This window comes from uncultured Planococcus sp., from assembly GCF_947501725.1.
GTDB classification, from domain to species: Bacteria; Bacillota; Bacilli; order Bacillales_A; family Planococcaceae; genus Planococcus; species Planococcus donghaensis_C.
Map to the genome: position 1 here is coordinate 1 of NZ_CANMXD010000001.1, position 55009 is coordinate 55009.

General features: G+C 45.1%; 65 protein-coding genes and 1 riboswitch (1 of these 66 cut by a window edge). Of the genes, 50 read left to right on the forward strand and 15 right to left on the reverse strand.

Features of this window, described 5'->3' with window-relative positions:
* Positions 1 to 148 precede the first annotated feature (148 nt).
* From crtI to Q0785_RS00020, 4 genes are read right to left on the reverse strand one after another with little or no spacing between them, the layout of a single operon-like run.
* A complete protein-coding gene (gene crtI / locus Q0785_RS00005; RefSeq protein ID WP_298823535.1) occupies positions 149 to 1639 on the reverse strand; it encodes a phytoene desaturase family protein in 1491 nt (496 codons plus the stop codon).
* Complete coding sequence (locus Q0785_RS00010; protein ID WP_298823536.1) at positions 1636 to 2736, reverse strand: glycosyltransferase family 2 protein; 1101 nt, start codon at positions 2734 to 2736, stop codon at positions 1636 to 1638. The genes crtI and Q0785_RS00010 overlap by 4 nt, the downstream gene beginning before the upstream one ends.
* 2 nt (positions 2737 to 2738) lie before the next feature.
* Positions 2739 to 3413, reverse strand: coding sequence for a lysophospholipid acyltransferase family protein (locus Q0785_RS00015; protein WP_298823537.1), 675 nt, complete (start codon positions 3411 to 3413; stop codon positions 2739 to 2741).
* Positions 3410 to 4159 carry a carotenoid biosynthesis protein gene (locus tag Q0785_RS00020; protein ID WP_298823539.1) on the reverse strand — a complete coding sequence of 250 codons (750 nt, stop codon included), beginning with the start codon at positions 4157 to 4159 and terminating at the stop codon, positions 3410 to 3412. Before Q0785_RS00020 ends, Q0785_RS00015 begins: the two co-directional genes overlap by 4 nt.
* Before the next feature lie 433 nt (positions 4160 to 4592).
* Here Q0785_RS00020 and Q0785_RS00025 point away from each other — a divergent pair, with 433 nt between their 5' ends.
* The 5 genes from Q0785_RS00025 to Q0785_RS00045 all read left to right on the forward strand — a co-directional run bounded on the left by Q0785_RS00025 (position 4593) and on the right by Q0785_RS00045 (position 8347).
* A complete protein-coding gene (locus tag Q0785_RS00025) occupies positions 4593 to 5435 on the forward strand; it encodes a MurR/RpiR family transcriptional regulator (protein ID WP_298823541.1) in 843 nt (280 codons plus the stop codon).
* 74 nt (positions 5436 to 5509) lie between these two features.
* Positions 5510 to 6349 carry a transporter substrate-binding domain-containing protein gene (locus Q0785_RS00030; protein ID WP_298823543.1) on the forward strand — a complete coding sequence of 280 codons (840 nt, stop codon included), beginning with the start codon at positions 5510 to 5512 and terminating at the stop codon, positions 6347 to 6349.
* Between the two features lie 29 nt (positions 6350 to 6378).
* A complete protein-coding gene (locus Q0785_RS00035; protein WP_223640781.1) occupies positions 6379 to 7047 on the forward strand; it encodes an amino acid ABC transporter permease in 669 nt (222 codons plus the stop codon).
* A gap of 12 nt (positions 7048 to 7059) precedes the next feature.
* Positions 7060 to 7782 carry an amino acid ABC transporter ATP-binding protein gene (locus Q0785_RS00040; protein ID WP_223640777.1) on the forward strand — a complete coding sequence of 241 codons (723 nt, stop codon included), beginning with the start codon at positions 7060 to 7062 and terminating at the stop codon, positions 7780 to 7782.
* A 148-nt stretch (positions 7783 to 7930) separates the two neighbouring features.
* Positions 7931 to 8347 carry a CBS domain-containing protein gene (locus Q0785_RS00045; protein ID WP_298823549.1) on the forward strand — a complete coding sequence of 139 codons (417 nt, stop codon included), beginning with the start codon at positions 7931 to 7933 and terminating at the stop codon, positions 8345 to 8347.
* Between the two features lie 109 nt (positions 8348 to 8456).
* Here Q0785_RS00045 and Q0785_RS00050 read toward each other — a convergent pair whose 3' ends face one another.
* Complete coding sequence (locus tag Q0785_RS00050) at positions 8457 to 8873, reverse strand: hypothetical protein (protein ID WP_298823550.1); 417 nt, start codon at positions 8871 to 8873, stop codon at positions 8457 to 8459.
* A gap of 141 nt (positions 8874 to 9014) precedes the next feature.
* Here Q0785_RS00050 and Q0785_RS00055 point away from each other — a divergent pair, with 141 nt between their 5' ends.
* From Q0785_RS00055 to Q0785_RS00090, 8 genes are all read left to right on the forward strand, one after another.
* A complete protein-coding gene (locus tag Q0785_RS00055) occupies positions 9015 to 9551 on the forward strand; it encodes a TetR/AcrR family transcriptional regulator (RefSeq protein WP_298823551.1) in 537 nt (178 codons plus the stop codon).
* Between the two features lie 251 nt (positions 9552 to 9802).
* A complete protein-coding gene (locus Q0785_RS00060) occupies positions 9803 to 10705 on the forward strand; it encodes a 3-keto-5-aminohexanoate cleavage protein (protein WP_298823553.1) in 903 nt (300 codons plus the stop codon).
* Positions 10695 to 11675 (forward strand): L-carnitine dehydrogenase, encoded by a 981-nt coding sequence (locus tag Q0785_RS00065; protein WP_298823556.1) that lies wholly within the window; start codon positions 10695 to 10697, stop codon positions 11673 to 11675. Before Q0785_RS00060 ends, Q0785_RS00065 begins: the two co-directional genes overlap by 11 nt.
* A gap of 23 nt (positions 11676 to 11698) precedes the next feature.
* A complete protein-coding gene (locus tag Q0785_RS00070; RefSeq protein ID WP_298823558.1) occupies positions 11699 to 12163 on the forward strand; it encodes a thioesterase family protein in 465 nt (154 codons plus the stop codon).
* Between the two features lie 34 nt (positions 12164 to 12197).
* Positions 12198 to 13391 (forward strand): glycine betaine/L-proline ABC transporter ATP-binding protein, encoded by a 1194-nt coding sequence (locus tag Q0785_RS00075; protein WP_298823560.1) that lies wholly within the window; start codon positions 12198 to 12200, stop codon positions 13389 to 13391.
* Positions 13388 to 14224, forward strand: a complete 837-nt coding sequence (locus Q0785_RS00080; protein WP_298823562.1) for an ABC transporter permease subunit — start codon at positions 13388 to 13390, stop codon at positions 14222 to 14224. Before Q0785_RS00075 ends, Q0785_RS00080 begins: the two co-directional genes overlap by 4 nt.
* 20 nt (positions 14225 to 14244) lie before the next feature.
* Positions 14245 to 15117, forward strand: coding sequence for a glycine betaine ABC transporter substrate-binding protein (locus Q0785_RS00085; RefSeq protein ID WP_298823565.1), 873 nt, complete (start codon positions 14245 to 14247; stop codon positions 15115 to 15117).
* Positions 15118 to 15222: 105 nt separating this feature from the next.
* Complete coding sequence (locus Q0785_RS00090) at positions 15223 to 15522, forward strand: cupin domain-containing protein (RefSeq protein WP_298823566.1); 300 nt, start codon at positions 15223 to 15225, stop codon at positions 15520 to 15522.
* Between the two features lie 433 nt (positions 15523 to 15955).
* On the opposite strand, the gene Q0785_RS00095 is transcribed toward Q0785_RS00090, so the two are convergent.
* Together Q0785_RS00095 and Q0785_RS00100 are read right to left on the reverse strand one after the other, a co-directional pair.
* On the reverse strand, positions 15956 to 16672 hold the full coding sequence (locus Q0785_RS00095; protein ID WP_298823568.1) for a hypothetical protein: 717 nt from the start codon (positions 16670 to 16672) through the stop codon (positions 15956 to 15958).
* Between the two features lie 13 nt (positions 16673 to 16685).
* The gene (locus tag Q0785_RS00100) at positions 16686 to 17393 is read right to left on the reverse strand and encodes a pseudouridine synthase (protein ID WP_298823570.1); all 708 of its coding nucleotides are present in this window, start codon (positions 17391 to 17393) and stop codon (positions 16686 to 16688) included.
* Positions 17394 to 17602: 209 nt separating this feature from the next.
* Here Q0785_RS00100 and adh point away from each other — a divergent pair, with 209 nt between their 5' ends.
* The 4 genes from adh to Q0785_RS00120 all read left to right on the forward strand — a co-directional run bounded on the left by adh (position 17603) and on the right by Q0785_RS00120 (position 20455).
* Positions 17603 to 19123: an aldehyde dehydrogenase gene (gene adh / locus Q0785_RS00105; protein WP_223640724.1), complete on the forward strand. Its 1521-nt coding sequence runs from the start codon at positions 17603 to 17605 to the stop codon at positions 19121 to 19123.
* 54 nt (positions 19124 to 19177) lie between these two features.
* Positions 19178 to 19540, forward strand: a complete 363-nt coding sequence (locus tag Q0785_RS00110; RefSeq protein WP_298823573.1) for a DUF779 domain-containing protein — start codon at positions 19178 to 19180, stop codon at positions 19538 to 19540.
* Positions 19541 to 19683: 143 nt separating this feature from the next.
* Positions 19684 to 19872, forward strand: coding sequence for a hypothetical protein (locus Q0785_RS00115; RefSeq protein WP_298823575.1), 189 nt, complete (start codon positions 19684 to 19686; stop codon positions 19870 to 19872).
* Positions 19865 to 20455, forward strand: coding sequence for a Fic family protein (locus Q0785_RS00120; RefSeq protein ID WP_298823577.1), 591 nt, complete (start codon positions 19865 to 19867; stop codon positions 20453 to 20455). Before Q0785_RS00115 ends, Q0785_RS00120 begins: the two co-directional genes overlap by 8 nt.
* A gap of 41 nt (positions 20456 to 20496) precedes the next feature.
* Here the strand turns inward: Q0785_RS00120 and Q0785_RS00125 are convergent, their stop codons facing one another.
* Positions 20497 to 21300: an AAC(3) family N-acetyltransferase gene (locus Q0785_RS00125; RefSeq protein ID WP_298823579.1), complete on the reverse strand. Its 804-nt coding sequence runs from the start codon at positions 21298 to 21300 to the stop codon at positions 20497 to 20499.
* A 93-nt stretch (positions 21301 to 21393) separates the two neighbouring features.
* On the opposite strand from Q0785_RS00125, the gene Q0785_RS00130 reads away from it, so the two are divergent.
* Positions 21394 to 21870: an acyl-CoA thioesterase gene (locus Q0785_RS00130; RefSeq protein ID WP_146555763.1), complete on the forward strand. Its 477-nt coding sequence runs from the start codon at positions 21394 to 21396 to the stop codon at positions 21868 to 21870.
* Between the two features lie 51 nt (positions 21871 to 21921).
* Here the strand turns inward: Q0785_RS00130 and Q0785_RS00135 are convergent, their stop codons facing one another.
* Positions 21922 to 22437: a YetF domain-containing protein gene (locus Q0785_RS00135; protein WP_298823581.1), complete on the reverse strand. Its 516-nt coding sequence runs from the start codon at positions 22435 to 22437 to the stop codon at positions 21922 to 21924.
* A gap of 316 nt (positions 22438 to 22753) precedes the next feature.
* Between Q0785_RS00135 and Q0785_RS00140 the strand changes: the two genes are divergently transcribed.
* Positions 22754 to 22975 (forward strand): hypothetical protein, encoded by a 222-nt coding sequence (locus Q0785_RS00140; RefSeq protein WP_298823583.1) that lies wholly within the window; start codon positions 22754 to 22756, stop codon positions 22973 to 22975.
* Between the two features lie 67 nt (positions 22976 to 23042).
* On the opposite strand, the gene Q0785_RS00145 is transcribed toward Q0785_RS00140, so the two are convergent.
* A complete protein-coding gene (locus Q0785_RS00145) occupies positions 23043 to 24062 on the reverse strand; it encodes an SEC-C metal-binding domain-containing protein (protein WP_298823585.1) in 1020 nt (339 codons plus the stop codon).
* Between the two features lie 261 nt (positions 24063 to 24323).
* On the opposite strand from Q0785_RS00145, the gene lepB reads away from it, so the two are divergent.
* On the forward strand, positions 24324 to 24857 hold the full coding sequence (gene lepB, locus Q0785_RS00150; RefSeq protein WP_298823589.1) for a signal peptidase I: 534 nt from the start codon (positions 24324 to 24326) through the stop codon (positions 24855 to 24857).
* Positions 24858 to 24928: 71 nt separating this feature from the next.
* On the opposite strand, the gene Q0785_RS00155 is transcribed toward lepB, so the two are convergent.
* Positions 24929 to 26092 carry a pyridoxal phosphate-dependent aminotransferase gene (locus Q0785_RS00155; RefSeq protein ID WP_298823591.1) on the reverse strand — a complete coding sequence of 388 codons (1164 nt, stop codon included), beginning with the start codon at positions 26090 to 26092 and terminating at the stop codon, positions 24929 to 24931.
* Between the two features lie 86 nt (positions 26093 to 26178).
* Here Q0785_RS00155 and Q0785_RS00160 point away from each other — a divergent pair, with 86 nt between their 5' ends.
* The 4 genes from Q0785_RS00160 to Q0785_RS00175 all read left to right on the forward strand — a co-directional run bounded on the left by Q0785_RS00160 (position 26179) and on the right by Q0785_RS00175 (position 29709).
* Positions 26179 to 26967: a carbon-nitrogen family hydrolase gene (locus Q0785_RS00160; RefSeq protein ID WP_298823593.1), complete on the forward strand. Its 789-nt coding sequence runs from the start codon at positions 26179 to 26181 to the stop codon at positions 26965 to 26967.
* 51 nt (positions 26968 to 27018) lie between these two features.
* A riboswitch (SAM riboswitch) is annotated at positions 27019 to 27123 on the forward strand.
* Between the two features lie 68 nt (positions 27124 to 27191).
* Positions 27192 to 28205 (forward strand): methionine ABC transporter ATP-binding protein, encoded by a 1014-nt coding sequence (locus Q0785_RS00165; protein ID WP_298823595.1) that lies wholly within the window; start codon positions 27192 to 27194, stop codon positions 28203 to 28205.
* On the forward strand, positions 28195 to 28866 hold the full coding sequence (locus tag Q0785_RS00170) for a methionine ABC transporter permease (RefSeq protein WP_223640644.1): 672 nt from the start codon (positions 28195 to 28197) through the stop codon (positions 28864 to 28866). The genes Q0785_RS00165 and Q0785_RS00170 overlap by 11 nt, the downstream gene beginning before the upstream one ends.
* Positions 28867 to 28878: 12 nt before the next feature.
* A complete protein-coding gene (locus Q0785_RS00175) occupies positions 28879 to 29709 on the forward strand; it encodes a MetQ/NlpA family ABC transporter substrate-binding protein (RefSeq protein ID WP_298823599.1) in 831 nt (276 codons plus the stop codon).
* 111 nt (positions 29710 to 29820) lie between these two features.
* On the opposite strand, the gene Q0785_RS00180 is transcribed toward Q0785_RS00175, so the two are convergent.
* Complete coding sequence (locus Q0785_RS00180) at positions 29821 to 30384, reverse strand: GNAT family N-acetyltransferase (protein ID WP_298823601.1); 564 nt, start codon at positions 30382 to 30384, stop codon at positions 29821 to 29823.
* Between the two features lie 93 nt (positions 30385 to 30477).
* Between Q0785_RS00180 and Q0785_RS00185 the strand changes: the two genes are divergently transcribed.
* From Q0785_RS00185 to Q0785_RS00265, 17 genes are all read left to right on the forward strand, one after another.
* The gene (locus Q0785_RS00185) at positions 30478 to 31437 is read left to right on the forward strand and encodes a carbohydrate kinase (RefSeq protein WP_298823603.1); all 960 of its coding nucleotides are present in this window, start codon (positions 30478 to 30480) and stop codon (positions 31435 to 31437) included.
* Entirely contained in the window at positions 31434 to 31883 is a 450-nt protein-coding gene (locus Q0785_RS00190; protein ID WP_298823605.1) for an OsmC family protein, read from the forward strand. The genes Q0785_RS00185 and Q0785_RS00190 overlap by 4 nt, the downstream gene beginning before the upstream one ends.
* Before the next feature lie 138 nt (positions 31884 to 32021).
* Positions 32022 to 33596: a sensor histidine kinase gene (locus Q0785_RS00195; RefSeq protein ID WP_298823607.1), complete on the forward strand. Its 1575-nt coding sequence runs from the start codon at positions 32022 to 32024 to the stop codon at positions 33594 to 33596.
* 17 nt (positions 33597 to 33613) lie between these two features.
* The gene (locus Q0785_RS00200) at positions 33614 to 34288 is read left to right on the forward strand and encodes a response regulator (protein ID WP_298823610.1); all 675 of its coding nucleotides are present in this window, start codon (positions 33614 to 33616) and stop codon (positions 34286 to 34288) included.
* A gap of 142 nt (positions 34289 to 34430) precedes the next feature.
* Entirely contained in the window at positions 34431 to 35441 is a 1011-nt protein-coding gene (locus Q0785_RS00205) for a tripartite tricarboxylate transporter substrate-binding protein (RefSeq protein ID WP_298823612.1), read from the forward strand.
* Between the two features lie 65 nt (positions 35442 to 35506).
* Positions 35507 to 35965, forward strand: a complete 459-nt coding sequence (locus Q0785_RS00210) for a tripartite tricarboxylate transporter TctB family protein (protein ID WP_298823615.1) — start codon at positions 35507 to 35509, stop codon at positions 35963 to 35965.
* A 14-nt stretch (positions 35966 to 35979) separates the two neighbouring features.
* The gene (locus Q0785_RS00215) at positions 35980 to 37479 is read left to right on the forward strand and encodes a tripartite tricarboxylate transporter permease (RefSeq protein WP_298823617.1); all 1500 of its coding nucleotides are present in this window, start codon (positions 35980 to 35982) and stop codon (positions 37477 to 37479) included.
* A gap of 13 nt (positions 37480 to 37492) precedes the next feature.
* Positions 37493 to 38878: an SLC13 family permease gene (locus tag Q0785_RS00220; RefSeq protein ID WP_298823619.1), complete on the forward strand. Its 1386-nt coding sequence runs from the start codon at positions 37493 to 37495 to the stop codon at positions 38876 to 38878.
* Positions 38879 to 39063: 185 nt separating this feature from the next.
* Positions 39064 to 39447 (forward strand): DUF302 domain-containing protein, encoded by a 384-nt coding sequence (locus Q0785_RS00225; protein WP_298823621.1) that lies wholly within the window; start codon positions 39064 to 39066, stop codon positions 39445 to 39447.
* Positions 39448 to 39594: 147 nt separating this feature from the next.
* The gene (locus tag Q0785_RS00230; RefSeq protein WP_191714934.1) at positions 39595 to 39855 is read left to right on the forward strand and encodes a metal-sensitive transcriptional regulator; all 261 of its coding nucleotides are present in this window, start codon (positions 39595 to 39597) and stop codon (positions 39853 to 39855) included.
* Positions 39856 to 39996: 141 nt separating this feature from the next.
* Positions 39997 to 40479: a DsrE/DsrF/DrsH-like family protein gene (locus tag Q0785_RS00235; protein WP_191714935.1), complete on the forward strand. Its 483-nt coding sequence runs from the start codon at positions 39997 to 39999 to the stop codon at positions 40477 to 40479.
* Positions 40480 to 40510: 31 nt separating this feature from the next.
* Positions 40511 to 40876, forward strand: a complete 366-nt coding sequence (locus Q0785_RS00240; protein ID WP_298823629.1) for a rhodanese-like domain-containing protein — start codon at positions 40511 to 40513, stop codon at positions 40874 to 40876.
* A 14-nt stretch (positions 40877 to 40890) separates the two neighbouring features.
* The gene (locus Q0785_RS00245) at positions 40891 to 41187 is read left to right on the forward strand and encodes a rhodanese-like domain-containing protein (RefSeq protein ID WP_298823631.1); all 297 of its coding nucleotides are present in this window, start codon (positions 40891 to 40893) and stop codon (positions 41185 to 41187) included.
* A 42-nt stretch (positions 41188 to 41229) separates the two neighbouring features.
* Positions 41230 to 41787, forward strand: a complete 558-nt coding sequence (locus Q0785_RS00250) for a sulfurtransferase TusA family protein (RefSeq protein ID WP_298823632.1) — start codon at positions 41230 to 41232, stop codon at positions 41785 to 41787.
* Between the two features lie 41 nt (positions 41788 to 41828).
* Positions 41829 to 42956, forward strand: a complete 1128-nt coding sequence (locus tag Q0785_RS00255; protein ID WP_298823634.1) for an MBL fold metallo-hydrolase — start codon at positions 41829 to 41831, stop codon at positions 42954 to 42956.
* A gap of 201 nt (positions 42957 to 43157) precedes the next feature.
* Positions 43158 to 43385, forward strand: a complete 228-nt coding sequence (locus Q0785_RS00260) for a sulfurtransferase TusA family protein (RefSeq protein WP_298823636.1) — start codon at positions 43158 to 43160, stop codon at positions 43383 to 43385.
* A gap of 58 nt (positions 43386 to 43443) precedes the next feature.
* A complete protein-coding gene (locus Q0785_RS00265; RefSeq protein ID WP_298823638.1) occupies positions 43444 to 44220 on the forward strand; it encodes a sulfite exporter TauE/SafE family protein in 777 nt (258 codons plus the stop codon).
* Between the two features lie 308 nt (positions 44221 to 44528).
* Here Q0785_RS00265 and Q0785_RS00270 read toward each other — a convergent pair whose 3' ends face one another.
* Entirely contained in the window at positions 44529 to 45203 is a 675-nt protein-coding gene (locus Q0785_RS00270; protein WP_298823640.1) for an NAD(P)H-binding protein, read from the reverse strand.
* Between the two features lie 139 nt (positions 45204 to 45342).
* Here Q0785_RS00270 and Q0785_RS00275 point away from each other — a divergent pair, with 139 nt between their 5' ends.
* The 3 genes from Q0785_RS00275 to Q0785_RS00285 all read left to right on the forward strand — a co-directional run bounded on the left by Q0785_RS00275 (position 45343) and on the right by Q0785_RS00285 (position 49824).
* Entirely contained in the window at positions 45343 to 47451 is a 2109-nt protein-coding gene (locus Q0785_RS00275; RefSeq protein WP_298823642.1) for a type IA DNA topoisomerase, read from the forward strand.
* A 682-nt stretch (positions 47452 to 48133) separates the two neighbouring features.
* The gene (locus Q0785_RS00280) at positions 48134 to 49357 is read left to right on the forward strand and encodes a MalY/PatB family protein (protein WP_298823644.1); all 1224 of its coding nucleotides are present in this window, start codon (positions 48134 to 48136) and stop codon (positions 49355 to 49357) included.
* A 272-nt stretch (positions 49358 to 49629) separates the two neighbouring features.
* Entirely contained in the window at positions 49630 to 49824 is a 195-nt protein-coding gene (locus Q0785_RS00285) for a hypothetical protein (protein ID WP_298823646.1), read from the forward strand.
* A gap of 108 nt (positions 49825 to 49932) precedes the next feature.
* Here the strand turns inward: Q0785_RS00285 and Q0785_RS00290 are convergent, their stop codons facing one another.
* Positions 49933 to 50628, reverse strand: a complete 696-nt coding sequence (locus Q0785_RS00290) for a Na-translocating system protein MpsC family protein (RefSeq protein WP_298823648.1) — start codon at positions 50626 to 50628, stop codon at positions 49933 to 49935.
* Positions 50629 to 50934: 306 nt separating this feature from the next.
* Between Q0785_RS00290 and Q0785_RS00295 the strand changes: the two genes are divergently transcribed.
* Positions 50935 to 51444, forward strand: a complete 510-nt coding sequence (locus Q0785_RS00295; RefSeq protein WP_298823649.1) for a DUF2243 domain-containing protein — start codon at positions 50935 to 50937, stop codon at positions 51442 to 51444.
* A 69-nt stretch (positions 51445 to 51513) separates the two neighbouring features.
* Here Q0785_RS00295 and Q0785_RS00300 read toward each other — a convergent pair whose 3' ends face one another.
* Entirely contained in the window at positions 51514 to 52098 is a 585-nt protein-coding gene (locus tag Q0785_RS00300; protein WP_298823651.1) for a protein-L-isoaspartate(D-aspartate) O-methyltransferase, read from the reverse strand.
* Between the two features lie 157 nt (positions 52099 to 52255).
* Between Q0785_RS00300 and msrA the strand changes: the two genes are divergently transcribed.
* From msrA to Q0785_RS00325, 5 genes are all read left to right on the forward strand, one after another.
* Positions 52256 to 52936, forward strand: coding sequence for a peptide-methionine (S)-S-oxide reductase MsrA (gene msrA / locus Q0785_RS00305; protein ID WP_298823653.1), 681 nt, complete (start codon positions 52256 to 52258; stop codon positions 52934 to 52936).
* A gap of 56 nt (positions 52937 to 52992) precedes the next feature.
* A complete protein-coding gene (locus tag Q0785_RS00310; protein WP_298823655.1) occupies positions 52993 to 53688 on the forward strand; it encodes an MgtC/SapB family protein in 696 nt (231 codons plus the stop codon).
* A 130-nt stretch (positions 53689 to 53818) separates the two neighbouring features.
* Positions 53819 to 54013 carry a PLD nuclease N-terminal domain-containing protein gene (locus tag Q0785_RS00315; protein WP_298823657.1) on the forward strand — a complete coding sequence of 65 codons (195 nt, stop codon included), beginning with the start codon at positions 53819 to 53821 and terminating at the stop codon, positions 54011 to 54013.
* Entirely contained in the window at positions 54010 to 54891 is an 882-nt protein-coding gene (locus Q0785_RS00320) for an ABC transporter ATP-binding protein (protein WP_298823659.1), read from the forward strand. The genes Q0785_RS00315 and Q0785_RS00320 overlap by 4 nt, the downstream gene beginning before the upstream one ends.
* Positions 54888 to 55009: the 5' end (the start) of an ABC transporter permease subunit gene (locus Q0785_RS00325; protein ID WP_298823661.1), read on the forward strand. Its footprint extends 664 nt past the window's final position; 122 of the gene's 786 nt are visible here — the first part of the coding sequence; it begins with the start codon at positions 54888 to 54890; the stop codon falls past the right edge of the window. The genes Q0785_RS00320 and Q0785_RS00325 overlap by 4 nt, the downstream gene beginning before the upstream one ends.

Here is a 55009-nt window from a genome sequence, read left to right on the forward strand (position 1 = left end):
TCTGGCGAAGTGGCATGTTTTCAGCCGCACAGCCAGAGTGGCTTATGACCCGAGGAGCTGGCCGTTGGAGCTGGACAACAAGAAAAGCGGAAACGCCCGTATAGCTCTGAAACACCTCCTATCACAATCGAAAAAGACACCCTCATCATCATGATGAAGGTGTCTTTTTCGATTTCGCAATAATGTTATTTGCTACGTTCAAGCCGCCCAGTACAACCATCGGCGACCCGCCGCCTGGATGGGTGCTGCCGCCGACGAAATACAAATTGCGGATATCCCGGCTTGCATTGGCTGGACGGAGAAAGGCGTCTTTTGGCCGGTTGGAGGAAGGACCGTATAGGGCACCGCGAAATGAACCGAACTTTTCACGGATAAAAGCAGGCGTGAAGATTTTTTCTTCGGCCAAGTACTTACGGATATCAATTCCATAACTCAAGAGGAAATCGTAGATACGCTCTTTATAAGCTTCCGGCTCAATTTGCAGTTTTCCCTCAACGGTTAAGGCAGGTGCATTGACCAGGATGAACAGGTTGTCGCCGTCCGGTGAAACTGAAGGATCCGTATAGGAGGAATTGCTGATATAGACTGTCGGCTCATCACTGTAAACGGAAGCGTCAAACAAGTCCTTGAACTCCTGGCGGTAATCAGACGAGAAAAAGACGTTATGGTGCTTAAGAGCGTCCAGTCGTTCGGTTAAACCGACGGTAATGACGAAAGCCGAAATGGAGGGCTCAAAAGCAGCGATCTTAGCATCGTTTAAAGATGGGCGTTCCGCTTCGTTGACTAGGGCTGGAAATGCTGATAGCAGGTCACCGTTTAAAATGACCAGGTCAGCAGCAATCTGTGTTCCGTCTTCAAGCTTCACGCCGCTTGCCTGGCCGCCATCTGTGATGATTTTTGTAACAGCTGTCCCGGTATGTAATTCCGCTCCGGATTTTCTCGCAACAGCTGCAAAGGCTTCGGCGATTCCGGTATTTCCGCCTTTTGTATAATAAACGCCTTCAACCAATTCCAAATAAGCGATCATGGAGAAAGTGGCTGGTGCCCGGTAAGGGGAAGAGCCGATATATGTGGCATAACGATCGAATGCCTGAACCAAAAAAGGGTTTGTAAAATAGCGCTGGAAAAAATGATGCATGGACTCTGCTGGGCGTACCTGAAAAAGCGCGAAGCCAAGAGACGGCGATAGATAATCGCGCCAGGACTGAAACGTCACCGGGAAAAAGAACCGTTCCGACAATTTATATAAACGGCTGATTTCCTTTATGAAAGCCGGGTATTTATCCGCAGCTGCGGGATCGATCGTTTGCAGCTGATGGACCATCTCTTCCGGATTGCTGGAAAAATCGAAAGTTTGTCCATCCGGAAAATGATTTCGTGTATGGACTTTCAAAGACATGAAAGTTAGATAATCCTGTGGATCTTCGCCAGTCTGTGAAATGACTCGATTGAAGACTGCTGGCATGGTAATGGTGTTCGGACCGAAATCGAAACGGTAGCTTCCCATTTCTACAGGCATCAACTTACCGCCAAGATGGTCATTTTTCTCAAAGAGCTCCACTTCAAATCCTGCATGGGCAAGCGTTACGGCGGAAGCCAGTCCGCCTAATCCACCGCCGACTATGACAATTTTTTTCATGAATAATGTCTTCCTTTCCATGAATAAGGTTGTTTTTTAAAGGATTTGCGCATGGATTGAACCAATACTGCAAGCATTGCTGCTGCCTGAAGAGGAATCAGAAAGGACAGATACCAGCGTTGATTGGTCACCATATCGATATACCAACGTTGGGCGACTGTCAGTGTGTAAGGGATGATCCATACATAGAACCCACTGAATAGACCGTAAACGGCTATAAATGGTGGGAGAATATAAAAGACAGAATAGAAAAGGATCAGACCAGCTGCAAGTATAGGGGAACGGCCGATTCCAGCATAGCTGTTCTTCAGGAACCCTTCCCATACCTCAGAGTTGGTGTCATACATCCGGCATTTTGTCGACATGGTGATATTCGCCAATATCACTTTAAAATTTTGTGCTTTCATTTCCCGGGCAATGTGGACATCCTCGACCAGTGATTCATGGACCGCTGCATGTCCACCGATTTCCCGGTAACTGGTGCGTTCAAACATCATCCACATGCCATTGGCTGCAGTCGCCGCTTTGAACTTCGTATAATTGGCCAAAGCAATCGGCAAATGAAATAAAATCACGAAATGCAGCATCGGTACAAGAAGTTTGCTGAGAAAAGGTGATACATCAAAAGCGGGGAAGCCGGTCAGTAAGTTCGCTTTCTTTTGCTGCATCAATGCCAATGACTGTTCAATCGCTCTCGGCCTGAAGCGGACGTCAGCATCGACAAACAGCAGAACATCCCCTGAAGCGGCTTGCTGGAGTTGATGGCAGGCATGTACTTTTCCAACCCAGCCATCGGGCAATTCTTTGCCCTGCAGGATGGTGAAACGGGAATCCCCTTCAATCGTACGTTCCAACTCTTGCTGTGTGCCATCGATGGACTGATCATTTAAGATAATGAATTCCGTACGGCCATATGAAGAATTCTTTAGTGATTTTACCAGCACTTCGACATTGCGTTCTTCATTTCGCATAGGAACAAGAACGGATACGAGAGGGGTAGCCGAAAGACTGGGTTGTTTAGGCAGTGCAGGAAGAAACATGCGGTTGATGATGATCCAAGCTAGAAAAAACAAATGGATTCCGATATAAATGGCCATCGTCATTTTCTCCTTTTTCCAAGTGACTCAAAGGCTTCACTGTTTTCACTGATGACTGTATCCTTTAGCGAATCGAGTTGTTCGGTGCAGAGCTGTTGAAGATAAAGCGTTTTTTCTTTACGGGTCATATGCGCAATTTCATTGGTCGATACCGGCGGATGTTGGCGTATCCAAAGTTCGGGTTTTTGCTGGTGGCCGAATGAATAATAAAAATTGAGGGGCACAACTGGTACTTCCGGGCAATGCTCCATCAAGTAGGCGATTCCTGTTTGAAAGGCGAGAGGCCTTGTTTCAAGATGGAATTCATCTCCTTGCGGAAAAAGTACTACTGATTTACCCTTCTTCAACAAGGATTCAGCATATTGAAGTGAAGTGAGAATTTCTTTCGGTTTCTGCCGATTGATGGAGAATGCGCCGAGATAACGGAAATAAGAATGCTTTTTAAGCCCGTCTTCATGCATCATCATATGAATATCATGGTGCCATACTGTGCGATTCAAGTAGAAAAACACCAGGCCATCCCACCAGGAACTGTGATTGGCAATAAACAATACAGGCTCTTCCGGAATTTTTTTCACTCCTTGCCCGAGTATACGGGAAAAAGATGAGCGGATGAGTGGTGTCAAATACAGATTAAAACCTGTTTCAAACAAGGCTGATTTTTTTGCATCGATCATATAGGCCGCCTCTTCCAGGCCAACAGTACGATCAAAGCAGTTAATATGGCAGTCAATAACGCGGCTAGCCACAATCCGCCGATCGCTCCCAGCATGATGAACATGGCGATCATCAATACATATAGAAGTACCATCCGTTTTTCAGGCAGTTCCGATACCATGACCATAGATTTCTTCTTCATGTTTAAGTCGATCACCAGATGAAGGACAAACGCTACAACAAACCAACCGAAAAAGTTGGTCCAGGGAATTTCGTAGTAAAGGCCGGTGTCTTCCCAAATCCAATATTGTTTTACTTGATAAGCTACTGGATCGATGATCAAATCGATGACTACTGCGCCCAACCCACCTACTAGAGCGTATAGTAAGCCGCCGGCAGGAACTATCCAGCGCGCGACAACATGTGTAGTTGCCATAACCATCAACCAAGCAAAACCGATGGCAATTGGAACACCGAAGATATTAGGGGCAAAACGGTCTGTATAATCGTAAGAGCCGAACAGGAAACCGCTGTCTGCACCGGCCCATTCCACTATGAATGTTGAAAAGAAAATAAGTATGCCGAGCGATGATCCGACCGCAACACCAAAACGCTTAGTGAAATACAAAAAGCCGAGTGTGCCGGCCAGCATCAGAAAGAACGCATTTGCCCACTCCAGCCAGGAAGGCAGAAGGTCAAAACCCAGTAAAATAATGCCGCATACATACCAAAAGATAAAAAGTTTAAAGATTCGATTTTCCCACACCGTGAACAGCTCCTTAACAGAATGACTTATACAAATATTATACAGGAGTCTGGATGATATATGAAAACATACGAAAAGCTATAGCCAAAAGCAAGCAGGCTGGAAGGGACGAAACACACAGCAGGTTTTATAGTTTCAAAAATAGGGGATAAAGTGCTGTATCTATTTATCTATTATTCAATTTTTTTGAGGAAATAGAGCATTTATCCAGTTAAAATAGCGTATTTTTTTGGGGAAAAAGAAAATTCCACTAAAAATCTTTATCTTTTTTCTTTATCTTAAAGCCTTGAGGCACAGGCATTCAACGCCATAAGTTGATTTATCTGAGAATGCCGTCAGTCTTGAATTTTCTGTAAACTCTTGCAGGGTTTCCTGCACACTAGTATACTTTAGAAGAGTAAACGAGTGTGTTCTTCAAGTGGAGGCGTTAATAATGCAGGATTTACTGCGAAGTGTGTCTGATTCTTATCCGGAATTTAGTGCAGGCCAAAAAAAGGTCGGTGATTTGTTTTTTAAAGAACCCATTTTTTTAGCGTTCTCTTCTGCTCTTGAAGTTGGCAAGCGAGTGAATGTCAGTGAATCGACAGTCATCCGGTGGACACAAAAACTTGGATATAAGGGGTATGCGGATTTTCAACAGGTCGTACAGCGTAAGCTGGCTGAAGAGCGCCTGCAGAAAGCCGAGCAAAATGTTCCGGAACCTGTTGCCGCTCAGACTTTTTTGGAAAACTTGTTGGATGCAGAAGTTTTAAGTATTGTGAAGCTGAAAAAATCGATCAACGAGGAAGAACTTCTTCAAGTTGTCGACAAAATCAGTCAAGCAAATCGTGTGTATGTTGCTGGTGATTTTTTCGATTATGGCATAGCCCATTGGTTCGCCAACTGGTTGAACCTTGCACTTGACCATACTGAAATAATGAATCCCTCAACTGGAGAATATTATACCCAACTCTCCAAAATGGGAGAAGGGGATCTGGTGGTCGCTTTTGTTTTCCCTCGCTATACCAGAATAGTCATCGATACATTGAAAAACGCCAAAGGGCATGGGGCAGATGTCATAGTTCTGACTGATACAGAAAATTCTCCTGCTCTTGCCTATGCAGATTATGCTCTTACGGTGTCAGTGAATTCAACATTGAGCATTGATTCCTACACTTCTGTCCATGCGCTTTTGACTTCAATTATGCGTTTTGTCTATGTCAAAGAACAGGCGAAAGTAAATGGCAATTGGGCAAAGGCAGAAGTCGTCTACAAAGAGCGGAATCTTTTTATTTAGCAAACACTCTTTACTGGGATATTCCGAAGCGCCTTGGCGATTTGGTCAATTATAAACGAAAAGGGGAGAATAAAATGAAAAAGAAATTATCATTTTTAAGTGTAGTATTTTCTGCAGGAATGTTATTGGCAGCTTGTGGAGGAGACGACACAACCAGTCCGGAAGAAGGATCAAGTACAGAAGGCGGGAACAGTGATTTGAACTTAGTGGAAGAAGGGAAGTTCACTTCTGCTTCAAGTGGGCTTTATAAGCCTTTCAACTATGAAGAAGGCGGCAATTTGACAGGTTTCGATATTGAAATCGGAAATGCGCTTGCTGAAGAGATGGGCTTGGAGCCGAATCCGGTGACTACTCCATTCGAAACAATCATTCAGGGCTTGACGACAAATCGTTACGATGCAATTTTAGGATCGATGGCTATTACTGAAGAACGCGCTGAGCAAGTAGCATTTTCGGATCCATACTATTACTCTGGTGGCGTAATCTTCGTCCGTGAAGGAAATACAGAAATTACTTCAGAAGCTGATCTTGAAGGAGCAACAATCGGCGTTGTCGGACAAAGTACGTATGACACAGCTGCACAAAACTACACAGATGACATTCAATACTACAATAGTGATGTTGTTGCATTGCAGGACTTGGAAGTTGAAGGGCGTCTGGATGCAGTTATCACTGCCGACGTAGTAGGATTTGAAGCACAGAACGCAGGCTTGGAAATCGAAATGATCGGTGATCCACTGTGGATTGAACAAGCTGCTGTTGCAGTGCGTCCGGAAGATGAAGCCTTGCTTGAAGCAATCAATGAAGCATTGGCAGCTATTATTGAAAATGGAACATACGATGAAATTTCCCAGAAGTGGTTTGGGCGTAACCTCCTCGATGTAGATCTTGAAGGAATTGAAATTCTCAACTAAACAAGCTGAGATGGGGAGGAGTGGCGTTTATGCCAGAGATATTTGTAACAGTTTATGATGTATTCATGCGAACATACCCTGGATTTTTAGAGGCCACTGTCGTAACGCTTCAATTGACAGCAATCGGTGTCATTTTAGGGACAGTCATCGGACTTATTTTTGCGCTGATGAAAATTTCAGGATCGAAGATTTTACAGACGATCGCTAATATCTATATCACAATCATCCGCGGTACTCCGTTGATTGTGCAAATTATGTTTCTATATTTCGGTATCGTCGAAATTTATACCATGTCGAATTTCTGGGCAGGGGCAATTGCGCTCGGTGTCCATAACGGTGCTTATATCGCGGAAATTTTCCGTGGTTCGATTCAGGGCATTGACCCAGGGCAACGTGAAGCCAGTATGTCACTCGGGATGGATCGGCGCCAGACAATGAGCCGAATCGTTTTCCCGCAGGCTTTGCGCCGCTCGATTCCGCCGCTTGGCAATCAATTCATCATCACATTAAAAGATTCGTCACTTGTTTATATTATCGGGGTAGCGGAAATCTTCTCACTTGGAAACAGGGAAGCTGCGCAGTCCTATCAGCCATTTGAATCGTTCTTGGTTGTTGCGCTCTATTACCTGGTGCTGGTGATGATCTTCACGTTCCTATTGCGTTTGTATGAAAACAAACTCGATGTCGACAGAGCCTAAGGAGGGACTAACATGATCATTGGAGAAAACATTCATAAGTCCTTTGGTGACCTCGAGGTGCTGAAAGGCGTAGATCTTCATGTCAAACCACAGGAAGTTGTTGTACTTGTCGGAGTCAGTGGCTCCGGGAAAAGTACGCTTCTCAGATGTTTCAACTTCCTTGAAATGATCAATGAAGGAAAGATTACGATTGATGGCCATACAGTCAACCCGAAGAAGGATAATTTAACGAAAATCCGTGCTGAAGTAGGCATGGTCTTCCAGCATTTTAACTTGTTTCCTCATAAGACGGTATTAGAGAATGTCATAGAAGCGCCGATCACCGTCAAAAAGATGAAAAAAGAAGCTGCCAAAAAACTAGGGATGGAATTGCTGGAAAAAGTAGGCTTGAAAGATAAAGCAGATGTCTATCCAAGCAAGCTTTCAGGCGGACAAAAGCAGCGTGTCGCCATTGCGCGCTCCCTTGCGATGCAGCCGAAAGTCATGCTGTTTGATGAGCCGACCTCGGCACTCGATCCGGAATTGGTTGGAGAAGTGCTGCAGGTCATGAAGCAGTTGGCTGAAGAAGGGATGACCATGGTCGTGGTTACCCACGAGATGAAATTCGCCAAAGAAGTAGCGGACCGCATCATCATGATTGATGAAGGGAAGATCATCGAATCGGCAGATCCAAAGACTTTCTTTGAAAATCCGCAAAATGAACGGACAAAACAGTTTATTCAACTGGTTGAATAAACGATCCCTAAATAGGTTGAAAATACCAGATAGAAAAGAAGGAGTCGGTTCGAATGAACTGATTCCTTCTTTCTTTTGTTGATTGACGTTTGCTGATCGACAAAACGGTTAAGGTAAAGTAATGAGAGTATTTGAGGAGGCTGAATGGATGAGAATCGAAGAGATCATGACGACTGATGTCGAAACGTGTATGCCTGAATCAACGCTCCAAGAAGTTGCCTCAAAAATGCGGGAAATAAATGTAGGATCCATCCCGATTTGTGAGGAAAATCGCTTGGTCGGCATCGTTACTGACAGGGATATTGTCATCCGTGCCATAGCTGAGCAAATTCCGAGCGATGCCGCCATAGCTGAAATTCTATCTGCTGAAGTCATTACCGGAACGGTAGACTTAACAATTGAAGAAGCGGCCGAACTGATGGCTGCCCATAAAATCCGTCGGCTCCCCATTGTCGAAAATGATCGCGTAGTCGGCATTGTTTCTTTAGGCGATTTAGCTATAAGAGACGTTTCGTCGAATCATTACGCAGAAACCACCATAATTGAAATTTCTGAGTTGGATTAGCAGTAGAATGAAAAAAACCCTTTTCTTTTTTTTGAACTGCACCTCCATTGTTAGTTGTGTCTAACAATGGAGGTGCAGTTCGTTTTATAGATGGGGCTTTTTAATGCATCTATTCTGCTTTTTCAATAGTGGAAGCAGAAACCATCGGCATATTCTCTTCAGCATTGCCTTCATAAATCCCGTCTGCTGTAATGGTATCGCCTACTTCAACGGGTGTTTCCGCCATATTTCGAATATAGATCCGATTTTCCCCGGTGACAATAATAAATGAAGGAAAGGCGATGTCATCTGCCAATTCTTCCACTGTTCCTTGAACAGAAACTCCGGTACCTTCTTCAATATTTCCGGAAGCCAATTCTTCGAAGCTCACAAATTCCGCATTTTCTGCTTCTTCAGGATCGGTGGGATCCAGTTCTCCTGCTGGAGCGGTCACTTCGGTCTGGCTTTCTTCTGTAACCTCAGGTGCTGTTTCCCCGCAGGCAGATAGCAGTAAAACCAAGCTCAACGGAATAAAGAATCTATTCATAACATCACGCTCCTCTAGTAATTAAACACTGTTAGTTGAATAATACCCTTTTCAAAAGCTTGCTAACATTAAATAGAATTTGAAAAAAAACCGTCCAGGTAGTATAGTGAAAATCAAATTCATTCTGAAAAGGAGATTTATATGGCCAGAGCTACCAGAAAAATCGAGATTCTTCATGCAGCATCAAAAATTGTCAGTGAGAGGGGCATTTTTAATTTAACCTTGGAAGCAACCGCGATTGAAGCAGGAGTCAGCAAAGGCGGACTACTTTACCACTTTCCTTCCAAGGAAGCTTTGGTCAAGGGGATGGTAGATCACTTAGCTGAAAATTATAGAGATAAAATTGCCGCCTCGGTAGCTGAATCAGCAAATGAAAAAGGAAAATGGATTAAGTCCTATGCAGATGTAACCTTCAATAATCCGTATCCCAATAAAGAGATGCATGCAGGTCTGTTAGCAGCTAAAGCAGTAAATTCTGATTTGTTGGATCCAATCAGGAACCTTTATAATGAATGGCAAACTGAAATTGAGCAAGACGGCATTGACCCTGTGAAAGCGACTATAATCCGTTTAGCGACAGATGGAATCTGGTTGTCGGAACTTTTCGATCTTCATCATTTGGGCGAAGAAAGGAAAGAAGAAGTTTATTTGAAATTAAAGAATTGGATAGATGAGTAAAGAGGAATCACGTCATTTAAAAAATGATGTGGTTTTTTTTTAGGCTTTTTCACAGTGCAGTAAAACCTAGAGAGATATAGGATAAATCAGTAAACTATCCAGTCTGCATCAAATTTATACGAGAAATGACCTTGAAACATTACCGTCTGGATGGTACAGTTTAAAACGTGCGAAAAAACAATCAATTATTATATGCATTTGAGAAAAAACATGAATGAGTACATATGCCTAAATTTAATAGGAGAGATAAAATGACACAAAAAGTTTTATTAACAGCAGCAGTGACAGGAGCAGGAGACACTACAGCGAAAAATCAATATGTCCCTGTGACACCAAAAGAAATCGCAGCCTCGGCAATAGAATCAGCAAAAGCTGGAGCAACAGTAGCCCATGTTCATGCACGCGATCCTAAAACGGGCGGCATTAGCCACAGTCTTGAGCATTACCGTGAAATCATTGAGCGCATTCGTGAATCCGAAACGGATGTAATCATCAACATCACCTCTGGAGGAGGTGGAGATTTTATTCCAAATCTCTCAAATCCTTCTACAGGCGGCGAGGGCACAGATATGCAGACGCCTAAAGAACGGCATGAACCAGTTGGCAGCTTGCTCCCTGAAATGTGCACATTGGATTGTGGCAGTGTGAACTTTGGCGACATGGTTTACATGAGCCCGACAGACTGGCTGCGTGAACAAGCGAGTCTGATACAAGCAAGCGGTGTAAAACCGGAACTGGAATGTTTTGATACTGGACATCTTCGATTTGCCAAGCAATTGATCGATGAAGGTTTGATCGATGGCGATCCGATGTTCCAATTTTGCCTAGGCATTCCGTGGGGGGCGGAGGCAGATGAAGAAACGATGTTGTATATGAAAAAACGTCTTCCTGAAAATGCCCAGTGGTCAGCTTTTGGAATCGGCCGCATGCAAATACCCATCCTTGAAATGGCTGCACAAAATGGTGGAAATGTCCGTGTCGGACTCGAAGATAACCTTTATTTAGGAAAAGGGATTTTTGCGCGCAATGAACAGCTTGTCGACCAAGCGGTATCAAAATTGCATGCAGCGAATATTGAAGTGATGACTCCCGCAGAAGCACGTATCCACTTTAAACTGAATAATCCTTACGGAGGTAATCGTAATGGAAAATAAAACGAACCAAATTCAAAAAGTTGCTGTTATTGGAACTGGTGTCATCGGAAATGGATGGATTGCCCGTTTTCTGTCACAAGGATTAGATGTAATCGCATTCGATCCCGCAGAAGGGGCTGAGCAACGGACGCAAAAAGCGATTGATCAAGCATGGCCGTCCTTAGTAAAAATAGGATTGGCGGTTGGAGCAGACCAGAACCGGCTGACATTTGTGCCGACCATCGAAGAGGCAGTCAGCGACGCGGATCTAATTCAAGAAAATGTCCCGGAACGGGAAGAGTTAAAAAAATCTGTACTGGCCAGTATTGATGCATATGCAAAAACAAAAGCTATCATTGGATCGAGTACATCAGGCATTATGCCAAGTACGTTGCAAGAAGGGCTCAAGCATCCTGAACGATTGATTGTAGCTCACCCTTTTAATCCTGTGTATATTTTGCCGCTGGTTGAACTGGTTGCAGGCAAGCAAACCGATGCAGCTGTCATGCAACGTGCCAAGAGCTTTTATGCCAGTATAGAAATGAAGCCGTTGGTTATCCAAAAAGAAATCGAAGGCCATTTGGCTGACCGATTGATGGAGGCCCTATGGCGCGAAGCATTGCATCTGGTGAATGATGGAGTTGCAACAACTGAAGAAGTGGATGCGGCTATTATTTACGGAGCTGGCCTTCGCTGGGCGCAGATGGGACCGTTTCTCACTTTCCATCTTGCCGGTGGAGAAAAAGGAATGCGCCACATGCTTGAACAATTTGGGCCGACACTGAAGTTGCCATGGACCAAATTGGAAGCACCTGAACTTACGGATGAATTAAAAGAAAAAGTAATCACCGGCTGTGAGACGCATGCAGGAGATACAACAATCGTTGAAATGGAAGAAAAACGCAACGCCTTTTTGGTCGAACTACTGGATTTGGTGGAATCGTATTGGCCCGAAACTACGGCAACAGAAAAAAAGTTTGTCAAAAAATAAAAAGTTGAAAGGAGATTGGCAAAATGGCTCAATCATCTTTTATACATGAAGTACAGGTTGGCAGCGAATGGGTTGATTACAACGGCCATATGAATGATGCAGCTTACGCAAAAGTATTCAGTCAGGCAGCAGATAGTTTTATTGATTTTCTTGGCCTGACTGAAACTGCCAGATCTCGTTACAACTACACAATTTTCACACTCGAAACTCACTTATGCTACTTGAAAGAAGTACATGAACATGAAAGGCTGGCCATTGAATTCAGGTTATTGGAGAGCGATGCCAAAAGACTGCATAGCTTCCTTTCAATGACGAATTCCGCTGGGGAGCTGGTTGCAACCAGTGAACAAATGTGGATAGGCATGGATACAATCAAAAACAAGCCAGCACCTTTTCCGCAAGAAGTGGCTGAAACAATAGAAGCGCTTAGCATATTGCATAAAAAGCTGCCGATGCCAAAACAAGCAGGCAGAAGAATCGGCTTTTAACGATCATCTGCGCAGTAAATTGAGGAGTATGTCTATGAAAAAGATAGAAGTGAATAACTTAACCAAAATTTTTGGGTCTCATCCACAACAGGGATTGAAGAGGCTCATAGATGGCGAGCAAAAAGAAAATATCTTAGCGGAGACTGGAATGACAGTAGGAGTCAATCAAGCTTCCTTTTCAGTAGAAGCTGGCGAATTTTTTGTCATCATGGGACTTTCTGGAAGCGGAAAGTCCACTTTGATCCGTCTAGTGAACCGGTTGATTGAGCCGACTTCGGGTGAAGTGCTGATCGATGGCCAGAATATTGTCGAGATGGGAAAAAATGAATTGATTGAAACGAGACGGAAAAAGTTGGGGATGGTATTTCAGCAGTTTGGGTTATTTCCCCACCGGACCGTTTTACAAAATGTTGCCTACGGGCTCGAAATTCAAGGGGTCAAAAAAGAGGAACGCAACAAACGTGCCCAGCGATCCATCGAGGACGTTGGCTTGCACGGGTACGAAAATAGTTACCCTAAGGAGTTAAGCGGAGGAATGCAGCAGCGTGTAGGTCTTGCACGTGCGTTGGCCAATGATTCGGACATTCTGCTGATGGATGAAGCATTTAGTGCACTTGATCCATTGATTCGCAAAGAAATGCAGGATGAACTGCTGAACCTGCAAAACAAATTAGGGAAAACGATCTTGTTCATCACACATGATTTGGATGAAGCACTGAAACTGGGAGACCGCATCGCCATAATGAAAAATGGTGAAATCGTTCAAGTGGGCACAGCCGATGAAATCTTGGAAAACCCAGCGAATGAATACGTTTCAAACTTCGTCAAAGACGTAGACCGCTCGAAAGTACTGATGGCTTCACATGTCATGAAGAAACCCGCTGTACACATGGCAGATAAAAGCGGGGCTTTAGCAGCTGTTCGGAAAATGGAAGAAGTAGGCGCTTCAAGCATATTTGTAGTCGACAAAGACAATAACTTCAAAGGCTTGCTGACCATTGATAATGCTATTAGTGCCTACAAATCAAGCTTGCCAATCGAAAATGTATTGATTGAAGATATTCATGAAATTTCTCCAGAAACTCCTTTAAACGACCTCTTTAGTGTAGCTGTAGAAGCGAAATATCCACTTGCAGTAGTAGAAAATGGGAAGTTGCTTGGAATCGTCTCACGTGTTTCCATACTTTCCGGCTTAGTTTTAGGGAAAAAAGAGGTGACTGCGCCATGAATTATTTTACACTTCCTTTAGAAGAATGGACGAACCGTTTTGTAGATGATTGGCTCCTGCCCGTCACTGGTGAATTTTTTGACAGTATAAGTGAAGGCCTCCGAACTTTTGTAGACGGGGTGACAGACTTATTGATTGCCGCTCCTCCAGAATTGCTGGTGCTGATTTTAATCATCATTGCCTGGAAGTTTTCTGGTAAAGGGCTGGCGTTGTTTGCGCTATTAGGGAGCCTTTATTTGGGATCTGTCGATTTGTGGGAAGCAGCGATGCAGACCGTGGCAATTGTTATCGTGTCTACGCTGATTTCTATAATTATCGGGATTCCGCTTGGCATCTTGGCAGCTACCAATAAAACGATGGCCACTCTTGTCCGGCCAATCTTGGACTTTATGCAGACACTGCCAAGTTTTGTTTATTTGATACCGGCTATTCTTTTATTTGGTCTTGGAAACGTTCCGGCTGTCATTGCTACTTTCGTATTTGCAACACCGCCGGCTGTTCGTATGACGACACTAGGGATTCAGCAAGTGCCTGCGGATGTGGTCGAAGCATCAAAAGCTTTTGGTTCAACCAAATGGCAGCTGTTGTATAAAGTGCAATTGCCTTTAGCGTTGCCCTCCATTATGGCGGGGATTAATCAGACGATGATGCTTGCGCTGTCGATGGCGGTCATTGCATCGATGATTGGTGCGCCAGGTTTGGGCTCAGTAGTATTAGAAGGGATTTCTACGGTAAATGTTGGCCTTGGCCTAACAGGCGGTTTAGGAATCGTTGTACTGGCTATTATCATGGACCGAATCACCCAAGGGCTTGTTCGGAACAATAAAAAATAAAACAAAAGGGGAAATGAAAAATGAAAAAGTCTTTATTCTTTTCAATAATTGCATTGATGGTCGCTTTTTTGGCGGCTTGTGGTTCAGATACTGAAGAAACAGAGGAAGGCACTGCTGGTGCTGAACAGCAAACGATCACATTTGGCGTGACACCCTGGACAAGTACTGTACCACCTACAAAAATTGCAGGGTTAATTTTGCAGGATATGGGTTATGAAGTAGTCGAGACCAAAGCAGATGCTGGAAGTGTTTATACTGGCTTGTCTCGTGGAGATCTTGATGTATTTATGGATGCTTGGGTACCGATGCACCAAAATTACTTGGATAAATACGAAGGCGATATTGAAAGTACTTCTGTAAGCTACCCGGAAGCAGAAACTGGCTGGACAGTACCGACATATATGGAAGACATCAATTCTCTTGAAGATTTGGAAGGGCGCGAAGATGAATTCAATAATGAATTTTATGGCATTGAAGCAGGAGCAGGCGCTACAATAGAAAGCGACGAAATCATTGAGGCCTACGGATTTGATATGGCGCAAGTAAGTTCTTCAGAAGGCGGAATGCTTGCTCAAGCCCAGAAAATGATTGACCAGGAAGAACCGGTTATTTTTTATGGCTGGAGACCTCATACGATGTTCAATAAGTTTGATTTGAAAGTATTGACTAATGAACAAGGATTCTTTGAAACTTCTTCTGTTGAAGTAATCACAAACACTGAATTGAAAGACAATGCGCCAAAAGCTTATGAATTTTTTAGTAACTGGAGTATTTCAATTGATGATGTAGAAGAAATGATTGTGAAGATTGAAGAAGGCGGAGATCCTGAAGAAGTTGCTCAGGAATGGATCGATAATAATCAGGATAAAGTTGATGAAATGACAGGCGAATAATCAGTGTCGAGTACATTTCCCATTGTTTACATAATGGGAAATGTACTTTTTCTTTTCTTTTAAAGTCCACGGGTGTATGGTTTGGGAAAGGGATGAGGTGATCTAATGGAATTGATTGAAACGCCAAATGCATTGGGAGAAAAAAACAAGCATGTCCAAAAAGCTTTAAGTTTCGGCAAAACCAAAGTCGTTAATATACAATTGCAGGCAGGCGAAAAGATTGCAGAACACTACTCGGCGGCAGATGTCATCATTATCGTACGAAGCGGAAAAGTTTCATTTGATGTAGAAGGGCAAACGGTGGAAGTATCGCCCGACAACATTTTGCATATGGATCCGAAAGAGAAACACAGCCTGACTGCAATTGAGCCAAGTGATTTGTTGGTTCTTCAAATTACTTCATGAAAAAAGCTCACGCTGAGAAAGCGTGAGCTTTTTTCATGGGGTTGAGTAGCTTCCGCTTTTCGGGTTGTCCAGCTCCAACGGCTAGCCCCTCGAGTCGCTTCAGCCTTTCCAGCAATGGCAAAGAACGCCATTACCGACAAGGCTTCCAGCGCTTTTCGGGGCTAAACGGCCGTTTCCGCTTTTCGAGTTGTCCAGCTCCAGCTGCCAGCCCCTCGAGTCGCTTCAGCCTTTCCAGCAATGGCAAAGAACGCCATTACCGGCAAGGCTTCCAGCGCTTTTCGGGGCTAAACGGCAGCTTCCGCTTTTCGAGTTGTCCAGCTCCAGCTGCCAGCCCCTCGAGTCGCTTCAGCCTTTCCAGCAATGGCAAAGAACGCCATTACCGGCAAGGCTTCCAGCGCTTGTCGGGGCTAGACGGCAGCCTCCGCTTTTCGGGTCACCACTCAAATTCCTCTGGATATTCTGCTTTTATATTGATTTCGTGAATCGGTTTTTTATGGGGGGTAGCGGCGGCAAGGACCTGGTTGCGGAAGGCTGCGTAATCCTGGTCCTGCACTGCGATTTTCATGGCGATTGCCGACAGGCTTTGCTCACGTTGCTCTTTGGTCATGGCGATGTACTTCAAGTTTAAAAAGTCTACGTACTGGATTGCATAATCATTCACTGTAACCGGCTGATTGAAGGCTTTTACGATCAGTTCGTACTCTTCTTGGGGGACATGTCCCTGCAGGCAGTCGAGCACTAAAGACTGGAAACGGGAAATGACCGGCAAGTGGACATCCCAAAGAGGGAATTGTTTATCTTCCTGATAAAATTTGACGAAATCCTTCAAGGCGATGGCAGTGTAGATCAATTCCGGCCACAGCACTTCGACAGAAAAGTAGATATTCTTATCGGGTGCGATAAATCCATGCTGCTTCATCGTATGTTCGTGCAAGCCATTGAATACAAAATCCACATTGCGGTCTCCTTGAGCAGCATGGCGAACTTCGAAGGAAAGACCCAGGATTCGCGTCCGCGATCCTTCATAGCCATAATACTGATCTTCCTGTCCGATGACTCTGTATATCGCCTGGTTCAGTTCGTCCAAGTCGAAGTAATCGCCGCTGATTTTAACACCTGTATGGTTCGGCGTGCTTTTCATAGTCAGCATATCTGTATCCTCCTCAACGTTTTGGTGTGTAATCGAGTTTGGCGAACAGTTCACTGCGTTCGGCTTCTGTCAGATCGCGCCATTCACCGACAGCTAAGTCACCAAGCAGGATGTTCATAATCCGCACCCTCTGTAAAGCCCGGACTTCATAGCCTAACGCTGTACACATTCGTCGGATTTGGCGGTTCAATCCCTGACGTATGGTCAGTTTGAAGGTGTAGGTGGACAATTTATCTGCTTTCGCGGGAAGTGTCTTCGTATCGAGTATTTCAACGCCTTCCTCCATCTTCGCTAAAAAGGATTCTGTAATCGGCATATCGACTTTGACGATGTATTCCTTCTCATGCTCATTTTCAGCACGTAGGATTTCATTGACGATATCCCCGTCGTTGGTAAGTAAGATAAGCCCTTCCGAATCTTTGTCGAGGCGGCCCACGTGAAAGATGCGTTCGGGATGGTTGACGAAATCGACGATGTTTCCTTCGATATGGCGTTCGGTCGTGCTGGTGATGCCGATTGGTTTATTCAGTGCCAAGTAGACATATTGTTGCTTCGGCTGTTCAATGATCTTGCCATCGACCCGCACTTCATCCCCCGCTTCGACTTTACTGCCGAGTTCGGCCGGGTTGCCATTGATGGTGACGCGGCCTGCGTCGATGAACTTATCGGCTCCGCGCCGTGAAGTGATTCCTGTTTCGCTTAAAAATTTATTGATTCGCATAATGAATTCCTTTCAGTTCTGTATTTCCTGGTCTCGCTCTCATTATACATGAACTCTGGAAGCGAATAAAAAAATTCGGAGTTTCACAGTTGCAATTTTTAGATTAGTTTGACAATATAGAAGGGAAGCTGTTATTGATGCGCCAAGGGGTATTTGGATTAATGTAAGCGTGTACATAGCAGTAAAACGAGTAAAGGGGAGAAATGGGAATGGTCTATGCAATGCCAAACACAGAAGGTTCAAAAGTTACGTTTAAAGATAAGTATGAGAACTTTATAAACGGAGAGTGGAAAGCACCGGTCAAAGGGCAATACTTCGAGAATGTTTCACCAGTAACAGGCAAGAAGTTTACGGAAATTGCCCGCTCAACGGCTGAAGATGTTGAACTGGCTCTTGATGCAGCACACGCAGCAAAAGATGCTTGGGGGAAAACTTCAGTAACTGAACGTGCCAATGCGCTGTTGAAAATTGCAGATCGTATGGAGCAAAATTTGGAAATGCTGGCTGTTGCTGAAACGTGGGACAACGGGAAGGCAGTACGGGAGACATTGAATGCCGATCTGCCATTGGCGATTGACCATTTCCGCTATTTCGCTGGAGCGATCCGTGCGCAGGAAGGATCACTGAGCCAAATCGATAACGATACAGTAGCTTACCATTTCCACGAGCCACTTGGAGTTGTCGGACAGATCATTCCTTGGAATTTTCCGATTTTGATGGCTGTCTGGAAACTGGCTCCGGCTCTTGCTGCCGGTAACTGTGTCGTCTTGAAGCCTGCTGAGCAGACGCCGGCAAGTATCCTGGTGCTGGCTGAGCTGATCGGCGATATCCTGCCTCCTGGTGTACTGAACATCGTCAACGGATTCGGTCTTGAAACAGGCAAGCCGCTTGCTTCCAGCCCGCGTATCAGCAAAGTGGCGTTTACAGGCGAAACGACTACAGGACGTATGATTATGCAATACGCTTCACAAAACCTGATTCCCGTAACACTTGAATTGGGCGGGAAATCACCGAATATCTTCTTTAAAGATGTTATGGACCAAGACGATGCGTTCCTTGATAAAGCAGTTGAAGGGTTTGTCATGTTCGCCTTGAACCAAGGGGAAGTCTGCACATGCCCATCGCGTGTGTTGATTCATGAAGACATCTACGACGAGTTCATGGAACGTGCAATAAAGCGCGTGGAAGCAATCAAGACAGGCAACCCGCTGGACCCAGAGACGATGATGGGAGCGCAGGCTTCCACTGAACAAATGGAAAAGATCCAATCCTATTTGGATATCGGCAAACAGGAAGGCGCTAAAGTTCTTGCCGGCGGTGATCGCAATCATTTGGACGGTGAGCTGTCTGAAGGCTTCTATATCCAGCCGACAGTCTTCGAAGGCCACAACAAGATGCGGATTTTCCAGGAAGAGATTTTCGGGCCTGTCGTATCGGTGACAACTTTCAAAACGAAAGAAGAAGCGCTCGAAATTGCGAATGACACCCTATATGGACTGGGTGCAGGAATTTGGACGCGTGACACCAACACGGCTTACCGCTTCGGACGTGGCATCCAGGCAGGGCGTGTTTGGACGAACTGTTACCATCAGTACCCGGCACACGCTGCATTCGGCGGATACAAAATGTCCGGCTTTGGCCGTGAAAACCATTTGATGATGCTCAACCATTACCAGCAGACGAAAAACATGCTGGTCAGCTACAGCGAAGACAAACAAGGATTCTTTTGATCCTGGGGCATAGCCCCTTGGAATTTTAAGATCCACCAGAAAGTAGGGATAGCAATGGTCGAACGCGTAATTGCGACAGATGCTGCTATTGAATTGCTCGAATTGCTGAAAGAAAAGCATGGGCCGGTCATGTTCCATCAATCAGGGGGATGCTGTGACGGCAGTTCACCGATGTGTTATCCGGAAGGCGACTTGTTCATCGGAGATCAGGATATCCTGATGGGAGTTATCGGTGACAGTAAGTTCTATATGCATAAAAACCAATTCGATTACTGGAGCCACACGCAGTTAATTATTGACGTCGTGCCAGGGCGAGGCGGAATGTTTTCTTTGGAAGGAGTGGAAGGCAAGCGGTTTTTAACAAGATCGAGGGCCTTCACCGCTGAAGAAACGAAAGAATTGCAGGAGCAGATTTAAATGGAACCAGATGCCTAGGCATCTGGTTTTTTTGTTGTCCATTCATGCTGTAAATATGCTGGAAACCTTTATAAAACAAGGGGTGAAGATAGAATTCATGGTGTGAAAATGGTATAATTTCAGCATGAAAGGTGGTCATCCAGTTGACGAAATTAGTGAACCGAGTTTCCCACGAACAAGCCAATCACGCGATTTCCTGCGCATCCCATTCTCTGGTTACAGAAGGATTCGATGTAACAAACGAGGATGAGAACTTCGTTCGGTCGGTATTGACTGGTGAACGGACGGAAGCCCAATTCCATCAGGCCATCAAAAAGAAGTTCGATGTCTAAGTATCAGCATGCCTCGATGTATTGCTACCCCGGAACCGACGTATTGATCAATTTGTTTGATGTACAGGATGAAGAAAAACTGAAGGAATTAGAGAAAGTATACTCTCTGCTCCGACTTTCTGAACTCCAGATAAACGAACCGGCAGATCCTTTGGACGTTAAAGCTTTTTTAGCTATTCATCGATATCTGCTTCAGGATGTCTATCCGTTTGCCGGGGAGTTGCGGAAAGAGATGATTTCCAAAGGTTCGTCTGCTTTTGCCCATCCCAAACACATCGAGGAGCAGCTGCTGAAAATTTTCAATGAATTGAAAGCAGAGAATTACTTGAAGAAGTTGCCGCGAGATCAGTTGATTTCACGGCTTGCTTATTTTCTGTCTGAATTGAATGCCCTTCATCCTTTTCGGGAAGGCAATGGGCGCAGTGTCCGCGAATTTGCGCGTCAGTTGCTGCTGAATGCCGGTTACCGGCTGGACTGGGAAAAGGTACTGGAGCCTGCAGAGATCATCAATGCATTTGTCGATTCGTTCAATAAGGACAATAATCGTCTGGAAAAGCTGTTGGATGAAATAATCACTCCCTGAAAAATGCCAGCTGCTCGGAGAGCGCTGGCATTTTCTGTGCTTTATGATGCAGGATGCTTGTGCAGCCAGTCGATTCCGAATTCAACAAGTGGCTTCATTTCTACGAGGCGGGTCTGGGCTTGCCCTAAAAGACCTTCAGAAATAGTGCCGGGAAAAGCTTTGGCGATTTCGGGGAAGCGATCCGAATCCATTTCCACACAATCATAAGTCTGCCAAATACGTTTTCCATCCTTTAAGATCGCAGCTCCCTGCGGGGAAGTCGCACGGTTTTCCTGGACAAATTCAGCATAGTGAAGAGCCGTACACGAATCAAAGCCGACACCGATCAACAAGATCTTCACCTTGGCCTGCAGCATTTTTGCGAGCGGCGATTGTTTTCCGAAAGAATCCTCAATCGGCTGTTCACTCATCCAGTCAGCTGCCTGACTCCCCCAGGCGATAAAGGAGTGGGAAGGATGCGGGCTTCGGATGGTTAGTGGATGACGGTGAAAGCATTCTGCAATTTTGCCCATGCCCCGCAATCCGCTTAAGTATGGGTCAAAGGCAGGAAGCTGCTCACGAATCGGCTGATGCCAATTTTCGGGTACCGGTGGCTCCATCCAATACACAGGGTCTGAGTTGTCCACAGACTGGGCGGGCATGATTAAGGTGCCTGCTTCCGTAATGGTTTCCATTAAAGCTTCCACGACCGTTTGAGCGCCTCCAGCGATCCACCCCATGGACTTCAGCGAGGAGTGGACCATTACTGCGTCTCCAGCTTCGATGCCCAGTTGTTGTAGCTGTGGCTTTAGGGTCTCTTTTGACTGGAAATGAGGCGTGTTTAAAATATTCAATAACTCTGACATAAAGTATCCCTCCAATTTCACTATATTATAAAGGAAAGCCTGCAGATTTGGGAAACCATTGTCAGCAAGGCAATAGAGGAAGGAATGATCGAAATGGAAGCAAAGCCGATGAAAGAATCGAGAACAATCCAGACAAAGTTGGTGCTCCCACCGGACACCAATCATATGGATTCCATCTTTGGAGGAAAAGTATTAGCCTATATCGATGAAATTGCAGGAATTACAGCAATGAAGCATGCGCGTCGCCAAGTAGTGGTGACAGCATCAATCGATTCGGTGGATTTCCTGTCTTCAGCAAGAGTCGGAGATGTATTGGAACTTGAAGCGAATGTCACTTCAACTGGCCGGACGTCGATGGAAGTCTATGTTCGAGTCAAATCCAAGAACCTGCAAACAGGTGAAGAGAAGCTGACGACGGAATCATTTTTGACGATGGTGGCGATGGGAGACGACGGCAAGCCGACCCCGGTACCGCCCGTCCTTCCTGAATCACCGGGTGAAAAGCTTTTTTTCGAATCAGCACCTGCAAGACGTGAACACCGGAAAATGCGCGTGAAAACGCCAAGATAACAACAGAAGGTGCATGGATACTATTCCATGCACCTTTTGCAACGGCGATTATTAAATGGATGTTTCTGTGTTTGATTTCACGTTCGCTAGGGTGTTGCCGGGTTCACTGCTGATGACTGACATGCTGCCGTCCGTTTCGAGGACAACCGCCTTCACTTTTTCAGTAGAGCCGAAGCCGGTGTTGCGGATCGCCTGCAGGATTTCAATTTCTTTAATGCGTTCCTTTTTCATAGCGTTTCTCAGAAATTGTCCGTCTAAAAATAACAGCCGGGGTTCAGACTTGATGACGTTGTTGAACCATTGGGAATGAACGGCAAGAAGAGTGAACAAATACTGCATAAAAATTAATAATGTAAATGCAGTGAGCCCTTCAAGAAGACTGACATCTTTGCTTAATAAAATTGTGGCCAATGTCGAACCCAAGGCTACAGTTACAACCAAATCAAACGCATTTAATTTAGTCAGTGTGCGTTTGCCCGAAATCCGAAGGAAAATCACTAGTCCTACATAGGCCAAAAAGCCGACTGTAACGATTCGGATGAAGCTGTCTAAAGTGATTTCAAACATCTTATTCCTCCTTTTGCTTAAAAAATAATAAAATTATCCACATGTTGATAAGTTTTATTTATGCAAGAATATCAACAAAATTCAAACATCTTATCCACATAACACACACAAATGGAGTATTAAATGTGTATAAGAATGAATATGTGGTAATTTTTAAGTGTAAATCCAATTTTTCAGGAAGTTTTCCCTTACTATTCACCTTTCCCTTTGTAGTTATCAACAAACGCATCAGACGGAGATTAACTTTGAGTTGGATTTGTTTTTTTCGCAAAGGGAATAGTATGGATAATCTGATTTGAGTGAGGGGCGAATGAAAATGAAACTTTTCTTGAACTTGCTCCGTTATTTGGGTTTGGTGCTTTTTGCTGTAGGCGCCATTTTATCTGTACTGACATTGGCCAATTGGCTATTCGGTGTGACCGATGTTTCATGGCTCCAATTTTATTTTATCCGACTTTATTTATTTCTAGTGGTTTCAGGAATTCTGCTGTATATCCTCATCACCTTCCGCAGAAAAGACGACGAAAAAAAGGAGTAGCCGCGGCTACTCCTTTTTGTTGGTTCACCAGCTATTGTGGGATAAAAAACCAAAAGCTGAGTGAATCCTATTTTTTTGCCAGTAATTCTTCGAAATAAGCACTGAATTCTTTTGAACGCTTCAAAATCGTACTTGAAGAGACGCCGAATTTTTCGCTTAGGTCTTTTGCAGAAAGCATTGGGCCTTTAACCAGCTCATGATCCTGCAGGAATCTCCAATACCCGGCTACAAGAGCTTCGGGTTTTTGGACAGTTGGCTGCTGGCTGACAAGATAGCTGTTCAGGATGCTTGTGATGTTGCTGACTGTCTCTTCGTCGAAATCAGCCTGCTCGATATGCTTATCGAGTTCCGCCATAACAGAATCGTGTTCTGGAGAAAGCTGGATGCTTTCTTCTACGCTGCCAGTCGAATATTTAACGATTTGTTCAACAACCGCTAAGTAATTGTCGCGAAGGTAGCTTTCATCCTGTGAAGCATTTTCAGATGTGATTTGTGCTTTCAACTGCTCGAAGAACGGCTTGAACTCACCGACAACGGTCAAATAACCGTTTAGGAACAATACGCCATTATCGCCGACGCGGGAGTCCGGAAGAAGAATTGCAAGCAAGCCTTGTCCGTTTTCCATGTCAGTTGGCGGTTGATCAGCCATTTCAAGTGTCTCGCCTGTAAAGATATCTGTAAACTGAGCCGTTTCTGTATCGCCTTTGACATATTGTCCAAGGAATACTTTTACGTCGTTCCAGTTTTTCAGCACTTCTTTAGTTGAAGGGCGCTGGGAAAGGTCAATTTGTTTTGCCAAGAATTCTTCCCATAGCTCTGGTTTTTTCATGAACAGGAAATTCTCGATAACAAATGCCTGTGCATCGTTTTCAGCCATTGATTGCATTAAACGTGGCTGCCATGCCTGTTGAAGTTCACGGAATTCGGCAAGTTGCTCCTGATTCGGATTTTCCGAGAAGAACTGCTGGCGTACTTTGAACAGTTCCTCATTCACCAAATCATTAATGGAGACAGTTTGCTGTTTTCCGTGACATTTTTTGTATTTTTTGCCGCTGCCACATGGGCATGGATCATTTCTTCCTACCATTCATAATCACCTACATTTTTTATTGAGTGTAACATAAAATTGCGCCGCCCTCAAAAGTCTGACGATTCAGACGTCGATAGACCCTGGAAAATAAGCTCCAAACTTGATGATGGCGCTTGAAAAAATTAAAGCTTCTTTTAGCTTTTAAAGAGCCATTCCTGATTTTTGGCGGGATCTGTTGGATGTCAATTACCAAAAGTATGCATAAAGCTGAAGGCGTATTATAATAAAAAGTAAAAAGCATGGGCAGGAGGGGACAATGTGTATGGAGATCCGGTAAAAGAATCTGTTTCCTGGATGCGTGTAATCTTTTTGACGGTGCTTATTGTCCTCATGTCGAGGCATTTCCTGTTTGAGCCGGTAGCCGTTCATGGTGAATCAATGATGCCAACGTTTGAAGACGATGACAAAGTAATGCTGGTTAAGGTTTATACAATAGAAAATTTTGATATGATCGTTTTCACTGCGCCGACTGGAGTGAATTTCATCAAGCGTGTAATCGGTATTCCAGGTGATCGCATTTCCATGAAAGACGATCGGTTATATGTGAACGGCCGGGCTGTAGCTGAGCCTTATTTGGATAAGAACCGTAAATTGGCCGAACAGCAGGGCTTCTCTCGGTTAACCGAGGATTTCCAGGAATTCACTGTGCCTGCCGAATCCTATTATGTATTGGGAGATAACCGTTTAAACAGCATGGATTCAAGGGTTTTAGGGTTTATTTCTGAAGACTCCATCATTGGAGAAGTGAAAATCCGATTATCTCCTCTCGATCATATCGGGATTGTGAAATGATGGAGAATGCTTTATTGCTCCAAAAGCGAAAAAAGACAGCTGCCCGAAAAATGGGAAGCTGTCTTTTTGAGTTAGAAAAGGTTCAATTTTTCAATGCGGTTAATCGCTTCGGTGATACGGATTTCATCAACCAATAATCCGACGCGGACAAATCCTTCTCCGCCAGCACCGAACCCGCTGCCTGCAGCTACTGAAATATCCGCTTTTTCAAGTAGGAAATCAGCGAACTCGACACTGGTAAAGCCTTCTGGAACCGGCAGCCAGGCGAAAAATGAGCCTTGAGGCGCATCGATTTCCCAGCCGATGCGCGAACATTCCTTGACTAGGACATCGCGGCGTTTTTCGTAGAGATCCACTAAGTCATCCACACAGTGCTGATCAGCACTTAAAGCTTCGGCTGCAGCCAACTGGACGGCTGGAAACAGGCCAGCGAATAGATGATCCTGGATCAGGTTCAGGGCTTCGATCATTTTCGAATGTCCGACTGCAAATCCAATGCGCCAGCCGGCCATATTATACGTTTTAGATAAAGTATACATCTCGATGCCGACTTCTTTGGCCCCTTCGGATTGCAGGAAGCTCACCGGTTTCTTTCCTTCGAAACCAACTGCGCCATAAGCGAAATCATGGACGACGGCAATGCCGTTGTCTTTTGCAAAAGCGACAGTTTCATCAAAGAAAGCTTTATTCGCCACTGCGCCTGTTGGGTTGTTCGGGTAGTTCAAGTACATCAGCTTAGCTTGGGAGCGAACAGATTCAGGCACTTCACTATAATCCGGCAAATAGCCATTTTCAGGATTCAGCCGCATCAGCTCGTAGTCGATATCGGCGAGCGGAGCCCCGGACAGGTAATCCGGATAGCCAGGGTCCGGCAGCAGGAGGAGATCCTGTGGATTCAACAAGGCCAGCGGCAATTCGACAAGCCCGATTTTTGTTCCAGCCAGAATGGCTACTTCAAGGTCAGGGTCGATGTCCACGCCGTATTCGCGTTTGTAGAAATCCACTGCAGCCTGTCGCAGATCGGAAATGCCGCGAAAAGGGGAATACTTATGTGTTTTTGGATCAGCCACTGCGGTTTGCAGTGCCTTGATGATATGGTCGGGCGTCGGCTGGTCAGGATTGCCCTGGCCAAGGTTGATGACGTCGCGTCCTTCGGTGATGGCCTTACTCGTTTTAGCAACCAATGAAGCGAAAAATTGTGTAGGCAGGTTTTGCAGGCGATTTGAAAATTCCATATAATTCTCCTTGTTTTCGAAATAATTGCACATCTACCCCAAATCTTATAGAGTTGTAGGTAACTTGTCTAGTGGAGGAGAAACATATGAAAATTGCATGCGTTCAGATGGATATCGCTTTTGGAGAACCGGAACTGAATTATCAGCGGGTCATGGACTATTTGAAGGAAGCGGCCGAAGGTGGAGCGGAAACGATTGTCCTGCCCGAAATGTGGAATACGGGATACGCATTGACAGAGCTTGACACACTTGCAGACAGCACGAACCGGACCGTGGAGTTGCTGAAGAGTTTTGCGAAAGAATACAAGGTCAATATTGTCGGTGGATCTGTTTCGACGAAAAAGAACGGTGGTTTCTATAACACGATGTATGTCGTCGACAAAAACGGAGAGCTTATTTCGGAATATGATAAAGCACATCGCTTTTGCTTGATGGATGAGCATATCCATCTTGAAGAAGGAGATTCACTGGGCACATTCGAATTGGAAAATACCGTTTACGGGGGAGTCATCTGCTACGATATCCGTTTCCCTGAATGGATTCGCGCGCAGGCATTGAATGGCGCAAAACTAATTTTTGTATCAGCTGAATGGCCGGAGGCACGAATTGATCATTGGCGCATCCTGCTGCAGGCGCGAGCGATCGAGAACCAATGCTTTATTGTGGCAGTAAACCGCATCGGCAGCGATCCAAACAACGAGTTCGGGGGAAGCACGATGGCAATTGCTCCATGGGGAGAAGTCCGTCTCGACATGAAGAAAGACGAAGGTGTCGCTTACGTCGATATCGATTTGGATGAAGTGGAAGAAGTCCGGAATCGGATACCGGTTTTTGAAGACCGCCGCGATAAATTGTACGAAAAATTCAAAAAGTAGATTGACACTCGTAATTAATGCCTGTAACATAAAATTTAATCAAATAACGTAAACTTATCAAGAGAGACTGAGGGATAGGCCCTATGACGTCCGGCAACCCCCGATTGGGAAGGTGCCAAATCCAACAGAACATGCAAATGTTCTGGAAGATAAGTCGAGAAACTAAAATTTTCGATGTCTCTTTCTTGATGAAAGAGGCATCTTTTTATTGCCGGGAGGACGCTATGATACAGATCGAGAAATTGACGAAGACCTACACAACTAAGCATGGCACAGTCACCGGAGTAGACAATGTTTCATTGGATATCGGAAAAGGCGAGATTTTCGGAATCGTCGGCTATTCTGGTGCCGGAAAAAGCTCGCTGATCCGATGCATCAACCTGCTGGAACGGCCGACCTCTGGCAGTGTAACGGTAGATGGCAACGATTTAACCCAACTGAACGGAGATCAGCTGAGAAAAGCCCGGTTGAAAATCGGAATGATTTTCCAGCATTTTTATCTGATCAGCCAAAAGACGGTTTACGACAATATCGCTTTTGCGCTTCGGGCAGCAGGAACTCCTGCAAAAAACATTAAAACCCGGGTGGAAGAGCTGCTCGAAATGGTCGGTTTATCCGACAAGCGGGATGTTTATCCGGCACAATTGAGCGGCGGGCAAAAACAGCGCGTCGGCATCGCACGGGCACTTGCCAACAATCCGGCCGTACTGCTGTGCGATGAAGCTACATCCGCCCTTGACCCCAATACGACTTTATCCATTTTGCGTTTACTGAAAGACATCAACCGTAAATTGGATATCACGATTGTCCTCATCACGCATGAAATGAATGTCGTCAAGGAAATCTGTGACCGCATGGCCGTCATGCAAGGGGGACGCGTCATCGAAGAAGGTCAAGTATATGATATTTTTGCAGATCCACAAAAGGAATTGACCAAGGAATTCATATCCAGTGTCGTATCGTTCAATGTACCAGAGCATATTTTAAGCGAATTTACAGGCACGCTGGTGAAAGTACTGTTCAAAGGCGGCGTGGCAGGAGAAGGCGTGATTTCCGATATGCTGCAGAATTACCCGGTAAAAGGGAACTTTTTACACGGAGCGATCGAGTACATTCAGGAACAGCCTCTCGGTATTTTTATCATGGAGTTGAAAGGAACTTCTACTGCGGTTATGGACGCATTGAAGTATATGGAAAGCAGATCAGCAATTGTGGAGGTGATTCCGAATGGGCATTGAATGGGGACGGATTATCGAATTGTGGCCGGAAATACAGACGGCCTTCTTTCAAACATTGACGATGATCGGAATTTCTTTAGCTGTCGCGCTGATTGTTGGGCTGCCACTTGGAATCTTGTTATTCATTACAGACCGCGGGCTGTTTCTTGAAAATCGGCCGGTCAATGCGGTGATCGGCTTTATTGTCAACATCGTGCGTTCCATTCCATTCATCATTCTATTGGTGGCACTCATCCCGTTGACGAAATTGATCACAGGAACGACGATCGGTCCGATTGCGGCCAGTGTATCTTTATCGGTTGCCGCCATTCCATTTTTCGCACGGATTGTGGAAAACTCACTCCGTGAAATTGATAAAGGCGTCATCGAAGCAGCGATTGCAGTGGGTGCAACTCCATGGATGATCATTAAAGACGTTCTTTTGCCTGAAGCGAAAGCGAGCATTATCCAAGGTGTGACATTGACCATCATCAGCTTGGTCGCCTACTCGGCGATGGCTGGCGTGGTAGGTGGCGGAGGCATCGGAGATCTGGCCATCCGTTTCGGCTATTACCGGTACGACAACACCATCATGATCGTCACAGTCGTCATTTTGATTGTGCTGGTCCAATTGATTCAGCAGGCAGGAGATTATACAGCGAAAGCAATCGATAAACGATAAGGGGAGAATGACATGAAGAAATTAGGATTTATTTTAGCGGCGAGTGCATTAGTTCTAGCAGCATGCGGCGGCGGGGAAGAAAGCGACTCTGCAGGAACGACAGAAGAAGCTTCAAAGGAAATTAAATTAGGAGCTACTGCAGGTCCATACAGCGATATGCTGAGCAAGGCGATTGTGCCTGGTTTAGAGGAAAAAGGCTATACAGTGGAACTGGTCGAATTCAGCGATTACATTCAGCCGAACGTGGCACTTGATGGCGGAGATATCGATGCCAATCTGTTCCAGCATACGATTTACCTGGAAAACTTCGAACAAGAGAACGGTATGGACTTGTCTGCATTGATTACAGTGCCGACAGCGCCTATGGGCATCTATTCAAACCAATACGATTCCTTGGAAGCTGTGGAAGATGGAGCGACCATCGCAATTCCAAACGATCCGGTAAACGGGGCACGTGCACTTTTGATGCTTCAGGATGAAGGCTTGGTTGAACTGGATCCGGAAGCGGAAGTTCTGCAGGCTTCGGAAAGAGATGTCGTTACGAATACGAAAAATCTGGAGTTCCAGCCAATTGAAGCGGGCCAGTTGCCTCGTGCAGTGGACGGCTCTGATTTGGCAGCTGTACCTGGAAACTTTGCAATAGCTGCGGAGATGGATCTGCTTGACGCGTTGGCCCTTGAGAACATGCCTGACCAATACCGCAATGTTGTAGCGGTCAATGCTGAAAATGAAGACAGTGAATTGGCTGCTGACTTAGTGGAAATTGTGGAATCTGATGAATTTGAAGCTGTAATTGATGAAGAGTTTGAAGGTTTCGGCAAGCCGGAATGGATGGCTGAATAATATTTCCTAGACAGAAAGCCGCTCCCGAGAAAATCTGGAGCGGCTTTTGTCTATATAAGTTGAGTTTAAGAATTATATATTTAAAAAAGTTTTCACTATCAAATAATGCTTTCAGTAAACTGTCTTGACCATGTGGTGGAAAGGTTCGCCGATGATGGTCCATGGTTCGGAAATGGAATAGCCGAGGCGTTTATAGAGACGGATGGCACCTTCTTTGCCGATGTCGACGTTCAAAGAAAGTTTACCCCCTCCTTGAGAATGAACCAGTTCCTCTGCAAATTCGAATAGCTTGGAGCCGATGCCATGCCCCTGGCAGGCGGGATCGACTGAGACGGTATCGATATACCATTCGTCCAGGTGGGCTTCGGGTTCGATTGTCCGCTCGTGGCCTTCGCTTTTCAGTTGTTCAATCAAATAACGATCCAGGGTTTCAGCTTGATTGCCGTGATAAAGCACCAACGCGCCCGCAATCTCTCCATTCACAATAGCTGTATACGTATAGCGGTGACTGTGGCGAGTATGTTCACCGCGAATCATGTCTTCGACTTTTTTCAGTACAGCTTGCGGCTCTTTCTGCGCTGTCATATGGTCAGCGATTTCGCCGATTGCATTGATGATGAGGGGTGCTATTTTCCCTGCATCTTCTGGTTGCGCTTGTCGGATGCTGATATTCATCATGATCTACTCCTTTTGCTTGCATTAAGTCTGCATTGACTGAAATAATAGTATATCAATGAAAGAGCCCTTTAACACGAAGGAGGCGATACGATGGGAAATACCAAGCATGTCCTGACATACGGAGATGCATTTGTAGATTATATAGCGGCAACTGCCAGCAATGATTCATTCAACCGCCACCTCGGAGGCGCTACAGTGAATGTAGCTGCAGGCGTCAGCCGATTGGGTCTTCCTTCAGGATTCATCACCATCACAGGAGATGACGAAACCTCGGCTTTTGTACGGAACGAGCTGTTGAAGGAAGGGGTGGATTTGACACACGCCATACAGGTACCGGAAAAGCGGGTAAGCGGTGTGTATATTCATCTGACTCCTGAATTCGATCGCATATTCGCGGACTATGTCAATGAAACGCCAGACCTGCAAGTAAGGAGCCATGAACTTCGGAAGGAAGCTTTTGAAAAGGCAAGTATTTTTCATTTCTGCTCCGGTACTCTTTTCCATCCGGAAGCGAGAACCACAACCCGAAGAGCTCTTGAACTGTCAAAAGAGCATGACGTTTTGTGTTCATACGATGTCAATATTCGGCCGTTGCGCTGGGAAAGCGAAGAACATTGCCGTAAAACCGTACTCGATTTTCTCCCATTGGCGGACATCGTCAAGCTGACAACTGCCGAGCTTGCTTTTTTGATGGAAACGGACTCGCTTGAAGAAGGAGTTTCGCGCTTGGCCCGTCATGCGATCCCGCTGGTGTTTGTGACGGATGGTGAAAATGGCACCCATGCGGTTTTTCAAAATCAAATTCATCATATACCGGTTCTCCCCGTGCAGCCGGTGGACACTACAGGCGCGGGTGATGCCTTTATGGCTGGCGTCATCCGCCACGTCCATCTGCGGGGCTTGCCTGAAACAAAGCAGGAAGTCATTGCCTGTGCCGATTTCGGCAATAAGCTAGGAGCGCTTTGTGCGACAAAAGCAGGAGCTTTGACCGCGATGCCGCGTCTAGCGGAAATGGCGACAACCAGTAATCCAGGAGGAGAGATCTTATGACATTGCATAGTTTTCATTTGAAAGCGGATTGGCCAGGCCTCCGCAACGATGTAGGTGATATTGAAGTCGGCGGGCTAAAAACCAGGATTTCGATTCCGCCGGAAATGGAAGGGCCGGGAATCGGCACGAATCCCGATGAAATGCTGCTGGGTGCTGCAGCTACCTGCTATATCATTACGCTCGCTGCTATGATGGAGCGCAGCAAATTGGAAAAGCAATCCTTGACCATGGAATCGGAAGGCATTGTGGAAGTGGAGAAAGGTGTCATCACTTATAAGCGCATCATCCATAAACCACAAGTGGTCCTGAAAGCCGATGCTTCCGAAAAAGATTTGGCATTGGCACAGAAGCTGGCGGAAAAAGCCGAAAGCTCCTGCATGATTACACGTGCCATTAAAGGCAATGTAGAAATCGAATTGCAGGCGGATATCAGAACGGAAAACTGAATTGCTTCAAAAACCTTCATCCGATCACTAGAGGATGGAGGTTTTTTGGTTAAGTTGTTTCTAAAACGGACTTTTTCTTTGCACGAAATGTGATAGACTACAAATATTAAAAATTCAGTATTTTTAGGGGTATGGACTATGGGGAATTTATCGCTTCAAGCGAAAATAATTTTATTAAGTATGTCATTGATTTTATTCGTCACCATTATTTTTGGTGGAATTGTCATCTATAACGAAATTGGTGACACCAAAGAAAATGTTGGGACGCGCGCATTGGAAACCGCCATCGGCATCTCCCTCATGCCAAGTATCGTTGAAGCGATGGATGATGAAAATCCCGAAGCAACCATCCAACCCTTAGCTGAGTACATGAGAAAGCAAGTCGGGGCAGAATTTATCGTAGTCGGCAATCGTGCTGGAATTCGGTATTCCCACCCGAATCCTTCTCAAATCGGTCAGTTGATGGTAGGCGGCGACAATGACCGTGCGTTGGTAAATGCCGAATTCTACACATCTGAAGCCCGGGGCTCGCTGGGACCAAGCTTAAGGGGGAAAGCCCCGATTTTCGATGGCACCGGAAATGTGGTGGGATTGGTTTCGGTTGGCTATTTGATGGAAGATATCCAACAGATCATTATTGGAAAAACTCTGGAACTGCTGCAGTTTGTATTGCTGGCTTTGGCGATCGGGATTATCGGCAGCATCCTGCTGGCAAAGAACATCAGAAAAGACACGATGGGACTTGAACCGCGTGAAATAGCGGCAATGTACCGGGACCGTGAAGCTTTGCTTTCTTCAATTGTAGAAGGCGTGATTGCCATTGATAATCAAGGGAAAATCACAGAAATCAATCAATCTGCAGAAAGAATGCTGGGGCTTACGCAAGCTTCGATCAATTCCGATATTACCGAAGCTATCCCTCAGTCAAAGATGAAGGAAGCTCTGCAATCCGGAAGGACGATCCGCAACGAGGAAATGCTGATTGGAGATAAGCTCCTTATCATCAACCGGACACAAATAACACATGAAGGGCAAATCGTTGGTGTGGTCTCAACTTTCCGAGAAAAAACGGATATTCAGGAGGTATTGGAGACTTTGTCGGAGATTCAACAGTATTCAGAAGGGCTGCGGGCCCAGACGCATGAATATTCCAATAAGCTGTATGCCATCTCAGGATTGCTGCAGCTCGGACAAAAAGAGGAAGCCATCAATTTGATTCAGCAGGAAACACAAATCCACAAGAATCAAACGAAGCATATGCTGGATCATATCCAAGACAAAAAAATACAGGCCATCCTGCTTGGCAAGATAGGAAAGGCATCTGAAAATAAAGTCAAGCTGATCATTGATGAAAACAGTTCGTTGGAGGCACTCCCGGAACATTTTGATATTGCCAAGCTTATTCATATTCTGGGGAATCTGATTGATAATGCAATTGAAGAAGTTGCGCATCAGGCTATCAGAGAGGTGTCTTTTTTCGTCACTGACCTTGGCCATGATTTGGTGATTGAAGTGGAAGATACAGGACGCGGCATACAGACTGAACATATGGAGGAATTATTCAAACTGGGTTTTTCAACAAAGCTTGGAAGAAAAGACAGAGGTTATGGACTGGCCATCGTTAAGCAGGCCGTCGAGGAATTGAAAGGGTCAATAGAAGTTGATTCGGAGTTAACGCGGGGCACTGTTTTCACCGTCTTTTTACCAAAATAGGAAAGTGGGAGAAATGAATGATACACGTCTATATTGCTGAAGATGATTTTCGGGTGGCGAACATCCATGAACAATTTTTGCGGCAAATCCCCGAAGTGAATTTACTTGGGAAAGCGGGCAATTGCGAAGAAACCTTAAAGGCTGTAAAAGAACATGCAATTGATTTGGTCATTTTAGATAATTATATGCCGGATGGCCTCGGCATCGATTTGATTGATGATATCCGCTCAGTGAGCCCTCAAACCGACATCATCCTGGTGTCCGCTGAAAATGATAAGGGGTATGTTGAAACGGCTATCCGCAAAGGTGTAAAAGGCATCATCATCAAACCGGCTACCTTGGAAAGGTTCGTTTCCACAATCATTAAATACATGGAAAACAAAAAGACGCTCCAAAACACCAGCAGCATCGACCAAAGTTTTCTGGATGGTTTTTTTGGTGTCGAACTTGCTCCGAAACCGGCGATAGGTGCCAAGGGAATCGATCCTTTGACCCTAGAGAAGGTGAGGGACGTGTTGACAGAGCAATCCTCCGGCATCACTGCTGAAAAAATGGGGGAGCAGATGGGCGCTTCACGAACCACGGCCCGCCGGTATTTGGAACATCTCGTAGCCATTGATGAATGCTTTGCTGAACTGGCCTATGGAATTGTCGGAAGGCCCGAACGGCATTATTATAGGAAAAAAGACTGATAGTACTCATCAGTCTTTTTTTTGTGAACTTTATGAACATAAAAAATTCTAAACTCTTTATAAACCTTATTTTGCAAACGGTTACATTCTGAAAATTCGCAGTTATACTCAGTTTAATTGAAAAACAAGAGGAGGAAGTCAAATGAAAAAAACGATACTTACAACCATTTTAGCCGGCAGTGCTTTGGTATTTGCAGGGTGTAACTCAGAAGAATCCACTAACGGGGACATTGGAGAGGGTGGAGCATTCGAACCCACACAAAATATCGAAATGGTGGCACCCGCTGGAGCTGGCGGCGGCTGGGATACAACAGCACGTGAAGTGGCACGGGTCTTTGGGGAAACAGGGATCATTGAAGAAAACATGACAGTAGTGAATAAAGAAGGTGGCGGAGGCGCGATTGCGTGGTCTTACATTCATGGACAAGACGACAGCCCGTACAATTTGTTCGTGGCATCTCCTCCATTGATGTTCGTTCCTTTAAATGGACAGTCCGAAGTTGGCCATGAAGATTTCACACCTTTAGCCAATATGATTGCAGATTACGGTGCCTTTGCAGTAAGTGCAGACAGCGAATGGGACGACCTGAATGCCATGTTCGACCAGATGAAAGAAGATCCTGAAAGTGTGACGGTCGTTGGGACATCAGCACCGGGAAGCATGGATCACATGCAGTTCGTCCGCATCGCTAAAGCGGCTGGAGTCGATCCGACTCAAATCAAATACGTATCCGATCAGGATGGCGGTGCATTAACTTCAGTACTGAACGGCTCAGTGGATGTATTTTCTACAGGTGTGGGTGAAGTGGTAGAACAAGTGCGTGCCGGAAACATCAAAATCCTCGGTATAACAGCTGAAGAGCGTTTGGAAGGTGAAATTCTTTCAGATTTCCCTACAGCTATTGAACAAGGGATCGATGAAAGTTTCATCAACTGGCGCGGATTCTTTGGACCACCGAACATGGACCCGGCGGCCGTAGAATTTTATGAAGCGAAATTCCAGGAATTGAGTGAATCTGAAGAGTTTGCTGAAGTACGTGAGAAGTATGGATGGAACGAAATGTACTTGAATTCGGAAGAATATGAAGAATTTCTGAATACAGAATATCAAGAGATCGAAAAATTGTTAGAAGAAATTGGTTTAGGAAACTAAAAGAAGCAGAAGCCGAATAGCGACTATTCGGTTTCTCTCTTTTCAGTCTGAAGGAGGCGTTCCACATGCTGTCGACAATCAATCAACGAATTGGCCTTATACTATTCATCATCGCGGCCGTTTACTTGTTCTTAAGTTTTCAATTGCCTAATTATCCGTATGCTCCTGTAGATGCAGACGTTATACCCAAAGGCCTCGGCGTGTTGATGCTCATCTTGTCTGCGGCGCTGTTTTTTTCTAAAGCCATCGAAACGGAAGCGGAAAAAGAGAAACGCAATATCCCTAAAAAAGAGTTATTGGTGTTGTTGGCTGTTTTCGCAATGATTTTTCTTTACATTTTATTATTCGAAGCGGTTGGATTCATCATCATGACGGCTGTATTCATTTTCTTCAGCTCTTGGTTTTTAGGATATACCAAATGGAAAACGAATATCATCGTTTCAATTTTATTCCCTTTAGGCATGTACGCGATTTTTGTTTTCGCGTTGGGAATCTCGCTGCCTAAAGGCATTTTACCAATATAGGGGGTGTGGATTTTATGAATGCTTTTGATGGAATGATAACAGGTTTCCAGGTCGCTTTAAGCTGGGAAGGCATCTTGTTTGTTTTAATCGGTGTCATTGTAGGTACACTGATCGGGATGATGCCTGGGTTGGGGCCGATCAGCGCCATCGCGATTATGATCCCCATCACGTATGGAATGGATCCGGCACCGGCATTGGTGATGATGGCTGGTGTCTATTATGGAGCGGTATTCGGTGGATCGACTTCTTCGATCCTGTTGAATGCTCCGGGGATATCAGGAACCGTGGCGACTGCTTTTGATGGTTATCCAATGGCACAGCAAGGCAAGGCCGGAAAAGCGTTGGCTATCGCGGCAATCGCTTCGTTCTTTGGCGGGACCGTATCGGTCATCATGCTGATGCTGTTGGCACCCGCTCTATCAAGTGTAGCCATCTCCTTTGGACCGCCTGCCTATTTTGCCTTAATGCTGATGGGGCTGACGGCTATCTCGAGTTTATCTGAAGGTTCTACTATAAAAGCGATGATTTCTGCTGTAGCCGGTGTGATGGTCGTGACGATAGGAATCGATCCACAAACCGGTACACAGCGATTCACTTTCGGAAATGTAAACTTGTTTGATGGGTTCGACTTTTTGATTATTGCACTTGGCTTGTTCGCCATCGCAGAAGTCTGCATGCTGGTCCTCAACCGGAAAAACCGCAGTTTGAGCGATGATCAGAAGCTTGGAAGTCTGAAAGTGTCCCGTGCAGACTTGAAAGAGATGAGCGGTCCGATGACGCGCCAATCATTTGTTGGGTTCATCCTGGGTGTGCTGCCTGGGGCAGGTGCAACAATCGCCTCATTCATCAGTTATATTTTCGAAAAACGCATTTCGAAAAACCCGGAGGAATTCGGGAAAGGGTCCATCAAAGGGTTAGCTGCTCCGGAAAGTTCCAATAATGCAGCCACAAGTGGTGCGTTTGTGCCGTTGCTGAGTCTTGGTATTCCAGGTTCAGGAACGACAGCAGTTATGTTGGGCGCATTTTTGGTATTGGGCGTTCAGCCGGGTCCGCTTTTGATGACGGATCGACCTGAAATCTTCTGGGGAATTATCGCAAGTATGTACTTAGGGAATATTTTTCTGTTGATCTTGAACTTGCCTCTTATTCCTTACCTGGCTAAAATTTTGAGCATTCCGAGACCGTTATTGATTTCACTGGTCATCATGTTCAGTTTGATCGGCGTCTACTCAATCAGCTTTAATGTGTTTGATCTTTATATGCTCCTTGTTTTTGGTGCCTTGGGATTTGCGATGCGGGTCTTTTCTTTCCCTGCTCCGCCATTTATCCTGGCATTCATCCTGGGTGGCATGATGGAACAGGCATTCAGACAGTCGATGACGATTTCAAATGGCAGTTTAGCGATTTTTGTCAACAGTCCACTGCCTTTGTCTTTGATCCTCGTCGCCTTCTTGTCGCTTGTGATACCGGGTCTTCTTAAGTGGAGAAGCCGACGCAAGCTGGCTAAAATGTAAGGGAGGGAATCAGGTGAGTTTTTCTGGACTTCGGCCATGGCTAAGCCTGTTGCTGTTGGGTCTAGCCGCATTTGGTCTCTTTTATACAGATCTAGGCTCGGCCTATTCACTCCAACAGCAATCAACACTCCTGCTTCTCGGGATTGCCATCTATTTCTGGACACTCAGTCCACTGCCTGTTGCGGCATCAAGTTTGGTATTGATCGGGTTGATGCTGCTGTTCGGTATTGTAGAAGAGCCGGAAGAAGCCTTCAGGGGTTTCCTGTCGAATGCTCTTTACTTTATCTTAGTGCTGTCCCTCATTTCTGCCGCTTTAGTGAGGGCGGGCGTTGACCGGGTATTTGCCCATATCATCATAAAATTCAGTAGAGGCGGAATCCGGGCAATTTTACTCGGTCTGCCTCTGCTTATTGTATTTATGCCTATCCTTTTGCCGTCAGCAGTCGCGCGGTTTCGTATACTCGAACCGATCATCGAGCAGGTGAATGATCGGTTTGGTTTTACCAAGGAAAGCCTGTTCCGCAAATATTGCATGTATGCAATCGGTATGCTGAATCAGAATGCGACGATGATTGTCTTTACGGGCGGCGGATTTCCGATTTTGGCAGCGCAATTGTTGAAGGATTTCGGCGGCATCGAAATTTCGTGGCTTGGATGGTTTTTGCGCATCGCTCCTCCTTTATGGCTGGCCATGCTGCTCGTAAGCTTTGGAGTCTGGTTTTACTTTAAGCGGAACAGCACTCCTCTGGTTGTTGCTGATTCGGAAATTCCTGAAATGGAAGATGGTGCACTTCCCCCAAGGTTCTGGTGGGTAATGCTGCCTTTTAGCATGATGATCGTCAGTTGGATTGTTTTAGACCACCAGCAGGTTCCGTTGGTTTTGGCCCCTCTGCTACTGGTCGGCTATTATGCGATGCCGGTCAATGGGCTGATAACGAATAAAACAGTAAGGGATTATGATTGGGAGACTTTTTTGCTTCTGGGCTCATCATTTTCCTTAGGATACATAATTGAAGAGAGCGGGACTGCCTTTATACTGGCTGAGCAGTTGATGGGGTTGCTGCCGGATGGACTGGGTGACTTCGGGAATACCGTCTATATTGCCTGCTTTATCTTTATCCTGCGATTCCTGTTTGTTGTTCCTTCCACTTCCATGATCATTATTTTTCCTATTATCATAAATTACGCAGGTATTCTGGATTTGTCTGTCATGTCTTCTGCTTTTTTAGTCATTATGATTATCGGCGGCGTCACTATTTTGCCAATTCACTCGCCCACGACATTTTTTGCTTTTCAAAAAAATGCATTCTCCTTAAAGGAACAACTCATTGTCGGTGGCTATTCGAGTTTTGTGGTTACTGCCATAGCGATTACTTGGGCAGTATTCTTTTGGCAATGAATCCATTCGCAGAAATCGAACTGCAGACGGATATCAGAACGGAAAACTGAATGTCTTCAAAAACCTTCATCCGATCACTAGAGGATGAAGGTTTTTTGGTTAAGGCGCTTTATTCTAGCGTGTTTACATCGATATATACCGGGTAGGGTACTTATAAGACCAAAAATAAGAGGAGGAACATGAATATGTTTAATTACACAGTAGATACATCTAAAACGGTGAGTGAAGCAGTGCAAGCACTGGAAGAGAATTTAAAGGAAGAGAAATTCGGTGTCTTATGGAATTTTGACTTAACTGCAAAGCTGCAGGAAAAAGGAGAAGACTTTGATACCCCCTACACTATTTTGGAAGTCTGCAACCCGAAAGAAGCGAACCGCGTCTTATCGGAAAACTTGATGATCGGCTATTTCCTGCCATGTAAAATCGTCGTCTATAAGGATAGTGATAGCGTGAAAATCGGCATGCCGAAGCCCACTGCCTTAATCAGCATGGTGGAAGACGAGAACATCAAATCGATTGCTGAAGATATTGAAGAGAGATTGATCAAGTGCATCGATCAATCTGCGTAACTTGCTGCGCGCTCTGCGGACAGTTGCTTTTGCCATGTTTCTTAGATCGATTTTATTGCGAGCCAATAGGTTGACTTAATACCCTTAGGGGTATAGTATAAGGATTAGTTAAACATCCTTATATTATTTATGGGAGGCATAGTTAAGATGAAATACGACAAACTTGTTGAGAATCGATTGAAAAGAATAGAAGGCCAGCTTCGCGGTGTCATCAAAATGGTTGAAAATGATGGAGAATGCAGAGATGTCGTCATGCAGCTGTCCGCGGTAAGAAGCGCAGTTGATCGCGCCATTGGTGTGATCGTCAGCGATAACCTGGAGACCTGTGTACGCGAAAGCATCGAAAAAGGCGAAAGCACTGAAGGCATGGTAAAAGAAGCTGTCGACTTGCTAGTGAAAAGCAGATAAAAAAAGTTTTGTTTGACTTTCAGAAAGACATGCTTTAATATACCCTATAGGGTATGAAAGAAGTGCGGCGCCACTATAAAACGTCATTTTTTTTCGAAATAAAATATACCCCCACGGGTAATTAAAAATGGAGGCAATAAAATGGCACAAGAGCAAAAGAAAACGACGATCGTATTATTCAGCGGGGATTACGATAAGGCGATGGCAGCTTACATTATCGCCAACGGTGCTGCGGCATACGATCATGAAGTGACAATCTTCCATACATTTTGGGGATTGAATGCATTACGGAAAGAAAATCCGCCAGCGTTGAAAAAAGGACGCTTAGAAACGATGTTTGCGAAAATGATGCCAAGAGGTGCAGATAAACTTGGTTTATCGAATATGCAGTTCGGCGGTATGGGACCTAAGATGATCAAGCAAGTCATGAAAAAGCACAATGCACTGACCTTGCCCCAATTAATTGAAATGGCAGAAGAACAGGACGTAAAAATGATCGCTTGTACGATGACGATGGACCTTCTTGGTTTGCAGAAAGAAGAACTGTTGGACGGAGTCGAATATGCAGGAGTCGCAGCTTATCTTGGAGATGCCGAAGACGGCAACGTCAACCTATTCATCTAATCGCATATACAGCAGAAGGGAAAGATGCAGCATGGAATGGATACTATGGGTTCTGATTGGAGCGGCAGCTCTTTGGATAGCTTATCGGTTCACTTCACCGGCTAAAGGAATCGAATCGATTTCTACAGAAGAAATGAAAACGCAGCTCGGCAAGAAAGATAAGCAGTATATCGATGTCCGGACGCCGGGAGAGTTCAAAGGGAACCACATTAAGGGCTTTAAGAACATCCCCTTAAATGAGTTGCCGAAGCGTATGAAAGAACTGTCAAAAGAAAAAGAAGTGCTGGTCATTTGCCAAAGCGGCATGCGCAGCAGCAGAGCCAGCCAATTATTGAAGAAAAATGGATTCACCACCATCACAAATATCAGAGGCGGTATGAGCAGCTACCGCGGCTAAAGGAGAAATCTGTAATGAAAACAATGACAACTCAGCAAGTTCAGGAATTAGTGGAAAGCAAACAAGCAATCAATTTGATCGATGTTCGGGAAACCAATGAAGTTGCGGCCGGGAAAATTCCAGGAGCCCTCAATATTCCTTTGGGATTACTGGAATTCCGGATGAGTGAACTCGATAAATCAAAAGAATATATCATGGTTTGCCGTTCAGGCGGACGCAGCGGCCAAGCCACCAACTTCCTTGAAAACCATGGGTATAAAGTGACCAATATGGATGGCGGAATGCTGGATTGGAATGGAGAAACAAACTAAACGCCTGCTGAAGAACAGGAAAATTTCCAAGGAGGAATTTAAATGGTACAAACTGACTTAACATTAGATGCAAAAGGGCTGGCATGCCCGATGCCAATCGTAAAAACTAAAAAGATGATGAAGACGATGGATTCAGGAAAAGTATTGGAAATCCTTGCAACAGATAAAGGTTCTACAGCTGATCTGCAAGCATGGGCGAAGAGTTCGGGACATCAATATATCGGCACTGAAACTGAAGGGGACGTTTTACATCATTTCCTTCGCAAAGATGGAGCTGGAGCTCCTGAAGAAACCATCACCATTCCAGAAATTTCACTGGTTGATTTCACTCAAAAGGTGGCAGCTGATGAGTACATGACGATTCTGGATGTCCGTGAAAAAGATGAATTTGAAGAAGCCCATATTCCGGGAGCAATCCACATCCCTCTAAGCGAAGTCGAAGTACGAATGGATGAATTAGCGAAAGAAGATGCAATTTATATCATTTGCCATTCGGGAAGAAGAAGCGGCATTGCAGGAGATATGATGGCCAAAAATGGTTTCGGCACTTTATACAATGTAGTACCTGGCATGAGCAACTGGACTGGGAAGACAGAGTAAAAAAATTTAGAAAAATATATACCCCTGGAGGTAATTTGAGTATGACTGTAAAAGCGATGAAAGCAAGTGACGTAGCAAAGAAAGTAGTGAACAATCAACCATTGTTCATCCTGGATGTCCGCAACGGCGATGCATTCGCTGACTGGAAAATCGAAGGCGGCAACATCCAGTATATAAATACACCTTATTTCGATTTATTGGACGGGGTCGAAGAAGTGGTTTCAGAACTGCCGACAGACAGAGATATCCTGGTCGTCTGTGCAAAAGAAGGCTCTTCCGTAATGGTGGCGGAAATGCTGTCAGAAGAAGGCGTTGACGTGGCGTATCTTGAAGGCGGTATGAAAGCTTGGAGTGAGCACCTGGAACCAGTGAAAGTCGGTGAATTGCAAGGCGGCGGCGAATTGTATCAATTTGTTCGTCTCGGCAAGGGATGCCTGTCGTACATGGCCATCTCTGAAGGGGAAGCCGCTGTTATTGATGCAACCCGCATGGCAGATATCTTCTTGGACTTCGCGCAGGAAAAAGGCGCAACCATCAATCATGTATTCGATACGCATTTGCACGCTGACCATATTTCAGGGGGCCGTGCAATTGCAGAAGCAACAGGCGCAACTTATTACTTGCCGACGGCTGACGCGGAAGAAGTGGTTTTTGGCTATACGGCTTTGGAAAACGGCTTGGAAGTGGCGATCGGCAACTCGAAAATCGACATTGAAGCTCTTTATTCACCCGGACACACAATTGGCTCTACCTCATTCATCGTAGACCATAAATATTTGATGACAGGCGATATTCTGTTCATCGATTCTATCGGACGGCCGGATCTTGCCGGCTTGGCTGATGACTGGGTAGGCGATTTAAGAGAATCCCTGTACACGCGTTACAAGGAATTAGCCAATGAGCTTATAGTCCTGCCGGCTCATTTCATGATCATGGAAGAGTTGAACGAAGATGGCAGTGTCGCTAAAAAATTGGGTGATTTGTTCAAAGAAAATCACGGCCTGAATATTGCAGATGAGCAGGAATTCCGTGATATGGTCACAAAAAACCTGCCGCCGCAGCCGAACGCTTATCAGGATATCCGCAAAACGAATATGGGCAAGATTACGCCTGATGAAGAAGTTCAGCGTGAAATGGAAATCGGACCAAACCGTTGTGCGGTTCGGTAGGTAAGGATTTTCCCAAATGAAAATATTAAGAGACGCTTTAGAGTTGAAAAATAGCTTAGATATGGAGTAAAACAATGAGACTCCCAGGGGTCCAAGCGAAGTGCCGAGTTAGCTCAGTGCAAGCCCCCAGGAAAGCGAAGCTGTTTTGTGTAATATCGGTTATTAATTCATATTAATTAAAACCCAAAAGGAGAGATTTTGATGAACGCAGATAAAGTATTGGACGCAAAAGGCTTGGCATGCCCAATGCCGATCGTAAAAACTAGAAAAGAAATGAAGGAAATGGAAAGTGGACAGGTTCTTGAGATCCTGGCTACAGACAAGGGTGCGAAAGCAGATTTAGTTGCATGGGCAAAATCCGGCGGCCATGAGTTGCTGGATTCGCAGGAAAATGGCGATGTCTTTTCATTCTGGATCAAGAAAGGCTAAGAGCTGGATGGAAGGGCATCGCGATGATGCCCTTTTCCCTTTTAGAAAGGTGAAAAAAATGAGTATTGACTTTATCATTGTCATTTTCATCATCGGCTTTGTAGGTTCCTTTGTTTCAGGAATGGTGGGAATCGGTGGTTCGATCATCAAATATCCGATGCTGCTCTACATACCGGTGATGCTTGGTTACACGGCATTCAGCGCCCATGAAGTATCGGGCATCAGCGCCATCCAGGTCTTTTTCGCGACCATCGCCGGTGTTTGGGCATACCGGGGCAGCGGCTATTTGAATAAAACCCTAATCGCTTATATGGGCGGCGCCATTTTAGTGGGCAGTTTCATCGGCGGCTATGGTTCGACTTTGCTGTCTGAGCAAGCCATCAATATTGTCTACGCGGTATTGGCGACCATTGCGGTTGTCATGATGTTCATGCCGAAAAAAGGCGTCGATGATATCCCGCTCGACCAGGTGACCTTCAATAAATGGCTGGCAGCAGGATTGGCATTCATTGTCGGTATTGCCGCCGGAATCGTTGGAGCAGCCGGTGCCTTTATCCTGGTGCCGATTATGTTGGTCGTCTTGAAAATTCCGACTCGGATGACGATCGCGACTTCGCTTGCGATTACATTTCTGTCATCCATCGGTGCGACAGTCGGCAAAATCGTCACCGATCAGATCCTGTATGGGCCGGCAGCGGTCATGATTGTTGCAAGTATACTGGCAGCTCCGCTTGGGGCAAAGCTTGGACAAAAAATGAATACTAAATACCTGCAATGGATTTTGGCTTTGCTGATTTTAGCTACAGCGATTAAAATCTGGACAGATATTTTGTAAGGCATAAAATGAGGACTGTCCCTTAAGTCCCCAAAATAAAACCGCTGGAGAAAAAGGATTGATTTTTCTCCAGCGGTTTTTGCTTTCTTATGATGGTTTTCCCTGAAAATAGCTTGCGCATGCCAGCTGTTTTCCTGAGATAAGGCATTCTTGTGGATTTTATATGAAAAGAAGAATGGTTTTAAAGTTAGTCTTAAAAGTGCTTTAAAGGGGGCATCTTCGCACCCGCTACTTAGTTTTGGATCAATTCCAGCAACCTCCCTGAATTCCCGGTTGCTGAAGGTTGTTTTGGCCAAGGGCCCTTTTTATCAGTCAGCGCTTTGGGCGCTTATTTTTTCGATTCGGTTTGATGGGTAAGTGTAGTTGCCGGTGCGTTCGATTTGAGCTACTTCATACATGGCGAGAGCCACATCTCTTGCTTCGACAGGTTTATACTTTTTCATTTTTCCCTTCAGCAATTTGCTGATGGCCGGGCTAAGGACAGTGGCTGCTTTTTCACCCAATCGAAATTCCTGGCGATTGCCAAGCAGTAAAGAGGGCTGGAAAATATGAAGTGCGGTCAAACCTATTTTCTTCAAGCGTACCTGAAGCTGTCCTTTGGTACGGCTGTAAAAGACTTTTGACTCAGCATCAGCACCCAAGGCGGTAATGATAAGAAAGTTCTTTGCCTGCTGCGACTTTGCCAATTCAGCCATCTTTAAGGGATACTCATAATCGACTTTTTTGAATGCCTCCTGTGATCCCGCTTTCTTGATGGTGGTGCCGAGACAGCAATAGACATCATCTACATCGAAGTGCTTAGCATATTCGTCCAGTTTGTCGAAATCCGTGATGACCTGTTCCAGTTTTTCATGTGCTAAGTCGAGTGGGCGGCGTACCAGGATTTTCACCCCTTTGTAATGGGGGCTTGCTAGGAGGATATGGAGCAATTCGTTGCCGACAAGTCCGCTGGCACCTGCCAGTAAGGCGGTTTTGTTGTTCATTTTGAACGACTCCTTTTTCTGTGTCATCTATCTCTTAGAACTTACTATACCTCACTACACAGGGAATTGTCTTTTTTGCTTTGATTCTTTGGCTGAAGGGGTACAATAAGAGAAAGGTCGATAGGAAAGGAAGAAGCGCATGAAACCAGTGATAGTCGCTGAAAAACCAAGCCAGGCAAAAGCTTATGCGGAAGCATTCAAGTCCGTGAAACGCGATGGCTATATTGAACTTGCACCCGATGCGATTTTTCCGGAGGGTGCCTATATCACATGGGGGATCGGACATCTTGTGGAGTTGAAAGAACCGAAGGCCTATGACCCGAAATGGGGAAAATGGTCGCTGGCTGCGCTGCCGATTTTGCCGGATACCTATCAGTTTCAGGTGGCAAGAGGCAAGGCACAGCAATTTGGCATCATCAAAAAATTGATTTTCCAGACCGATACGGTCATCAACGCCTGTGACGTTGACCGGGAAGGCTCCAATATATTCTATAGCATCTACTACCAGACAGGTGCCAAAAACAAGAAGATTCAGCGGTTATGGATCAATTCACTGGAAGCGGATGAAGTGAGGAAAGGCTTTCAGGAACTGCGGGACAATCGGCAGGACCTATTATTGTATCAGGAAGCCAAAGCGCGTCAAATCAGTGATTGGCTCGTCGGGATGAACGGATCCCGGCTGTACTCCCTCTTGCTTCAGGAAAAAGGCATTCACGAAGTCTTTGCCATCGGACGTGTGCAGACACCGACCGTGTTCCTGATCTATCAGCGCGAAAAAGAAATTGAAGCGTTTGTACCAGAGCCTTTTTATGAAATTGAAGGTGTTTTTGATGTGGAAAAAGGGCGCTACAAGGGGAAAGCGAAGCTCAGGGCAAAAGAGCGGAAAGAAGCGGAAGAGCTTTTGGCCAAACATGCCATTACTGCCAAAGAAGGAGGCATTGTGACTCAGGTGAAAACCACCGAAAAACGCACACCGCCGCCACAGCTCCATTCTCTTTCGACCTTGCAGGCTGCAGCGAACCGGAAATGGAAATACAGTCCGGCTAAAGTGTTGTCTGTCATGCAGGGATTGTATGAAAAGAAACTGGTCAGCTATCCAAGAACGGATACCCAGCATATTACACCGGGTGAGTTCAGCTATTTAGCAGGACAAGCCGAAAAATATCAGCAGCTGATCGATGCACCGTTCCCGATTGCTTCCAAATCACCGAAAAAGCGGTTTGTTGACAGTTCTAAAGTCCAGGAGCATTATGCCATCATCCCAACAAAAACCATTCCGACAGCAAGAAAACTGGAAGGGTTGGCAAGAGACGAACGAAATCTCTATGAAGAAGTTTTACGGACAACGTTAGCGATGTTCCATAAAGATTACCGCTACGCCGAAACGAAGGTGACTACGGACGTCAAAGGACTGGCATTTTTCACAACTGGAAAAACCGAGCTTGAAAAAGGCTGGAGAGAGCTATTTCCACCCGCGAAGGAAACAAAGCAGGAACCATCTTTGCCGGAATTGCAGGAGCAGGAGCGGGTGAAAAGCAAGGTCGACATAAAAGAAAGTATGACGACACCGCCAAAACCTTATACGGAAGGCCAGTTGATCGCCATGATGAAGACCTGCGGGAAGTTTGTCGAGGATGTGGAAGATACCGAGATCCTGAAAGAAGTTGAAGGGTTGGGAACAGAAGCGACAAGAAGCGGAATCATCGAGACGATCAAACGCCATCAATACATTTCAGTTACTAAAAACATTGTTTCAATCACGGATAAAGGACGCATCCTGTGCCAGTCCATCGAAGGGAACTTGCTTTCCAGCCCGTCGATGACTGCGAAATGGGAGACCTATCTGAAGAAAATCGGCAAGGGCGAAGGTTCGGCGGAGGTGTTTCTGGCGACGATCGGCAAATTCATCCAAAAGCTGCTCGATGAAGTACCTGGGCAAATGCAGAAAAACGGATTGCCGGCACAGATGGCGACGCCCAGCGCCAAGGATGAAATCGCTCCTTGTCCGAGATGCAAGACCGGTATGATCGTATCGAGGAGAGGCTCTTACAATTGCACCGAACACGCTAATGGCTGCAAGCAGTCATTTCCGGCAACCTTCCTGAAGAAGCGGTTGACGGCCAAACAGATCGAATACTTGTGCACAAAAGGGAAAACGCCGGTCATTAAAGGCTTCGTTTCGAAGAACGGCAAGAAATTCAACGCAAAACTGGTGCTGGAAGACGGCAAGTTGAAGATGGAGTTTTAAAGGTTTTAAGTAGGGATGTTCTGAAGAAACTGGTGCAGGGGCGCTGATTTTAAAGCTATATAAGTTGGACTAAAGAAGTAACATTTATATGTCAATTCGACGGTTATGGAAGAGAAGAGAGCAATGCTCCTCCGTAAGCTCTGTCGCCAAGGTGGACCAAATTCTTCTGTCGTACCTTAATTCATGCGATAAGCCGAGAAGAACACTCACCTTACTGCCCCATCTCATCCTGAGCAGCACCGGCGCTGGAGAACTCTCAAAGATATGGAACAAAACAGCGAAGACTCCTGCGGCTTAGCGATTCGACCGATACACCGCAGGGAATAAGGCGGGCAAAAGGAATTTGCCTACCTTATTTGCGACGAAGCTAGCGCAGCGATGCAGGAGCACCGGTTTTTCGCAGCGGACGAGGAGGATTGGGCGGGAGCCTTTGGCAGTTGGCACCGCGACGTCCTGTCGCGCCAACTGCATGACCCGCATCCTGCGGGCCCGAAAGCGAAGCTGTTTTGCGGAGTATCGACTAAAATAAATCATTAGTTCCACTTATATAGAAATAATCAGTTTAATAGAAATATATAAGGGCTGAGAATCAAAAGCTTGATTGGTTGCAATGGCTCCAGTCTTTCTTTGATAATGAATAAAGAAGACCTAACCTAACAATTCACGGGAAAGGGAGTTTCGCATGGAATATAATTTTGATGAAATCGTCAACAGAAGAGGCACTTACTCCATGAAATGGGATGGGGGGGACCTGATCAAACAATTCGGTCTTACTGAAAGATACGATGAGGACACGATTCCGCTGTTTACCGCCGATATGGATTTGCCGGTTCCTCAGCCCTTAGTTGAGGCTTTGCATAAAACAGTGGATCACCGGATTTACGGCTATTCCGTTTTTCCGGATGAATACTTTGAGGCCATCCAGTCCTGGATGCAGAAGCGGCATGGCTGGAAAGTCGAAAAAGAGCAGATTACCTATAGCCCAGGTACAGTTCATGCATTGAATATAGCGGTTAAGGCATTTACGAATTTGGAAGATGGTATCATCATTCAACGTCCAGTTTATCCTCCTTTCACTTCCGTCATTGAAGGGAACGGCCGGAAAGTAGTGAACAACGCACTGAAACAGGAGGCTGATGGATATTATTCCATCGATTTCGAGGATTTCGAAGCCAAGGCAAAGGATGACCATACGACAATGTTCATTCTTTGTAATCCACATAACCCGACAGGCAGACTCTTCAATGAAGAAGAGTTGAAAAAAATGGCTGCCATCTGTCATGAACATAATGTTTTGATCGTGGCTGATGAAATCCATGGAGATTTGCTGCGCCGTGGAAAGGAATTTATTCCGATGGCTAAAGTAGCCGACCAAAACGACCATATCATTACCTGTACAGCCATCAATAAAACCTTCAATGTTGCAGGATTGCATTGCACCAATGTCATCATTTTGGATGAAGAGCTGCGCACTAAATTCGCCACTGAAATGGGCATGCAATTAGCATCTCCATTTGCCATTGCTGCATTGATTGCCGTTTATAACGAAGGCGAGGATTGGCTTGAGCAGTTAAAGGATTATGTTGATGGCACAATGGTGTATATAAAGGAATTCTTAGCTGAAAAAATGCCTGAAGTGAAGGTAGCCATTCCGGAAGGCACATATATCATGTGGCTGGATTTCAGCGGCTACGATATTTCAGCAAAAGATATCCACGACCGTATCTATAATAAAGCCAATGTCCTGCTGGAAGACGGCAGCATGTTCGGTGAAGAAGGAGAATTCTATCAAAGAATCTGTACGCCTTCTCCACGGCCGCTCATTAAAGAAGCTTTAGACCGAATAGCCAAGGAATTCGAAGACATTTCCCATAAAAAGGATGTGGGGAAAGTGGAAGAACAATAAGCTGTCTGATTTTACAGGCAATTGAATTTACTGTAACTTTACCTTTACTGCGAAATTTAGTATAATAAAAAGACTTGGAAAACAATAGCGTTTCCGACTTGGTATAAAATTCCATTCAAAATTGTGGCTACTGTCCATATCACATCTAATTTTATATCTTGGTTAAATATTTCAGACGATAGAGCTGACATAAAAGCCGAAAAGATTGCCTTGAAAGAGAGGCGGTTCTTTTCGGCTTTTTCTATTTCTGAAAAAGAAAGGAAGCGAATTTCATGTATTACTTTGTGGATCATAAGAAAAAGAAAATCCATCAACGCCAATTTGCGGGAGACCGGTGCGGGTTTGTAGAAACGCCTGTGGAAAAAAGGGAATTTACAGATCGTGTTGATTATATCGAGCAGTTGGAGGAAGAGGATTCCTATGAGTTTTGTCCCTATTGCCAGACAGCCCAGACCATCAGCAGCTAAGAGGGAATTTATAGAAGGCTGAATGCTCCAGGAAGTTGCCAAATTGAAAAAAACCATGGACAAGTAGTTTCTCCATGGTTTCAGAAGCCAGCTAAAGCTGGCTTTTTCTTATTTGGCGTTTTCCAGCAGCAACACAATATACCCTTTATCCGAAATGAAGTTCCAGTCGAGGAACACTTCCGAAATAGGTTGCTCAAGAATAGCTTCGATGCGTGTCTGCAATAATAATCTTCGCTCCAAAGGGCGCTTCACTAATTTCAATTCCTCGACAAAGCCGCCATGGATCAACTCTTTTTCGATTTCAACAAAAATTCCGGACCGCTCAATCAATAGTGTCCGGTTGTTTAACCAATACAGCTCTGTCGATTCAGGTGTTTTTTGTGCTTTTCGGCTGGCTTCATTCACTTCTTCACGAACGCTTTCAATCTGAATAGCTGAATCCCATGCAATTTCTTTTGCTCCAGACTTATCCGCCATGATCGCCAATATCATCCCGGTTTGATCGTCTAAATTCCAGTCTGCATATACCTCTTCAACTTCCAGATTTCCAATCTTCCATAAATCCAATTTTATATCCGCTGCCAACTGGTTCATCAATAGGTCACGCGTCTCCAACACCCTTCGATGCTCCTGCTGTTTCAGCAAAATCCTTTCAGTTGGAGCCAAAAATCCCCGAAGGTGTATAGAAATAAAAGGAGGTTTGACTGTCACGAATACTGATGTAGGCCCTTTTCCAAAATGGTCACGCAATAAGGTGGAAATATAGCTGCCGACTTCAGTGTGCAGTGTTTTTTCTTTGGACATGTTTAGCTCTCCTTTTATTGTGCGGCTGTAAGATTCCGACTGTTTGTTATTGTTCAATTGGCTTCATTATACGGGATTATCATAGGCTTTTAAAGAAATCGAAATAAGATAATGGGATTTTGACTTCTTATTTCTTTATTTGGGAAGAAACAAGCGATTTTGTGAAAAAGTTTAGGATTTTTGAATCAGGAATAAGGTTTTTCATTCGTTTCTTTGTTTGGTACCGGTAAAAAAAGGGTATTATTTGGAAAAAGCTGCACTGCTTTTTTCTTTTATCTGCTTGCTTGACCAAGAAAGGAGGATTCCATGCCTTCATCTACAGTCAAAACCGTTGACTACACAAAAGAGAAAAACCGAAGAGTCCATGCTAAAAGAAACGTCTGGTCAGGACTCTTATTTGGTATCGGTTTAGTGGCGTTTATCGACGAAGCTGTATTTCATCAGTTGCTGCACTGGCACCATTTCTATGATCGGTCCACGACAGATGCAGGCCTAGTTTCAGATGGAATTTTCCATGCTTTCAGCTGGTTTGCGACCGTAGCTTCCCTGTTTCTTTTGGCTGATCTCCAGCGGCGAAAAGCCTGGTGGCCCAAGCGATGGACAGGCGGCGTGCTGGTTGGTGCTGGAGCTTTTCAACTTTACGATGGCATCATTCAACATAAATTATTAGAGCTTCACCAAATCCGTTATGGTGTGGATTTGTTGCCGTATGATCTTGTTTGGAATATAACAGCGGTAATTTTGCTTTTGGCTGGAATAGTTCTGCTATGGCAAACCCCGAACACTCCAGTGAAATCAAATGGCAATCGGGAATGAATCTCGAATTTTGCAGTCTTTTATCAAGGTGTGTGCCTAGAATTATCATCACTAAGGGGAACATCCGCTTTATCTTTCGTATTTGCCTTTTAAAGGAACGAATAGGACTTCATTTAAAAGAGTGGTGTGGGTTCTGCCATCCGAATCCTTTTCAATCAAACGGAGTTCCTGACTGAAGGAGTTTCCGACCGGAATAACCATCTTTCCACCCTCATTCAATTGTTCGAGCAGTTCTCTCGGCACTTCGGAAGCCGCGGCGGTGACCATGATCCGGTCGAAGGGAGCATGTTCTTCCCACCCTTCACTGCCATCACCCAATCTATAATGAATGTTCTGGAAGTCCAATTGCTCTAGCCGCTCTTTTGCGCGCTTCTGCAATTCCTCAATCCTCTCGATGGTGTAGACAGTTCCAGAAAAAGCTGCCAGTAAAGCGGTTTGAAAACCTGATCCTGTTCCCAGTTCAAGTACTTTCTGTTTTGGCTGAAGGTCAAGTGCCAGAGTCATTTCGAGAACCAAAGATGGTTGAGAGATGGTTTGTTCAAAGCCGATAGGCAGGGCTTGGTCGAAAGGGGCCAGGTCTTTGTTGGCGTCCATAAAAAAGCTGCGGTCCATCTGTTTGAAATAGGAAATGATTTCTTTTCGTTGACTGTTCATTACTTTCACCTGCTTTCTTTTATTGGAGCTGCATCAAACTGAATAGCTGAGCCATGCATTTTCTGAGCAGTCTTGTTACATTAATTTTAAGGAAATCATTGCGAACTGTATAGTAATTGCTACGGAGGTCGATGTCTTTAAAGAAGGGGTGATTATGATGGGATTTCAGCAAATGGCCATTGGAAAAATCGAAGAAGGGCTCCATCAAAATGGTCGGCCACTGGAACTCGCCACACTCGGGATGGGCTGCTTTTGGGGACCGGAGGCGAGGTTCGGGAGCATCCCTGGAGTCGTCCGAACGCGTGTCGGTTTTGCAGGCGGGACGCTCCCGTCTCCTACTTACCGCAGAATGGGCGATCATACGGAAACAGTCCAAATTGAGTTTGATCCATTGATGATCAGTTATGCAGAGGTGCTTAGGGGATTTTGGCAGAATCATTATCCGAATCGTGATAATTATAAAGGGAGACAGTATATCTCTTTATTGCATTACCACACAGAGCAGCAGCGGAAAACGGTTGGCATAATCAGAGAAGAAATGGAGCTGCAGTTGGGGGAGCCGATCGAAACGGAAATTTCATCTTACAGCCAATTCACTCTAGCCGAGGAACGTCATCAAAAATACTACTTGAAGCGTTATCCTAAAGCATTGGAACAGACAGCTGAGCTTTACCCGGACCCGGCATTTCTTACGGACTCAACTTTCGCTGCCCGGTTAAATGGATTTGTGAAAGGCTTCGGTACAAAAGCCGGTGTGCTGGAAGAAATAGGACAGTGGAGCATTGGGGAAAACGAAAAGACTTATTTGATCGATCTTTTTTCAACGATGAAATGGTAGAGAGACGGGGAGGAAGGCTCTGTTGCAGCTGAATTTGAAGAGCCAGGAGGGATACTGTGGATTTACTTCCGACAGACTATGTGGAGATTGTCACCCGGTTGCTGGCAGCCGCTTTTTTCAGTGGGTTGATCGGCATTGAAAGAGAAGCAAAAAAACAGCCGGCGGGTCTCCGAACTCATTTATTGGTGGGAATAGGTTCCTGTCTTATGATGATTTTGTCCATAACCGGTTTTGATTCCTTCATCAACCGTGACAATAGCACAATCCGTTATGATCCAGCGCGTATCCCTTCCTACGTCATCAGTGGGATTGGTTTTCTGGGTGCGGGGACAATCATCGTTCATCGCGGCTCGGTGAGAGGGCTGACGACAGCAGCTTCAGTATGGGTTGCTGCCGGTTTGGGATTGGCTATCGGGGCAGGAATGTATTTTACTGCATTTTTGACGACTGCTATTGTTTTACTGACTTTGTACGGATTGTATCAGATTGAAAACAAGTTTTTTAAAAGGCGGCTGCAGAAATCTGTGACAGTGACGGCCGAGGATCGAGATGTCTTGTTTGCTGAGCTGGTCGCTGTGTTTGAAGAATTGCAAATGGACATCTCCGATTTTCAGATTGAGAATGCTGTGTCTTACGGAGATAAAAGCTTTTCAACCTATAATTTTATCATCAGTGGAAGTAAGGTTGATAAGGAGATCAAATTAGTCCAGAAGCTGCAAGAAATTAAAGGGGTAAGAAAAGTGAATTTGTAAAAGGGAGAAAAACCGAACGAACGCCGTCTTCGGTTTTTTTTTGCGTTTCGCAAAAAAGGGAATGATGGCGAAGGCAGAGAACATAGAACTATAACGATCTTTCACAAATATAAAGAAGAGGTGACATCCAGTGGATCAAACAACTTTGATTTTGGCATTGTTGCCAATCCTTATCATCCAATTTGCTCTGATGATTTTTGCATTGGTAGACTTGATAAAAAACCCAAATCCAAACGGTCCGAAATGGATGTGGGGCATACTTATTGTTGTTATTAACATTATTGGACCCATCCTATACTTTGTCATTGGGAGGAGAAATTATTGAACATCGTAGAAGTAGAAAGACTGACAAAACGTTATGGACAGGAAAATGCAGCTGAAGAACTCTCTTTTGTATTGGAAGAAGGTACGGCCACGGCTTTGATTGGTCCGAATGGAGCAGGAAAAACGACAACTTTATCGATGTTGGCTGATCTCCTGTCTCCGACAAGTGGGAAAGTCACGATGGCCAAAGGGCTGACAATCGGCTTTCTTCCTCAGTATCCGCAATTCTTTCCTTGGTTGACAGCCCTTGAATTTACAGAAATGGCTGCCAAACTAAGTGGCGTTGAAACAAAGAAAGCGAGATTACAGGCAACGCGCACATTGGAATTTGTAGGACTCGGAACTGCCTTGACTAAAAAAACCGGAACTTTTTCAGGAGGGATGAAACAGCGTCTGGGTCTTGCGCAGGCCATTGTCCATCAGCCAAAACTGCTTCTTTTGGATGAACCGATTTCAGCTCTGGATCCTACCGGACGCCGCGAAATCATGGATTTGTTGAAATCCCTGCAACAGGATACGACAATCCTGTATTCGACCCACATTTTAAACGACGCGGAAGAAATGACGGACCAATTGCTATTTATGAAAGACGGGCGGCTGATTGAGCAAGGTTCGTTGAATGAAGTCAGAAATCGGCATGCCAATCCACGCATCCGAATCCGGCTTCAAAACCATGCCCAAGCGTTGGAGTTTGCTGAAGGACAGGCATGGGGTTCTGAAGTTAAAGAGAATACCATCTTTCTTCCGGTTCAGGAAAGCGGCCCAACCATGCTTCAAGTGCTTCAGGTTTTGGCTTCTAAAAAACAGGATGTTCTAGGCGTTGAGTTTCAAACGGCTTCATTGGAAGAAATCTTTTTAAAGGTGGTTGCTGGCAAATGAAGCATTTCGGAATTTTGATGCAAAAAGAGTGGCGGGAAAATGCGCGGAATTATAAAATTTACTGGATACCTGCTATTTTTATCCTTTTGGGAATTACAGAACCTGCAGTGAATTACTT

Excerpts from the sequence above, each read along its gene's own strand:
- crtI (WP_298823535.1), bottom strand. The coding sequence starts at position 1,639 with ATGAAAAAAATTGTCATAGTCGGCGGTGGATTAGGCGGACTGGCTTCC.
- Q0785_RS00010 (WP_298823536.1), bottom strand. The coding sequence starts at position 2,736 with ATGGCCATTTATATCGGAATCCATTTGTTTTTTCTAGCTTGGATCATC.
- Q0785_RS00015 (WP_298823537.1), bottom strand. The coding sequence starts at position 3,413 with ATGATCGATGCAAAAAAATCAGCCTTGTTTGAAACAGGTTTTAATCTG.
- Q0785_RS00025 (WP_298823541.1), top strand. The coding sequence starts at position 4,593 with ATGCAGGATTTACTGCGAAGTGTGTCTGATTCTTATCCGGAATTTAGT.
- Q0785_RS00030 (WP_298823543.1), top strand. The coding sequence starts at position 5,510 with ATGAAAAAGAAATTATCATTTTTAAGTGTAGTATTTTCTGCAGGAATG.
- Q0785_RS00035 (WP_223640781.1), top strand. The coding sequence starts at position 6,379 with ATGCCAGAGATATTTGTAACAGTTTATGATGTATTCATGCGAACATAC.
- Q0785_RS00040 (WP_223640777.1), top strand. The coding sequence starts at position 7,060 with ATGATCATTGGAGAAAACATTCATAAGTCCTTTGGTGACCTCGAGGTG.
- Q0785_RS00045 (WP_298823549.1), top strand. The coding sequence starts at position 7,931 with ATGAGAATCGAAGAGATCATGACGACTGATGTCGAAACGTGTATGCCT.
- Q0785_RS00050 (WP_298823550.1), bottom strand. The coding sequence starts at position 8,873 with ATGAATAGATTCTTTATTCCGTTGAGCTTGGTTTTACTGCTATCTGCC.
- Q0785_RS00055 (WP_298823551.1), top strand. The coding sequence starts at position 9,015 with ATGGCCAGAGCTACCAGAAAAATCGAGATTCTTCATGCAGCATCAAAA.
- Q0785_RS00060 (WP_298823553.1), top strand. The coding sequence starts at position 9,803 with ATGACACAAAAAGTTTTATTAACAGCAGCAGTGACAGGAGCAGGAGAC.
- Q0785_RS00065 (WP_298823556.1), top strand. The coding sequence starts at position 10,695 with ATGGAAAATAAAACGAACCAAATTCAAAAAGTTGCTGTTATTGGAACT.
- Q0785_RS00070 (WP_298823558.1), top strand. The coding sequence starts at position 11,699 with ATGGCTCAATCATCTTTTATACATGAAGTACAGGTTGGCAGCGAATGG.
- Q0785_RS00075 (WP_298823560.1), top strand. The coding sequence starts at position 12,198 with ATGAAAAAGATAGAAGTGAATAACTTAACCAAAATTTTTGGGTCTCAT.
- Q0785_RS00080 (WP_298823562.1), top strand. The coding sequence starts at position 13,388 with ATGAATTATTTTACACTTCCTTTAGAAGAATGGACGAACCGTTTTGTA.
- Q0785_RS00085 (WP_298823565.1), top strand. The coding sequence starts at position 14,245 with ATGAAAAAGTCTTTATTCTTTTCAATAATTGCATTGATGGTCGCTTTT.
- Q0785_RS00090 (WP_298823566.1), top strand. The coding sequence starts at position 15,223 with ATGGAATTGATTGAAACGCCAAATGCATTGGGAGAAAAAAACAAGCAT.
- Q0785_RS00095 (WP_298823568.1), bottom strand. The coding sequence starts at position 16,672 with ATGCTGACTATGAAAAGCACGCCGAACCATACAGGTGTTAAAATCAGC.
- Q0785_RS00100 (WP_298823570.1), bottom strand. The coding sequence starts at position 17,393 with ATGCGAATCAATAAATTTTTAAGCGAAACAGGAATCACTTCACGGCGC.
- adh (WP_223640724.1), top strand. The coding sequence starts at position 17,603 with ATGGTCTATGCAATGCCAAACACAGAAGGTTCAAAAGTTACGTTTAAA.
- Q0785_RS00110 (WP_298823573.1), top strand. The coding sequence starts at position 19,178 with ATGGTCGAACGCGTAATTGCGACAGATGCTGCTATTGAATTGCTCGAA.
- Q0785_RS00120 (WP_298823577.1), top strand. The coding sequence starts at position 19,865 with ATGTCTAAGTATCAGCATGCCTCGATGTATTGCTACCCCGGAACCGAC.
- Q0785_RS00125 (WP_298823579.1), bottom strand. The coding sequence starts at position 21,300 with ATGTCAGAGTTATTGAATATTTTAAACACGCCTCATTTCCAGTCAAAA.
- Q0785_RS00130 (WP_146555763.1), top strand. The coding sequence starts at position 21,394 with ATGGAAGCAAAGCCGATGAAAGAATCGAGAACAATCCAGACAAAGTTG.
- Q0785_RS00135 (WP_298823581.1), bottom strand. The coding sequence starts at position 22,437 with ATGTTTGAAATCACTTTAGACAGCTTCATCCGAATCGTTACAGTCGGC.
- Q0785_RS00140 (WP_298823583.1), top strand. The coding sequence starts at position 22,754 with ATGAAACTTTTCTTGAACTTGCTCCGTTATTTGGGTTTGGTGCTTTTT.
- Q0785_RS00145 (WP_298823585.1), bottom strand. The coding sequence starts at position 24,062 with ATGGTAGGAAGAAATGATCCATGCCCATGTGGCAGCGGCAAAAAATAC.
- Q0785_RS00155 (WP_298823591.1), bottom strand. The coding sequence starts at position 26,092 with ATGGAATTTTCAAATCGCCTGCAAAACCTGCCTACACAATTTTTCGCT.
- Q0785_RS00160 (WP_298823593.1), top strand. The coding sequence starts at position 26,179 with ATGAAAATTGCATGCGTTCAGATGGATATCGCTTTTGGAGAACCGGAA.
- Q0785_RS00165 (WP_298823595.1), top strand. The coding sequence starts at position 27,192 with ATGATACAGATCGAGAAATTGACGAAGACCTACACAACTAAGCATGGC.
- Q0785_RS00170 (WP_223640644.1), top strand. The coding sequence starts at position 28,195 with ATGGGCATTGAATGGGGACGGATTATCGAATTGTGGCCGGAAATACAG.
- Q0785_RS00175 (WP_298823599.1), top strand. The coding sequence starts at position 28,879 with ATGAAGAAATTAGGATTTATTTTAGCGGCGAGTGCATTAGTTCTAGCA.
- Q0785_RS00180 (WP_298823601.1), bottom strand. The coding sequence starts at position 30,384 with ATGAATATCAGCATCCGACAAGCGCAACCAGAAGATGCAGGGAAAATA.
- Q0785_RS00185 (WP_298823603.1), top strand. The coding sequence starts at position 30,478 with ATGGGAAATACCAAGCATGTCCTGACATACGGAGATGCATTTGTAGAT.
- Q0785_RS00190 (WP_298823605.1), top strand. The coding sequence starts at position 31,434 with ATGACATTGCATAGTTTTCATTTGAAAGCGGATTGGCCAGGCCTCCGC.
- Q0785_RS00195 (WP_298823607.1), top strand. The coding sequence starts at position 32,022 with ATGGGGAATTTATCGCTTCAAGCGAAAATAATTTTATTAAGTATGTCA.
- Q0785_RS00200 (WP_298823610.1), top strand. The coding sequence starts at position 33,614 with ATGATACACGTCTATATTGCTGAAGATGATTTTCGGGTGGCGAACATC.
- Q0785_RS00205 (WP_298823612.1), top strand. The coding sequence starts at position 34,431 with ATGAAAAAAACGATACTTACAACCATTTTAGCCGGCAGTGCTTTGGTA.
- Q0785_RS00210 (WP_298823615.1), top strand. The coding sequence starts at position 35,507 with ATGCTGTCGACAATCAATCAACGAATTGGCCTTATACTATTCATCATC.
- Q0785_RS00215 (WP_298823617.1), top strand. The coding sequence starts at position 35,980 with ATGAATGCTTTTGATGGAATGATAACAGGTTTCCAGGTCGCTTTAAGC.
- Q0785_RS00225 (WP_298823621.1), top strand. The coding sequence starts at position 39,064 with ATGTTTAATTACACAGTAGATACATCTAAAACGGTGAGTGAAGCAGTG.
- Q0785_RS00230 (WP_191714934.1), top strand. The coding sequence starts at position 39,595 with ATGAAATACGACAAACTTGTTGAGAATCGATTGAAAAGAATAGAAGGC.
- Q0785_RS00235 (WP_191714935.1), top strand. The coding sequence starts at position 39,997 with ATGGCACAAGAGCAAAAGAAAACGACGATCGTATTATTCAGCGGGGAT.
- Q0785_RS00240 (WP_298823629.1), top strand. The coding sequence starts at position 40,511 with ATGGAATGGATACTATGGGTTCTGATTGGAGCGGCAGCTCTTTGGATA.
- Q0785_RS00245 (WP_298823631.1), top strand. The coding sequence starts at position 40,891 with ATGAAAACAATGACAACTCAGCAAGTTCAGGAATTAGTGGAAAGCAAA.
- Q0785_RS00250 (WP_298823632.1), top strand. The coding sequence starts at position 41,230 with ATGGTACAAACTGACTTAACATTAGATGCAAAAGGGCTGGCATGCCCG.
- Q0785_RS00255 (WP_298823634.1), top strand. The coding sequence starts at position 41,829 with ATGACTGTAAAAGCGATGAAAGCAAGTGACGTAGCAAAGAAAGTAGTG.
- Q0785_RS00260 (WP_298823636.1), top strand. The coding sequence starts at position 43,158 with ATGAACGCAGATAAAGTATTGGACGCAAAAGGCTTGGCATGCCCAATG.
- Q0785_RS00265 (WP_298823638.1), top strand. The coding sequence starts at position 43,444 with ATGAGTATTGACTTTATCATTGTCATTTTCATCATCGGCTTTGTAGGT.
- Q0785_RS00270 (WP_298823640.1), bottom strand. The coding sequence starts at position 45,203 with ATGAACAACAAAACCGCCTTACTGGCAGGTGCCAGCGGACTTGTCGGC.
- Q0785_RS00275 (WP_298823642.1), top strand. The coding sequence starts at position 45,343 with ATGAAACCAGTGATAGTCGCTGAAAAACCAAGCCAGGCAAAAGCTTAT.
- Q0785_RS00280 (WP_298823644.1), top strand. The coding sequence starts at position 48,134 with ATGGAATATAATTTTGATGAAATCGTCAACAGAAGAGGCACTTACTCC.
- Q0785_RS00285 (WP_298823646.1), top strand. The coding sequence starts at position 49,630 with ATGTATTACTTTGTGGATCATAAGAAAAAGAAAATCCATCAACGCCAA.
- Q0785_RS00290 (WP_298823648.1), bottom strand. The coding sequence starts at position 50,628 with ATGTCCAAAGAAAAAACACTGCACACTGAAGTCGGCAGCTATATTTCC.
- Q0785_RS00295 (WP_298823649.1), top strand. The coding sequence starts at position 50,935 with ATGCCTTCATCTACAGTCAAAACCGTTGACTACACAAAAGAGAAAAAC.
- Q0785_RS00300 (WP_298823651.1), bottom strand. The coding sequence starts at position 52,098 with ATGAACAGTCAACGAAAAGAAATCATTTCCTATTTCAAACAGATGGAC.
- msrA (WP_298823653.1), top strand. The coding sequence starts at position 52,256 with ATGGGATTTCAGCAAATGGCCATTGGAAAAATCGAAGAAGGGCTCCAT.